This is a genomic window from Paenibacillus sp. J22P143 (genome assembly GCF_059692035.1).
In genome coordinates this window covers 1-48,006 of the sequence record NZ_JCAUAQ010000032.1, presented here as the reverse complement: position 1 = coordinate 48,006, position 48,006 = coordinate 1, and the positions used below count along the sequence as shown (strand labels likewise).

Sequence of the window (48,006 nt, the reverse complement as noted above, 5' to 3'; positions counted from 1 at the left end):
ACAAGGATTAATGCATTTCAGCCAGTGCCTTATTGCAACCGTTTCGGGTAACAGCCCTTCCTGCAACGTCCCTTGTTTTCCAAGTCCCTTACAGCCTAGCTTTTTTTTTTTTCTGAACTTAGGTGCTTCCTCTAAGCCTGTGAGATTAATGCCACCATAGTTCGGCATAGCGTATTTCATAGGATAAAGTTTTACTTTACGCCACTCACCCCATCGTTTAATGGTACATGCGTTTCCGCATGCTCTAACTTTAGACCTGTACATTCGGAAGTTCGTCAGTTCGCTTCTATGCGAGCATTCTCACCATATTCAGTTTTTCAGCCGCGCGACATATCCGTTGGCATACCTTTTCTATTCGAATGGCTCTAGCCTTCGTTCTGTCGAATCTACCTGTACTTCACACCTCATGTTCTGTTAAACATGACGCGTGCAGGAGTATTGGCGGGATGGTTTCGGGATACATGGTTCCGTCATTCCCATCCTCGGTTGTAAAGTTGAGATCACTGCTGTAATCTCCTGCTTTTCACACTATGTGATGCTTATAGCAGAACTTGTCGTACTTACCCGTTAGCGCAGTAAGTTAGAGATTTTCTTTATAAATTCGGATATTACTTTTTTTCTGGTTCCAAAGTTCTTCTTTAAATTTTTCATAACTAGATACGGTCAAGTTCAGCTTTTGCCCAACTACTTTGGTTTTCATCAATAAGTCCCTATAGGCTTTTATAATATCTGGACTTTTCCAAAAATCGTCTTCAGACAATCCTGACAGCTTAATGCGATTTTGCATAATCTCTTTCATGTCCTCTGGGAAATCGGGCTGATTCATATTTTTTCTCAACTCTTGGATGTAAGAATTAATCTCTTCGTTAGAAACCGTGTATCCCTTTTCCATGGCATAATCAACAACAAGCTGCTCTTTTATCATATCGGTTAATAATTCCATATCTGTTTTGTTTACTTTGACGTCATTCATTTTCCAAATGAATTCAAGGTTTGCTTTGTAGAAAACAAAATCCTTAACTAGAATGTTTTGACCATTGACGGTCGCTGCAATGTTGTTACCGTCTACTTGGTGCTGTACGAGTTTTTGCTTGATTTCATTGAAAAGTTCACCGATAGAAACCTTGCTAATTGCGTAACCAGCCGTAGGAAACACCAAAATTACGCAAAGAGCGATTAATAATGCCATACGTTTTTTTTGGAGAAGTACAGTTACCGAAGAATGTGATTTACTTAAAACTTCCGTATAATTCACAGATGATTCTTCTTCCGCCACTGCATTCCGAAACATATTGGTCAACCTAGATTCAATCTCATTAGTATTATCTTTAGGTTTCATCCAAAATCCCCCCTCCTTCTGCATTCAGCTCGAATTTTAACTTTTTTAATGCTGCATGGAGCCTTGATTTACAAGTCCCTAACGGTATATCTAAGATGGACGCAATTTTGTTTAATTGCATGCCTGAATAGTAACGTAAAACTAATATTTGCTTATATTTCAAATTTAACCTGCCTACGGCGTCCCACAATTCTTGATCACGTTCATGCTGGAGAAACTCTGATTCTGAAGAAACAGTGCTTTTTGAATTTGGAATATCGCCAAATAATTTTAACCATTTTTGTTTTCTCATTATGTTTTTTGTCACGTTAACCGTAATCCTGTATAACCAAGGTTCAATTGGTTTTTGTGGGTCATATAAGTGATACTTCTTAAAAACCCTAATAAATGTTTCTTGCGTGATATCATCCGATAGGGTCCTTGAGCGTGTTATTAATAATGCTACCTTAAAAACATAGGGAGCATATGTTTCAAATATCTTAGATTTTGGTTGGTCTGAATCACTATTCAATCGTATCCTTGCCTCCTATCTTAAACCTCATGTGATATACACCTTGAAGCCTAAAATGGTTCAATTATAAGGGGAAATATTTTAACATAGTTTTTTTACAATTCTGTCAGTTAGCGCAACGCCCATCAGGACATCTGTATATAACCGCTTATTTTGTGCAGAAGTCAGAATAAGAAGGATCCGCCGCGGCGGATCCTTCTGCTGTTTTATAAACTATCGTTACCCGTTAGCGCAATGATCCGTACTTTTACCTGTGATATGGTTATCCGTACTGTCTGCAGCGGCAAGTTTGAAAAGGCCATCTTTTGCGGGATGGCCTTTTCATCTGTTCAGTTAGTTCAGTTACATTTAGGATTAAAAAAATATTTCATGTCAGTCTATGACTTTTGGTTTTGCCGATTGGCGAATTTTCTGCTCGAACTCTCTAATTTTTTGCTCCGCCTTTTCGTAGCTAGGCTGGAGTTCGGTCGGCAGATTCTTCACTTGAACGGGGCCATCGCTTGGGTTAACTCCAGCTCTCGCCAAAATGGTCTCACGTTGCATTTGCGCTACAATATAATCGTCGTATTCTTCGGACGTCAGCACATTACGGGCCATTGGTAAGTGATTCAAACGGTCAAAGTACGGCTGGATATCGGCATAAAGCTGCTTTAATTTGGAGTATGTTTCCGGGTTAAGTGCCGAGAAATCAATCTGCGAATGGTCTTTGGCATATTCCACCTTGGCGACAACCATTTGTTTCGACAATTTCTCGAATGCAGGATAATCATCGCCCAATTCGCGCTGCGCTCCTGCGAATTTCATTCCAACTTTCTGGTATTCCTGTATCGAAACCGTAACAACTTTCTTTTTTAACTCAGTGTATGAACCGTAAATGCGGTCAGCGAAATCGGGACTTGCAAATGCCATGGCCGTAAAAGCAAATGCTCCGATAAGAACACCCACAGCAATGCGCTGCAATTTCCTTGGTCGGCTTCCTCTTGTCTTCTTCCATCGTTTAAAGCCTTCAGCAACCAATTCGTCAAGCTCCACTGGAACTTTAATCGTTCGGGCAGAATTTTGAAAAGACCTACGAATTTGTTCGATATCCATGGGAATCCTCCACCATTTCATTATTATTTGCCCAAGTCAATCGCAATTTCTCAACGGCAGCATGGTGCCGGGATTTTACGGTGCCGATAGGAACTCCAAGTAATGATGCCATTTCCTCGAAGCTATAATCCTGATAATAGCGTAGTACAAGTACTGTGCGTAGCTTCTTGGATATCTTCATAATTAACTGAAATAGTTCGTCTTGGGTTTCCAGATCAATCAAAGATTCATGAGCCGGTATAACCAACGTAACAAGTGATTGCTTCTTCTTTTCGAAAATGCGAAAGTTTCGCCACAGGTTTCTCCGGTGATTGTTCACTTGATGTACGACGATACCATGCAACCAGAAACGGAAAGATCGTTTTCCGTCATAGGAACGTAGCGATTTCCACAACTGAACGTATACTTCATTTGCTACTTCCACAGCGTCCTGCGAATTCGGGATCAAAAACGCTATCATCCGGTAGACGTCATGACGCGTTTCTTCATAAAGCTCTGCAAACGCCGTTTCGTCCCCATTCGCCATCCGCTTCAGCAGCTCATGGACATTCTCTTCCTCCATTAAAGGGGCCCTCCCTAAGAAAGTTTATTTTCGTCCTATATTGGTTCAATTCAGTAAAAAAGATCGGTTTTCTGAAAAGAAAAAAATGTACGCGGGAATCTCAGACTTTGTATGAGGTTGATTTTCGAAGCGGCGACAGGTTGGCATTCTTCAGTTCGCCTTTCTCACCGTGCGTCTTTGACGGGGCGTACCCCACTGTTAAAAAATCTTGCTTTCATTCGTACACTTTAATTCCATCACATTATCAAATATCAAACTCGACAGATTGTAGGATAAAATACAATAAATCTTATCATAAATTTAGAGTCTTTAATTAAACTAAACTGCCCGTTAGGTGAGCGAAAGGCTGCCGATCGTTCCGGCAGCCTCCCGTTACTGTGTATTGAACAAAACGTTCTGCGTTAGCTGAACAGCCTGCAGGATCTCGCCGGCAGGCTGTGTAATTAACCGGGTTGTCACGATCTGATCGAGAATGGCTTGCTGTGCGGTGAGCTGCACCTTGCGATTAATCGTTAGATACAGATTCTGCCCCTTGACCGGCTTGGTCAGCTTCATGTCGCCGACGATCCGGCTCATGCTGTCGATTTGATAGGATTTATAACCGTTAAGCCCCCGCATCTCCTTCTGATACATCAACTCGATGCCGTCGTAGCCGACCTCCTCGGAATCCAAATACTTAAGCGTGGGATCCGATTGATCCGCGTTGATTTCTTTTATAAAAGTCCAGATTCTCCTTGGCTCCCTTCAGCTTGTTCATATAGCCGACCAATTGAACGGCGACCCGGTCGGGACTGTACTGGCGGATGCGCTCCTCCACGATCTCCATGTCCGGATACTCGTCGCGGTGCTCGCTAAGATAGGCGATCTCTTCTTTTGACAGTCCCGATTTGATCCGTCGTTGTTGAAATGGCAGATGCGTTCTGCCTTTGATGTCCATAGCCTTGATAACTTCCTGAGTCGTCAACGGCTTGGAATTCACTTCGCCTTTTTCGTTAAACAGCTGCACGAGTTTTGCAGCCAGCGCCTCCGCCGCTTCTTGCTTAAAGCCTGTTTTGAAAGTAAAATATAGGGACTGAGTTGAGATCGAATATGCGATCTGCTGTCCCGCCGAATCTTAAATATTGCCGCGGATGGGCGGGATGGATACGCCCTTCGTGATCATGCTTGTCTGGCGTTCCTAGAGACTCGGACCCTCGACGAACTGTAGATAAGCAAAACGTACGATTAGTGAAGAGAACAGGAGAAATGTAAGCATGAAAAGACATTTAACCTAATACTGAAATGGCGACGGTTTCGAACTTTTTCTTTCGCACTTCGGTTTTATCATTAAATTCCATACCGTTCCCTCATTCCGTCACTCGATACCCACCCTTTAATTGTCATATATTCAGACGAATTCCTTTTTAGAGAGGTTCAATCTTTATCCCTGCACAATAAGAATAAGCAACCTTACGGGAATGGCGGGTATCCGAACTCAATACCAAGTTATTTTTCAAAATTTACGGGCTTCCGAATCCATGAGACCGATGAATTCCCGGATCGGCTGTCGTCTATATAAAAGAAGGCATAAATGAACACAAACTAATTTGACGAAGAGGTGTTTAGAAAATGGCATTAACGTCCGCATTCACGAGCTTCAACCTGCCTGTAAAAAACGTAGAACAATCGAAAGCGTTCTTCACCGGACTCGGATTCGAGCTCAACCCGCAATTCCCCGAGAACGAGAATTCGGTAGCCATCGTGATCGGCGACAACCTGCAGGTCATGCTGATCAATCAAGCATTCTTTAATACGCTCACGGAGAAGGAATCCGTCGATACGAGCAAGTATGCGCAGATGACGATCGCATTGGCCTTCGAGAGCCGGGAAAAGGTCGATGAAATCGTGAATACCGCGGTCTCCTTGGGCGGGAAATTGCACGCTGAACCTGAAGATCATGGGTTCATGTATCATTGGGGCTTCGTGGACTTGGACGGCCATCTGTGGGCCATTAACTACATGAACATGGATGCGGCAAAAGGTTAAGGCTAACGGAGAGCACGCTCGTACTAGGGTTTAAAAAGAAATCTTTCTAAACACCTCTATCCTGCGGAGGTGTTATTTTATTTGTTTTGTGAATTACGTCACGTAATACAAAAAAAGGGCTGCCGCGAAGCAAGCCCCTCAACTATCGTTACCCTTTAGTTCAACGAAATGCGCGAGCGAACTATTTATCTTACTGAATTATTCTCGTTGTGCTTTTTAGAAGCTAGGTGTTGTATTGGGTACTCAATATTGCATACATCACAATGATAAGCATAATTTCTTATAATTCGTTCAGTATGTGTATACAGTGTCTTACCGTCAAAACCTCGATCAACGAATGGCTTATCGCCAAGCGAGTGGTCTTTAATTTTTTTCTTCATTTTCGCTCCACAATCTGGACACAATTTCTTTTTAAAAAACATATAAATAAATTCCTTTAAAGTATGACTTGCTTCTATTCTCTTCCCACCCATAGACCAATTAGTAACCAAATTCTCACCTCCAAATATTTAAAAATTAATCAAATATCACTAATAAAAATAACTTACTCGAACCCGTTGCATTGATGAGATATTGTTTTAAACTATAGTTACCCGTTTAATATTCGATGTTCGTTCCATTGACCCTATTAAAACAGTCAACTAATTCTCGATAAGCTATATCATCTTCAATTCTCCATCTGAGAAGACCTTTAATTTGCGAAAATATTCTTGGCTTAATCCAATAAGGAATTGCTTGGTAAGTAATTTTGTCATCAACTAGATGTTCATAAAAGGATACCCCTGCTGCATTCCATAAATCTTCGGCTCTTTGATTGGAACACCATTCAGCATATTCATATATTTTCTTAAGCTGCTCTTCATCACCACGATGATGAGCTACTTTTACCATATCTGAGAGAGTCTGAAACACATCATAAATTGTTTCATGAAAAATAGTTCCAAAACGAATATCAAACAACTCCGTGGCTTTTCTTCTCCATACGCTCAAAATTCCACCCCTGTCCCCCACCCATCAAGATTTTCACCTCATTTTACCATACTATCCTGCCCGTTACTTCAACGAACAAAGCAGACTGCCACAGCAGTCTGCTTAATTTCACTATCGTTTCGCGTTAGTTTAATTACTTGGCTTTAGCTCAGTTCATTCTCATATGAATCGATTTCAATTATTTCTCTCAAATCGCGGTAAGCTAAGTAGATAGAAAGCCTGCCTATATCGATCCAAAGTGAGTAAATCTCAGTTCCAATAATTTTAATGTCTGTTAATTCCCCAGCAATCTTACTTCCGTTTTCATAAATGAATCTGTAATGTTTTCCAACTTCAAGGTTCATTAACTCAAACCACCTTTTAGAGTGTCTTTTCCTACTAGAATGAAATATAAATCATAACATGAATATTCAACAGTTGACCCCACAATCCTGCCCTTTCGTATTATGAGGTCAGCAGATCTTTCTGGTAAACCTCATTTTTGTGTGGTCTTATTATAGCGGTAGCCGGGGATCGAACATTTCTGCCCGTGGGACTTGGATTCCGAGAGCTATTCAGTTCATCCCCCCTACTTGTTCAACCATGGTTAGGCTGGTTGGGACATGAATCCCGTATCACATGCGATAGTGTGGAAGACAAGAAGGTTAGGGGTTTCCGGTTAAAATAATACAGGAGTGATGTCATGAATCCAGTCATCGGTTTGGATGTATCAAAGGGAGAGAGCCATGCTCAAGCTTTTTTAGATCGTGGAGTACCTCATGGGAAGATCTTTAGGTTTAATCATGATCTTGAAGGTCTAGCGTCTTTTCTAAGTTATATTAGAGGTGTGGAATCGGCAGCAGGGATTCGTCCTGCCATTGTTATGGAAGCAACAGGCCATTATCAAAGCCCCGTTGTTCAGTTTCTAGATGAGCACCAGTATTTGAACATCGTCATTAATCCGTTAATCTCACATAACGCCAAGAAAACCAATTTGCGAAGGTTAAAGACGGATGCTGCAGATGCCCATCTATTAGGGACCCTGTTCTACAAAGAAGAGTTAGAACCCTACAAAAAGCGCGGGCAGCATCTCATGAATTTACGCTTTCTAACACGCCAATATGAAGCTTTAACAGGTATGTATGTCCAAGCAAAACTACAGTTCCAGGCTATTCTGGATCAAGTTTTCCCTGAATATCATGGCGTGTTTGGTGACCTTTATTCAAAGGTGTCCCTTCGATTTTTGGCTTTACACCCAACATCAAAAGAAGTCCTAGAAATGTCTGAGTTGGAGATTACTACTGCAATCCAAAGTCTTACTGGACGCGGCAAATCCGTCTCATGGTGCTTGGAACGTGCTCAAATCCTAGGAGCGGCAGCAAAGCAAAACCCCTTTAAGGAGACGGCTTTTTCAAGCCATTTGATCTCCATGCAACTGCTCATCAAATTGCTTCTTCAATACCAGGATCATCTATCAACCCTAAATAAATCGGTAGATGGCCTGGCTGAAGAGTTACTTGAATATGATTTAATCCAATCGATACCCGGAATTGGTACTAAGATTGCTGCAACAATTTTAGCTGAGATTGGTGAGATCGATCGGTTTGATCACGCAAAAAAACTGGTGGCCTTTGCCGGTGTTGATCCAAGTGTTTTTTCTTCAGGCAAGTTTGTATCTACCCAAAATAAAATCACTAAGCACGGCTCCAGAAGGCTTCGGACTGCCTTATATCAAGCTGTACGATGCGGTATTCGTAGTAATAGAAATAAGAAATTAAGGGCTTATTATGATAAGAAACGTGCTGAAGGAAAGCTATTCAAAGTAGCAGTAATTGCATGTGTGAATAAACTCATCCACTGGATTTTTGCCATCTTAACTACTAAGGAAGCGTTCCGGTTAGAATGAGCAACAAGAAATAGAAATATATGGAATCTATTTCAGTGCTTAATAGGACGGTTCTTTCTTATGCACTTTTTTAAGTATACCACCTCATGAATCAGTCACTAATAATTAAATATTGACAAGCTATTAGCTGGAATAGCGGGGAAGGCTGCCGAACAATGATCGTCGGCAGCCTTCTCATGATTTGTCATTGAACTCTCGTTCTCCCGTTAGTTCAATTACATTTGTTTACTATTCTAATATTATTATTCCATGAAACTTATTATAATCTTTAAATACCCTTTCGTGATGCTTTGCAAAAGGCTCATTTGAAGCTTCCGGTAAATTATCTAATGGGTAAAACTTAGCATCCACGCTTTCATCAGTCTCTTTTTCAAGCGTTCCTGTCCATTCATCGACTCGAAATAGATACTCTATTATGTGATGCTCGTTACCCCAACGGTCTGTAAATGTTTGTGTTGTGGGAGAAGAATAAATAGCAATTAATGTTGCCTTAAGAACATCAAGGCCTGTTTCTTCTTTAACTTCACGCTTCATCGCATCAAACACTGAGTCATCTAGTTCCATGGTTCCTGCAGGCATACCCCACTTTTTATCACCACTACGCTTTATAAACAATGCACGACCTTTTTCATCAAGTACGATTGCCCGTACTGAGTTTGCGATTATCTTTTGTGTGCCAATGATTTTGCGAAGTTTGCCTATGTAAGAGTCGTGCCAACCGCTCATTTTTCTCACCTTTTGGATTATTCTGGATGTAAATATCATATTGTTTTAATCCTATCAATAAAACAACTGATTTTAGATGGAATCGTTCTAAAATTGACATTGAAGAAAATCACGTTTGTTGAATTTGTATCAACAATCCTGCCAGTTACTTGAGAAAAGGCAACCGATCCACTTGGATCCGGTTGCCTTCTCATGTTGTTATTGAATTCTCGTTCTGCGTTAACTTATCGGTTTAGTTTTTTTGATCTTTTATTTGTTGAATATGTCGTTGCTCGTGTAAATAGAGCAATTCAACCCATTGATCTAATGATAAGTCTTCAAACACTGGATGTTTAACAGCTATTTCCTCCAAAATGGACTTGTCATCAATTTTTTTTAGAACACCCAATAAATCTATTCTTGAAACATTTAATTGTTGAATCAGCAGATTTACGTAAAAAGGTCCCGTACCTGGTTCAGAAATTTTTGGTGCACTAATAAACTTCGATCTATCTAATACATGGTCAAGCGGTTTGCGTACTGTTTTAGTTAGTTTGTTTTGTTCAAGCCCGAAAAGAATTGCTTTAGTAAACAAAGTTTCCGTCTTCAATAAATGATGACAAATCTGGGCTATACTCCACTTATTTGTATCAAATTTTCGATTGAATACTTCATCTGTTATATGCGAAATCTCATTTAACAATTGCTCTCTTGTAAGATAAAGATTTTCTTCGAAATACTTCATGTTTTCAAGCCCCCCCAAACTAATGGTACTTTTACCCATTATTATATTACAAGGTATTATGACTTGGTACTAAATATTCACTCCCCAATGAATTAAAATAAGGCAAGATCAACCAATGATCGTCACTACCGCATATATGTTGAACTTGAACTACAGTTTCCATTAGCTTAATCCGATTTACATATATTACTTAGTCAGACGCGGTATTTATAAAGGATCTGTCGCCCAAAGCATTCCTATTTTATCATTATCGAATACGACTATACCTGTATCATAAGTATAAAATTTGGAACTAGTTATTGTTGTCCACCCATAGAGCTTAAAGTATCCAGAAATTGAATCAAATTGGCCATTTGTGTAAAAAACTGCCTCTGGCTGAAATTTCTCTAAAAAGTAATTACTTAATTTCTCAGCCAATGGTTTTGTCTCCAAATCGATATTATGAGTCATGTTTTTTGAAAGAGTATATGTAAGTATATTTTTAGCATAGCTTCTATTCACTTGTTTCCAGTTACCCTTTATTTTCTTGGGGTTATGGCCCATTCGTTTTAAAAAAACTTCTTTTAATTCCTCGTCTTCAATATTTTTTCTGTCCTCGAAACCACAAGTAACTTTACCGGAATTTCTTCTACTTAATAAACTATAAAACTCTTCATCATCTTTGATCATTGCTTATTTCCTTTCTTACAAGTATCGAATCAAACCTAACTAATAGTATTAAAAATATAATATTACCATACTTTGGAACCATACTACCCGATCGTATTATGAGATCAACCAGAACTTACTGGTTGATCCTTTTTGCATTTGCTTGGAGGATTAAGGTAGTCGGGTCGAACGTACCTGCCCGTGGGACTAGATCCCGAGCGCTATAATGTTCACCCCTACTTGTCATTACCATGATTGAGGCTGGTTGGGACTATGATCCCGTATCACATGCGATGCTATGGAGCGACAAGAAGAATCTTAGGGGCTGCCGGCAAAATATATACCAAGGAGAGATCGAATGAATCCAGTTATTGATCTAGACATTTCTAAAGATGAAAGCCACGGACAGGCTTTTTTAGATCGAGGTAAACCATTCAAAGGGACGTTTCATTTCGAACATACGCAAGAAGGACTCTTGAAATTGCTCCATATTATTCAGGAAGTTGAGCATGCCTCTGGACATCGTCCCACGCTTATTCTCGAAGCAACCGGGCATTATCAAAGCCCCGTCGTTCAGTTTTTGGAGGAATATCATTATTTATATATTGTGATCAATCCGCTTATTTCAAATCGACTTAGAAAATCTAATCTTCGTAAGTGAAATCGGATGCTGCTGACGCTTATCTTTTGGGGGAACTTCACTACAAAGAAGAGTTCGAACCATTCAAAAAAAGGGTGTGCAGTTACTTAATCTGCGCTATTTGACGCGGCAATTTGAGTCTTTTTCTAAGATGTGTGTGCAGACAAAGCTGCAATTCCAAGCTGTTCTGGATCAGGTTTTTCCAGCATATAAAGGCGTGTTTGGAGCTATGTATTCTAGTGTTTCACTTCGACTCTTATTTGAGTTTCCAACGTCATCTTCGGTTCTATTTGCAAATGAAGCAACGCTTTATACCAAGATCAGTCTTTTACTTTCTTCTAAACGAGGGCGCTCAGAAAACTGGATTAACGAAAGAGTCCATCGCCTGTTAGATGCGGCAAAACAGAATCCCTTTCAACAAACCATGTATTCAAGCCATTTGATTAACCTAAAGAACCTGATCACCCTCATTCTTCAGTACCAGGAGCATCTCGCTGAGTTGGAACATGCATTGATGCTCTGGCTAAAGAAATTGAAGAGTATGATTTAATTCAGTTGATTCCCGGTATTGGACCTAAAATTGCTGCAACAATTTTATCGGAAATTGGAGAATTCGACCGATTTGATCATCCTAAGAAACTGGTCGCATTCGCAGGTATTGACCCGAGCGTATTCGCTTCAGGTAAGTTTACTGCAACCCGAAATCGAATAACCAAACGTGGCTCGCGGCAGCTCCGATATGCGCTAGTTATGGCTGTTCAGTGCGGTCTGATTCGTTCTAGAAACACTCGGATTAAAGAGTTTTACGACCGAAAAAGAACTGAAGGCAAGCCTCACACTATATTCTTGTCATCCGATATACGGGGTGTTATATGGTGAGCTAGTTGCACGTAAGAGGGACATTAAACATTCATCACTTTGCTCACCATGTAAGTGAATGCAATTATGGACTTCAATCCGCCTTACATTTTATAGCCAGAAACAAATCAAATAATCCACAGGGGATAACTTAGGGGAAGACCGTGTGGTTGTAGGTTAAATGAAGGAAGCACTGTGAGTAACTCACAGGCTTCTTTTCATTGTCATTGTTGGTTTATTCACCTTGTGAAAACGCAATAAATTCATTTTCTACTTCTGTATCCATGATTGTACCGCTTCTGTTATTTAAAAACTTGTCAAAAAAAGCAACCATATATGGCTTCATAAGTGCATGAACCTTTTTAACGTCAGAATGGGGTGCGATGCCGTATTTTAATATCGGTGACCAAAGTGGCATATCAGTTAAGCCAAGATGTGTACTATTTTTGATATAAAGCTTATATCCGCCATTTCGGTACATCCCCTGTGTACGCTCGATGAATTGCTGGTAGGATCTATCCCATTGTTCCTTTGTCATCCCAGATTTTTGAATAGCTTCGTCGGTTGGATTATAGGCTTGCGTCTGCGCCCCGTCATCAGTGGAGATATACATAAAGGGTTTAGATACCCCATGACTAAACACGGTTTTCCCAAAAGGGAACCCATCCATATTAATGACCGCTTTGAGCTCCGGAACCTCACTAACCATTTGCATCGCAGTAGCACCACCAAACGAATGCCCGAAAATGCCAAGGCGATCCCAGTCTATTTTATTGGTGAAGATTTGTTTGGTATCCTGCTTATTAAGATTTTTTAATTCGCTTAACACGAATTTAACATCAACAATATGAATATTAGTAATTAATTCATCTGATTTATCCACATCAGCTAAATAATCAAGATTAGTGTCTGCGGCAACCACTTCACCGTTTGGGAACGCACTCAAGAACGAATAGTTCGTGTGTTGAATGGACGCGACAATATATCCGTTACTTGCCAGTTCTTCATTTTGCGACGTGTACTCAATAGGCGTTTGTAGGAGTCCGTGGGAAAATAAGACGATCGGATAGGTACTTGCCTTTGAAGATAACTTTACATCAAGCGATGCGTGCGTGTTAACGCCATTTAAATAACTTGTAAGGAATGTAGGGATGTTGAATCGATCTGCAAGGGCGTGTGTCATCTCTTTCTTAAAATAAGGAGCCATCTGTCCAACCTCATCGGTAGGATAGGTCAATGTAACCAATAGCTTACGATCTCCACGCGCTTTATCGGTAAAGACATAATCCGTCGTACCCACCTTATAGGACCCACTTGGTTTTTCGATCATAAATACGGGCAATAAGAAGAGCGGCAGCACAGATACCAGCAATGAGATACTGCCAACAACACCTAGAATAATTGACACAATCCTATTAGGTCTCTTGTTCTTCCCACTTTGTTTATCAAAATAAAACAGCATAATGATCGTTAGGATCGATAAGCAAATAAGCTGAAAGCGGAAATGCCCAAGGGCTGCATCGATGAGAATAAGTAGTGCCGATACACATGTGACACCAAATAAAAAGCTGGTGTATTTGTTTCGAACGAACAGCATCCACATCCATGAAAATGCAATAAGGGCAATAAAAAAGCCTTCAATTATAAACAAAGTAGCACCTCTTCACACAGGATATCCAAATTGTATGCAGCGATTGACGTATTAGAAGCCGAGTAGGATGCAGAGCTTTAAGCTTTTTTCTTTTTTAACGCCTTGCAGAATTTGATGATGGAAATGTAAAACTGGGATTTTGTTAATGATTTATTTACTGGAGAATCATTGTTAAGATAATCACTAATTTGCTTTCTTCTATCTGAAATTAAAAGTAAAGGTAATTTCTTTGGGGAAAACCATCGTAATTGTGATGTTTCAGAGCCAGTTTTTCCTCCAACTATTTTCCCCAAAAAAACATGCTGAATGTCATTAAATTGAGGTCTATTATAATCTCCGATTTTTCTTTCGATTTTTACTAGATATCCTGTTTCTTCTTTTGATTCTCTAATAGCACATTCCTCCTGGCTTTCTCCTTTTTCAATCCTTCCACCAGGTAAATCCCAGATAGGGAAGTCTCTTCTCCTTACTAACAATACTTTATTTTCTTTGTTATTAACTACAGTAAAACAACCTTGCCTTTTTGTCATGGTTCTACCCCCTAGCCAGATTAATCAAAATCCATGCTTTATTTAAACATTACCATATTCAGGGATTTTCAATAAACGTTTTCTTAAGTTTGTTTTGCATTTATACCCGTTGATTGAACAAAAAAAGAGCTGCCGCGAGGCAAGCTCCTTCACTATAGTTCCTCGTTAGTGCAACAATTGCCATCACATACGCCGGGGAGCCATTGAAACAGACAGCGTCACGGATTCAGGGAGAAGTTATAACTAGCATGGATGCACTTGCCTTGCAATAATCATTACTTCAACGCTTTTAATAACGCCTTGGCCGCCTTGCGTACGGTCGGCTTATTATGATCTGCATATTCGTGCGCGATATGCAGAATTTCTAAGGATAACGATGGAGCGGCTGCCGCAACTGTACCAAGTCCGGCAAGTGCCCGTCCCACATGTTTGCCTTCCCAAACATGCATTGCATCCCTCAAATGAGGATACGCCAACAGGGCAGCTTCTTCATTGGCTCTCGCCAAATTTCCCAAAGCATCTACGGCGTAATCTCGCACGATTGTGCTGGAATCCTTCTGAATAATCGCAATCAGCTTAGGTAGAAACACGCTGCCCTTCCCCGACACTCGTTCAATTGTCAGGGCAATGGCATGCATAGCCTCCCACCGTACTCGTGTCACTTTGCTAGACAGCAGCGGCACCAACAAGTCGAAATAGGGCGACACCAGCTCAGGCCGTGACTCCGCAACCTTTGTCATCACCTCGCAACAATCGCCAAGTAATGAAGCATCTGAGCCTGTAAGGGCTTCAGCAACCTCCGAAAGTAGCGCTGGATTATCTAGACACTGCAAAGTGACAACCCGATTAGCCTCCTGAGTTCGGTCGCCAACTTGTGATGATAGTTGATTAATAATTTCCATGAGATCCTCCCATTTTAATGGTCTAATACATTTAGTATTGCCTGCTTGCATCTCAAAAGCTTCAGCTTCCCTATCTCATTAGTCTTGCTTATAATTTCCTTTCAATACACCTGACACCAATCCCGCACCAACCATTAAAATTAAAAACCCGAAGTTCCATAAAAATGATCCGCCGTACAACGCAATCTCCAGCGCCGTTGTTTTGTTCAATAAGAGGACAGCGAGTTTAATCACTAGCATCGCAACGCCAACTACAAATAAGATTCAGAATAGGATTCAAGCCCAAGTATGGGCAGTCCAAATGGTTTTGGTTCTGAGGTTGACGTTTGAAGAAAGTGTTCCCTTGCCTGAAGTTTTTGAAGCTATGTCCTTGTTTGTGAATTAGTCTTTCCTTCATCTGAAAGGGTACTGAATCGGAAACGGTAAGAAAGAAATTGGGGCATCCGACTGGGTGCCTTTTAAACTTCCCTTCATAATTGATATGGTGAACCATATCACAATTTTGGTAAAGGAAAAATTAGAAATAAGGGTACCGATTGCTTATTCAAACCGACTTCCATCATGTCGCTATTGAACTATCGTTCCCCGTTAGATTCCTGTAGATGGATAAATTTCAGCTTTGTAAAAAAAGGAGCGCCTCTGTACGATGGAAGTACGCAACGGGTCAAAAGCCCTTTAATTCCATCATCCAGGAGGACGCTCTACTATGAAGTTTAAATCACAAGATAAGCAAAATCAACTCATTGAAAATATTACCGTTAATCATATTGTTGTTGGTGTAGACATTGCTCAGGAGGCTCATGATGCTAGAGCCGTTAACTTCCGTGGTGTCGCTCTCGGTAACCCTTTAGTGTTCAATAATGACGAAGATGGTTTCAAGTCCCTCGACCGTTGGATTCGCGACTTGTTAGTTTCATATAAGCTATCTCAAATAATCGTTGGTATGGAACCGATACCGTAGATCTTTAAATCAAATGGATCCCATTCTGCAATGATTTTATGTATTTTGTCTCCTAGAGAATTAATAACATTTCCTCCTCTACGTAACATTAACGAGACAGTGAGATGGTGATGCTCTTGTTCTTACGTTAGCGTAGTGATCTACTTGACATCTAAACACAAACCTTTAATAGCCAAGCTTCTTAGAAAGTAATACTTTCAATCAACAAAGATTTACACTCTTTTTATTTTACGTATTTTGTTCATTCTTGTAACGGTTTATCTGGTACCCAAACGATCCCGCTGTAAGTTGAAATATGATACCAATTGACCTTCTCTGGGGAAATCCATTTTTCAAAAGAAAGGACTTCCTGATCTTTGAAGGTGCCTTCATCATGGGCAACTTCTCCTGTAAGTGGGAAATAATAGGTTTTTGTTTCTGAGGTTAATTGTACTTTTTCTTGTGTTAATGTAATGCCCTGAGGTCTTTCCAATGGTGCTCTATCAAGGTTGACCACTTTCCAACCGAATGGAGTTTGGATACGTGCCCAACCTTCATTTATCCTGTCAGCTACATATGTTCCCGGCTGTAGCCAATTTTGTAAACTTAGGCTTGCGTCACTGTCGATATCAAAATAACGTGTGGCCGTTCGCAGTGTAATTTTTTCGTTATCTAAATCGGATTGCATTAGCGGACCACTCTCAGATTCAAATAGAGGATATGTTTTAACCCATTTATAAGTTCCATCTTGTATTTGAATCTTGAACCATCCATAAATTTGAGTCTTAATGTTGAAAATGGAACTTGCAACCGCTTGAACTATTCCAGGAGTCGCTTTCACACCTTTACCTACAACTTCATAGGGATGATCATAAAGCAATTCCTTCCCAGTCATTTTAACGACTCTGTCAGTTGACCTCTCCTCATGCAGAAAGTCTTCAGGGATAAATGGATCGACAATCCACTTCTGCCCCTGTTGTTTAGTAGAAATTCGATACCACACTGGAGCTTCCAACATTGCTCTTCCTGTATGAGCCCCTTTGTATAAATATTTATAAACGGCTGTTACATGCACCTTTTGTGGTGATATTATATCTTTAGGTGGTTCGGTTTTGGAATAAACACCGACATCGGGTTGGCCATATAACTTCATATCTTCAATAAGGGTAATGTCCCTGTCTACTTCCCAATATCCGCCAGCAGTAATTTTGTTATCATCCTCGATCCATTTTTCTCCCATCCAGGTTTTTATACGTATATATTCTTTACCTCGGGTGTTTGCTAAACAGTTTTTCGGTTCATTCGGTTCATTCAGAGTACAAGCCACTTCTACCATCTGCATTCCGGAAATCGAGCCAACGATAGAATTTGGATATCTATAGTCATCCAGCAGTTCCGTCTCCGATAGAACAACCAGTTGTCTATTCGACATCAAATCAATTGTCGCCTTAGCTGAGGTGCCTAAAAAACTAAACCCACCGTACAATAGTGACATCGCCACTGCATACTTAACAACCTTTTTCATACACACACACCCTTCTCTAAATAAACTTTGTAATAATCTTAATTGGATAATTATACTAAATTCACCTTATTAACAAATATGCTTCACAAAATCTTCACTCAGTTATCCGTACAAAACTCCTTCATTTAAAAGACTTAAATAACTCGAATCATTAGACGTGGATATATGGATTAGTTTCAAAAAGAACGGTTTAGGTCGCAACAATTTCATCATTGAATGCGTCTATACTTACAACATTAGGTAATTGAGGTGGAAAAAGTATATGTATTACAAAATGATTTTTATCGTTATCCTTTATGTTGCATCAATAATACTTACTATTGAGCCTGTTACCATTCCTACTGGCGATAGTAGCTTTGAAGAGTGGGCGGACCAACAATGGTAATTCGGTACTATTAGATTTTGCTTACCCTATTAACTTTTAAGCGAAGAATTTTAGAAATTACCATTACTATTCCGACCATTCTTTCAACTAAAAGGAAGCGGATGCCGGCCACGGCGATCTTCTCCCTGAATGTCCAACTATCGTTTAGTAGAATGGCCATTGCTTTGATAAAATAATTGAAAAAAGCAAGCGATCAAATGAGGTAACATGAAACAGTTCAATGCTAATAAAGCACCTGAAGATATGTTCACTAAGGCAAAATTGAAGAAAATGGGTCTATCCCCCATTTCTGATCACTCTGCTTATATTACTTATCCCCCAAGTAAAAGACGCTATAAGTTATACAAGCTTAAAAACGCACGCCCAATTGACAATAATGTAGGATATTCCCTACTCATTTCTGTTAGAAAATCAAACGAAGAAAATTTAAGCCCAGAGAAGCTACGAGATATCAGTAAAAGACTCCACTCATAATATGACTCAAAATAATCAGCTATATTTCGAATTATAGTAACGAGTTGCTGAATTAATCTGTCCGTTACTTGAATGAAGGAAAAAAGGAGCTTACCGCGAAGCAAGCCCCTCAACTTTCGTTTCTCGATAGCTCAATGTCCCGGATAACTGTCCAATAGCAACAACAAGCTCAAATTAAGTCTTAGTATTAGCAATCAATTAACGCTCCAATCTATATGAAAGCTGCCACTGAAGTGGGAGCCATACATGATGAGCTTGACCGTGCCGTCTTTATCAATTGGAAATTCAGTCCAGAATTTACTTTGATACTTTGCTTCAGGGAGATTGTTTGACATCTGAACCTCATGTCCCTCTTCATCATAAATCTTCATGTTATAACTTCGTCCGTTCTTATGATCGGCTTCAATGGTAATTTTAAAATTTTGTCCTTTTTCGACTGTAATTGGAAGCTCGTGCTTCCCGTTAAACAATTCAAATGAAACTTTTCATTTCTTCTATTGACTTATTTTCAGATGTTCGTAAGGAGTAAACTCTTTTAATAAAGTCATCTGTGGCAAATTCGCTCCAACGATAAATATCCTCAAAGTTATTGAAGTAATTGATTATCACGGAATTTAATTCAGGTATCCCTGTACCTATTCCATTAACACGACCGGTGTCTATTCCATTAACACGATTATTTTTATGGGATTCAACTCCAGATACAATTAGCAGTAAAAAGAGAATAGTTATTACTGATAATCTGATCATAAGCATGTTAACGCTCCTTAACTAAAAGGATTACTCCAATTGCGCATAATGACTAGTCAACAAACTTTGCAAAAACACCTTACATAAGAGTATTCGCAATGTGAATGAACTATACTGCCCGTCCCTCAGCGCCGCAGCGTGTTTCCAATGGAAATAATACGGTAAATTAAGCAGCACATTAGAAATCAGTCCAACTCAGGATCGGAACATGGCGAGAAACGATAGGTATTTCTTAAACACAAATTATAAGTTACCTCTAGCGGCACCTTAAAAATTAGAAACTTTTCTCATTTTTATACGTAATAGGTAATGGAATCTTTTTCCATAAAAAGATATTTGAGGAGTGAATGGAATGAAAATAATGAAACGAACGCTGAACACGCTCGCAAAGTCAATGTGTATAACAGTTATAGGAGTAAGTGTAATCACTTCAAGTGCACTGGCCGCTGATATGGGCACTGCGATCCCACTAAAAGTGGTTTCAGATACCAAAGCGGACATGGCGGATGCAAAAATTTCGAAAGATCAGGCTGTTGAACTTACAAAAAAACTGTTTCCTGCTTTAAAAGAGGCTACTGTCCAATCTGTTGATTTCGGTGACCCCAATACATACCCTCCACGTAATGAGAAAGTCTGGACAATTCAGTGGCAATTCAAAACAGAAAATGGTACTAATGGCTTCAGCAGCAGAGTGGATGCTATGAATGGCGACTTACTTCAAATGTTTGTTCCTTTTCTTAATGATCCTCGCAGCAGCAACAGCAACCATTTTCCTCCCAAAGTAACTAGAGAAGAAGCACAGCAGCTCGCTAAAGATTTTATTATTCAAGCTGCCCCTTCTATTGCGCCAGATAGTTTGCTTATTAACGATGATAATACACCTTATCAAGACCAAACTTCTTTGTTTGGGCCTGTTCAATATTCCTTCAATTTCAATATTACAATTAATGGCGTGAAATTGAATGATGGCGGGATTCACGTAACGCTAGACGGTGAAGGAAATGTCTTACAGTTTAATAAAGCCATTCAATTAAGTAGTTACCCGACCACTGTACCAAAAATAACGATGGAACAAGCAACGACGTTCGCTAAGGAACATCAAACAGTAGAATTACAATATATCCCGATGCGTAAAGGGGGAATCAAAATCCAATCCTGGTGGCTAGGATATGTGCCAAGCCTTCAGCCGATTGATGGACAAACCGGGCAATTTGTGACACTTAGCATGCCAGACAAAACGCAAGCATCAAACTATGTATCTGTACCTAAAAAAGATAAAGTATTTACCGCTCCCACGGCAAATGGAGAATTGACGGCCGAACAAGCTGCACAAATCGCGGAACAAGCTTTCCCTGTACTAAAAGAAAAGAAGCTTCTGCAAAAATCCCTCAATGAGGGTTGGAGCGGCGATAATCATAAAGTCTGGTCGTTAAATTGGGGAAATGAAGAGCTTAGGATGGGGCCTTTCGGATCGTACAGAGCTAACATAGACGCTCAAACCGGAATTATTTTAAATTACTCGACAGATATGTACGGTCCTTACCCGCCTGCTGCTAAACCAGCATCAAATGAACCCGTAATTTCGAAGGAAGCAGCACTACAGCGAGCTGAAGAAGTGATCAATCTTATTTATCCAAATGCTAGTGAAGATTTAAAACGAATCGATACCACCAACAGCTCGGATGCTTCATCAAACCCACCGCAAAATTATTATTTTTTGTTTCAAAGATTTTATAATGGGTTGGCAGTTAGTGGAGAAAATGTCAACTTAACATTGGATTTACAGGGAAATGTGACTAACTATTATGGAAACAGGACGGTTTTGGATGACCAAGTTATGGCTGCTTTGAAAATAAACGTTTCTAAGGATCAGGCGCTGACCCAAATTTGGGAAGCTACGAAACTCGAATTACAGTTAAATTCTTTTGGTGGGTACATGTTCAATTATGCGTATGAACAGCCGATTGCTAAATTAGTGTACAATCCAGTTTTGAAAAGCGGCAGCTTGAATTTCAAAGCGTTGGACGCAACCGACGGCACCTGGAAACCTCTATGGTCATATCAGACTCCATCCCCACAATCTTCCGAGAAGCCAACCGATATTTCTGACCACTGGGCACAAAAAGACCTGGAGACCATGATCCAATATCAAGTCCTTACTACAGATGACTCGGGTAAGTTGAACCCCGACCAAACGATCAAGTATGGGGATTGGTTGACGATGATGGCTACATCTTTGACGCCTCAATACAAAAATTATTACAATGGAAACATGAGTGATAAGCAGATTTTTGCCGATATCACTGAAAGCAGTCCTTATTTTGATGCCGTTCGTACATTCATACAACAAAAATGGCTGGATGCAGATTCAAATATTAATTTAAACGCAGATCAAGAATTAACACGGGAAGTGTTGGCATCTTCATTGATTCATATTCTTAAGTACAATAAACTGTCTAGCCTCTTGTCTCCCACATTAAAAGAACTGCCTTTCACAGACAGCAATTTGATTACAAACAAATCAGATGTAGCATTAGCCGTTGAACTAGGAATTATGGAAGGGTCCTCTGGCGCATTCGAGCCATTAGCTAAAGTAAGTAAAGCGCAAGCTGCGGTTGTCATTTTGCGTCTTGTCCGCTTACAAGGCAAACTTGATCAAACGATCGGACAATAGATAATGAACTTGTGTGTTGCAAAAGTTTTGTCGACGATGAAACTCGATTAAATTTCAGCAAAAAGGAGCTGATCCTCAAGTCATCTTTAATGACCAAGGACAGCTCCCTTCTTATTATCTTGATGCGTAGCCTTATCTTGATGTTATTGAACTAAAGTTAGCCGTTAGTTTAGTTCCGCAGCAGCTGTTCAAAGTTGCTTTCCGTGATTTATTTACTCTTTCAGATATGAATCAATCGGTTCAAATTCTGAGCAACAAATGATTAACTCCGCACTATTGGGCATCGAGAAAAAGCCCATTGTTTGGGACGCATACCCCTTTTCGCTGGGATCGACGTGTATATGATAACCATCGGTAAAGTCATTATGAGCCAGTCTCAGTAACTCCTGTGCAAAGCCAATTAATCCGTTTCTATTTAAGCTGATCATCACTCGATTATTACTTATTATTTCAACCTGTCCTACATTATCTTTGCTTGGAAACTCGGGAGTGTTGTCATCAATATTTAAATTAACGATAACGGAATTCATACTCTTTCACCTCTATAAATGAGATTAAGCAACAATCACATTGTACCACATTAGAACCTTCAGACTTCGAGCGGATGAGAGTATTTCAACAGCCAATCTCAATCTTTTTACAAGGTGAACTTAAAGGCGAGAATGTACTTATACAATCTCATGATAACGAATTTGTATTAAGCACCATCGGAATGCGATATGTTAAAGCAAATTATAAATTTCTTAGTAAAAGATAATTCCACCTATACTAGCGATCCCCTGATAAGAAAACAATAACAAAAGGTCAGTCTGCAAAAGCAAACTGACCTTTTGTTATGTAAGCGTCAAATACTCCCCACATTACATACCTCAACAGAACATGAGAAAATGAATCTATCCTAAATCAAGGGGGGTATCTCATGGATAAACAGCAACGCTTGCAAGAATGGACGGCTAGAATCACAGATTTTATATCTAGCGGTCTGACCATGTCCGCTTGGTGCCAGGCACATGGCCAAACCATTCACCAATTAAAATACTGGCTTCGGAAATTAAACGAACCGTCAGAGCTTTCCTCGTCTTCATCATCTCTCACAGTCCATGTTGGGCTCGTCGGAATTGAAGTTCATACCGATTTTAATCACGAACTGCTACGTGAAATCGTTCGGGTCAAATTTAAAACTTTCAGGTAGCTGAAGTAAAAAGAACATTTCTTTCCCTTCATATGCAGCAGGTCAGGGATCTAGTCTTGGATTGGGATGGGCCTTACCGTGCTTCTGTACGTCAAGAGGAGCTACAGCCGATCATCGATCGCATGACCGCTGCCAGAACCGAGTATTACAATTGTCTCTTGGACGTGAAGGAACTGGAAGCTAGGTATCACAATGCACAGCAGGAACTTCATTCACTAGCTTGGAAGGACAACAGCAACCGTCCAGGTGATCACAGGCTTCCTTCCACGATCGTAGCGCAAAGTGATCTGCCGCTGATTTCCCGTGAGGACATGCTATTGATTGAAAGCCTGTAGCGAGGAAGCTCTTCTTCTTCCAATGAGTATTCATTTCTCTTTAATCATAGCGTTAGTCAAAAAGGATAGTCCAGTAACAATAAACGCTGCCAATAATGATACTTCTGCGCCAAACAAAGAGGGGACTAAATTGGATTCCTCCAACCAATAGAGTAGCGAGGTAGATAATACCCATTTCCACAAATATTACAGTGGCACATGCAGCACAAATTAATAAAAGTAACGAAAGAAACCCAATTATTTTATCAGACAGCTTTAGTTGCGTGAAATCTTCTTTTTTCCTGACGTAGAAATATAGTGCGGCAAAGATAATTAAAAATAAAACTATTGCGTTTAATTGGATCATTTTTTTCTCCAATTTATATTAAATTATGTTTATTCTCCTTTAATGTTCTGTTTACCAGTCCCTTCAACTAATACTTCTACATCAGCAGCTGTTGAAAGGAAATCCTAGATACCTAATTCTTGACTTGTACGATCAAGAACTATCAATCTGTTCAATATTAAATAAGTTCCAATAAGTGCACAAAATATGAGTGCAAATGGTATTATTGATTTAATTTTAGGCATACCGAATCTACCTCTATTCTCTTAAACTGAATTTTTATGTTCCTTGTTACTACTTTAAAGTTTATACGCAGTGAACAATTGGTAAGTTTTATAATTTTACATTTTTTCCAAATAAATTACATCTTTTTGATCAATGTCTTCCGGTACATGCCATGAATTATCTTTTAAAATGAAAACCCTCTCTTCACCTTTATGTTCTGCTAATATATATAGCTTTTCATGAAATTCCCTTTCCCACAAAACATTATATGCTGGTTCATCTTTTTCAGTTTTCCTGTACGTTAAAGATTCCGTTTTTATTAGCGATCCTTTTGATGTATAGATCGCATTCATTAAAGGAGAGTCTAGCTTGCCTAGTAGCGTGGATTCACCGATAATTACTCTTTGCTCAGAGTACACAGAATATTGCCACTGCATCCAATCAAAAGGTAATCCTGGCCTAATTAAATTCTCTGCAGGGGGTACAACTTTTATAACAGTTTCCGGTGTTAAAACGAATTGCCGTTTAATTTCGTATATAGATATTTGCTGACCTATAATTCTCAATATTAGGTACATTATTGAGACCATAATAGGAACATAAATAAGTTTTCGTTGTGTGGGTTTAATAAACATCCAAAAGAAAGCAATGATTAATGGAAACAAAAACCATGGATCTCCAAGCAGTAGGATATCAAGACTAATTTCTGTATCTACAAATGGATAAAAGAAAGGCACACCATGTTCAAAAGAATCCGGTATTAGGTGTGCTCCCAGAATAATGGCCACATTAATCAGAAAATGTTTCTTAAATGGCTTCTTCCTTGTGAGGATGCAAAAAACAACTCCTAAGAAAAAAGCGAACAATATAGAATGACTCAATACAGGGATAAAAAAGTATTTAAAAAAATCAGGTGTTATTGCAACGATTCCTCCGTAAAAAAATAATATGAATATTTGTTTACGCGCCTTACCAAAAGCACAATGCATGAGAAAAGCTAAAATGCTGCCAAGAATTAGGTGGGTTAATACATGACATATTAAAATGTACAATGACAATACCTCCATCAATTGAATCCATACCTCAAAAACATGATCATACTAAAACTGTTCCAATTGAATAAAACAATAATTTGTTAAGAAACCTCCCCTTTATATATTTACTGCGGGAATTTATATTTTTATTTTTTGTAGTAAGACTATTCCTTGTGTACTACCAAAAAAAAGCCATAGCTAGAGCAAAGAAGAGCCTATTCTCCATATTAGTCTCAAACCGTAAACACCGCCCTCTCAATTAACTTTTTTTTCCATTTTATACGCATTTCTGTGTGAAATCCAATTCTTACTTTAAATTGCCTTTAAGATAGCAAAGGTTGTAGCTGACGCGGCAGAACTGCTCCTTGTTTTGTTCAACTATAGTTATCTGTTAGCTTCTTTTAGCTTTTCAGCTTCAATTTCCCATTGTTCTTTGTCGCCTAGAAAAAAACTAACGACCGTTGGGGAGTCTTCTCTACGTCCGTCAGCGTAACTCGTACTATGGCTTTTGGTGCTTACAGCATGTATAGTTTCCTCATGATGGTTCGTTTCCGTAAGATTTCCGTCGCTACCAAGGTAGAACACTCTCAAAGTTCCTTCTTTCATCGGGGAAGATGTCTTCAGCTTTCCGCTAGCCGGAATTTGGAAAACATAGGTTCCGTTCTCTTTCTCGAGCGGCGGAGAATCCGCTTGGTCAAACGTTACCTCAACCCAGCCGGTATTACCCGTCAGAACGATGTATTTGTGTTGTTCAGGCACTGTATACCCACCGATTATAACTAATAAAATGACAAAAATAATGGTGGAAAAAACAAGAAATATTTTCATCTTCTTAACCTCTCCATACCCCGACTTAGTTGTACCTATTTCCCACTTTATCGAGTTCGGCTCCCTGGCAAGGACACAAAAAGAAAATCTCCTATTTTCAAATCCGATGCGCTTCCGAAGCCAGGTGACAAATAGAAAACGCCTAGAATATTAGTTATTGAACCGATACTTCGAAGATAAGTAAACTGTATAACAATCCCATCCTGTCCTTGGCATTAATATTAATATCTACTGCACTAATTAGACGTGCAAAAATGGAATAAGTTTCCTGTATTTATTTAACAATCCTGCCCGTTAAGCTGAGAAGACTGCCGTTCTATGCTGTCGGCAGCCTTCTCCTGAAGTCTATTTTGCTATAGTTCTGCAATAGCTTAGGTTGAAACTATATTGGAAATCTTCACTAGCCTATGGCATTTTTAAACCTCTATATTAGATGCATCGGTAAAGCGGACATTTTGTTTTGTAGTATTTAATGTTGGTATACTTTATAAAGTAGTATTGTTGTTCAGTACGTTTGCGAATATAGAAATGAAGACACCGTCATAACCTTTTCTCTTTGATCTAGCCCATAGTTTGTTGTTTCCATCGACATTTTAAAAATCCCCCTTGTTCATAGCTAAACGCACCATAATTCTATTATCAACTCATATGTCTTCATGGGATGCCACAGTTAAATTGCACTATCGGTTACCATTAGTTAAGTTATTCACTCAATTTGGATTTTCTCGCTTCCACTCTTCAATTAGCGGTTTGAAATTTTTATCAGGCTCAATAATAGGGCGTTTTGTTTTTATATCTTTAAAAGCTTGTGTAAAAGATCCTCCTTTTCCACCTAAAAACCACAGTAGTAACATAACAGAACGCGACCTTCCTTGATGACAAGTAACAAGAATTCGTTTGTCAGTAACAATTAATATAGATATTTTCCTCAGGCAAGCAGTCTATTCACAAATGTAACATTAGTCATAAACTGAAGGATAGAGGAGGTGGCTTATTTTGTCTTGTCGTAAAGGTCATATAAGAAAAACTCACGAAATTTGCAAAACCAAAAAAAATATCGTAAGAAAGCGGAAGATTCCTCCACCCACGCAATTAATCACTGATGAAATATGTGGCAGCATATCGCAAGAAAGCAATGGGCAGTCCGTACAATATTGGCGTACTACAAACATTAATCAAAATCTCCCCTTTGGGACAATAACCGTACTTAATCAAAGCCCACAGTGTACATTAACTGTTAAGGCAGATACAACAGGGGATGGTACTACCGATACCACATTATTTATAGTAACAGAGTACAATCAAGCCAAATCAATAACATTAGGGTCTGTCGCCAGCTTGGAAATTAGCTCCACAAGTACTGGAACCCATAAATGTGTGGGAAAGTTTTCGATTACAGCGCATTATTATCAGGTGATAAAATGCAAGAATAAAGACAAGAAAAAGAAAACTAACCGTTTCTTTCCGCCACTTCAAAATGACGATTGTACAATAAAAGAATCAGAAAATATCGAAATCATCAATTAGTCGATATAAGTAGGGGATGTACGCGTCAAATAGCCCACATCTATCACCAAGATGAGGGCTATTTGACGCTTCATCGGCTTTTAATACAATCAACCTAGCATTTCTAAATAATAGACTGCCACTTTTTCCGCTTATCACCTTATACAAGTCCCCACACGGCAAGTTTATAGAATTCATATCATATTTCAGAGCTAGCTTATATTATAATTCGCTATCTCAACTATTTTATGGAGGGTGATCAAATGTCCTGCTGTTGTTGTTCGGACCCTGAATTTTTTAACGATGAGATATGTGGTAGTTTTGTCATTACTGTTACTACGACTGGAGCTTCAGTTTCAGAAACAGTTTATACGTCCCAAGGAGCCATTTTACCCTTGGGGTCAATAAGTGTGTATTATGAGACAGGTCCAGCTGCTTCGATTACGTTTAATACTGCAAGCCCATCCCTCCCTGCCCCTATTACTGTTCCCATATCAAATACCCGTACCACTACCACTGACTTTATTAATGATGTTGTCATAACTGCGCCAGGTACCGTTGGTATCTATAGAGGGAAATATTGTTTAAATCTTCATTATCGTCGATAATATCTAAATCATAATCAAACAAGAACGCCCTAAAATAAGGGGCGTTTTTCCGAAAAATAATAACCTTATTTTAGGTGTTTTCAATAAAACAAAGCATCTACGGAGGTGATAATAGAATGGCTAATTGCTGTTGTCCAGAACCACATTTTTCAACTGATAAGGTGTGTGGTAATTTTGTAATAACGGTTCCAGTAGGTGGAGGTCCAGTTACTGAAACAGTTTATACGACCCCTGGAATCATTTTTCCTCTGGGGTCGATCAGTGTGATTTATGAGACAGGCCCAGCTCCTTCGATTACGTTTAATACAGCTAACCCATCCCTTCCTACCCCTATTACCGTTCCTTTGGAAAATACCAGGAGTACCACAACAGACACAATTAATGAAGTTACTATTACTGTTCCTGGTATTGCAGGAACTTACAGAGGGAAGTATTGTTTGAATCTTCATTATGAGGGAATCCCTGCTTTGAATATTACTCAAACATTTACTAATCCAACCCCCATCACCAATCTTAGCTTCAACAGTACTATCCCATACCCTTCAACCATTGCCGTTGGAGGATTGCTAGGTACGGTTATTAAGGTTACAGTAACGATTAACAGCTATAACGATCCTGGGCCACCCAATCACCATATGATGTTAGTAGTTGCTCCCAATGGCACAGATGTACTCATTTTTTCTCATACAGGGGGTACCACTCCTGTAGCCAACGTGACTTTTACCATTGACGACAACGCGCCAAGTCCAATTCCGGTTGGAGGACCACTAGTATCTGGTACGTACCAGCCGAGTGTCCCAACTGTCGCAGATAATACAAATCTAACACCACCTGCACCACAGACAGCACCATACGCTACCGCATTAAGCGCATTTAATGGAATTAATCCCAATGGAATATGGAGTCTTTATGTTATTGATAGTTCTGGTGGTCATGGTGCTTTCATTAATGGAGGATGGTCGCTAACTATCTCCGTCATATAACCATGTTTTTTATTCAACAGAATCTAACAAAATGAGATTATAACACAATCATAAAAACCGCCTCATCGCAGCCGTATCAAGAGTTGAGGCGGTTTCTTATGTCCTGGAGTCACAGCTGACCGGATTCAACCAAATTCATCGCTTTTTGATCAACTTTTTACCTGAGAGTTTAATAACCTAATAATCAGCACCATGCATAACTGGCAAGGAAATGATGATGCTACCATACCAACTGCTGCTAGCTTCTCGATATCTCCAGACTCTCAGCCCCCGGCATTTCGGCCAACTCCCGCATACCGGCTCGTCAGCTGATTCCCACACCTACCAAGGACGCTTCCCGCCGCCAAGCTTCGTCAAAATACCGTCGTTGACTGCGTCGTAACTTTGAAATATTTTCGCCGCAATCGGGGATGCGCCATAACGCCCGAAGCCGCCTTCGGGCACGACAACCGCGACGGCAAGCTTCGGGTTCTCGACAGGAGCAAAGGCGATGAACACCGCATTTTCAACCGAACCTCCCGACACACTTTGGGTAGAAGTTCCTGTTTTGCGTGCCACATTAAACGGTAACTCCTCAATCCCCTCTGCCCCACTTTTCATCCCGTGAATAATGGTGTTCCAATCCTCTTTGGCAAACTCTGCGGAGAAGTCCTCCAGTACTTCAGGCTCTATTTTTCTAACCAATTGGCCCTGATAGTCACGAATTTCATCTGCAAACAACGGCTTCATCCGCTTCCCGCGACTAGCCAAAGTAGCTGTATATTGAGCAAGCTGCAAGGTTGTCGTTTTCTCATTTTGTCCCCAAGAGGCGTAAACCATCGCTGACTGATAACTATCTTTCACCGCATTTTTAATAAAATCATTAGATCCCGCAAGCTCACCCGGCAGGCCGCTTCCTGTTTTGATACCCATTCCAAATTTCGCCATGTACTCTGCCCATTTGGCAGTCACAGCCGGATTCTCTTTGCCGTATTTGGCCCAGAAAGGAATGCCGACTTTTTCAGACATAAACGTGTTAGAGGAGTGTTCAATGGCCCCGGCTGCATCCATCTCCCCGTAAGCAGCCTTCCCCGAATTTTCGATAGTGCTATTACCTCCTTTGCCAAAGCTAAACGCCCCCGTATCGTAATAAACCTTGCCGTACCCGTTGAAAAATTTCTCTTTAAGTCCTATCAATACTGACATAGGCTTGATCGTGGAACCCATAAACACAATCGATGATGGATGTTTCGCATTTTCTTTTTCGTCTGGGAATTTAGCTTTAGCGGTTCGAATGCTGCCATTTGGAATAAACGGTTCGATTTCCTTATAGACGCTTGCAGACATTCTTCCCCCCGTCCACGCGTTAGCATCGTAATCCGGAAAGTTCGCCATCGTAACCACGCGTCCTGTATCAACCTCCATAGCAACTGCAAAACCGGAAGCTGCCTGCATCCCAACACCTAGATACAAATCATTAGCGTGAGATGGGCTGCGCAGATAGCGAATATGTTCCTCAAGCATTCTTTCTGTCGCCTTCTGGACATCTTTATGAATGGTCAGATACAAATTATTTCCTTTAACGGGAGCCGTGACTTCGGCTCTCCCTATTATTTTGTTAACGGCATCAACAGGATATGTTTTGCTGCCATTTCTGCCGCGCAGCTCATCCTGATACATGCGTTCGATACCATCGAATCCAACATTTTCCGAGTTTAAATATTCCTGAACCATAGGGCTGTCTTTATAGATTTCTTTGGCTGTCGGTGAAGTAAAAGAATTCGTATATCCCACTAAATGGGTAGCAATTGTAGTATGGCCGTCATCATCCATTTCATAGGTGCGAATGCTTTCCTCAGTTACGTCTAACCATTTAAATTCATCCCTATGCTCTAAAATATAGGCAATCTCATCGCTGGATAAATCCGCCTTTATTCTTCGCGGAACCCAATAATAGCTCGGCTTTTTGATTTCATTTTTATGGTAGTCGTATCCAATGTCCATAGCTAGAACGATTTCTTCCGGGGTTGGACTTTTCGAGTTTGGTTTGGCATACTTGTCGAATACATCCACTTTAAGCCGATCCGCTATAGCAATTAAGTCATCTAACTTTTGAGCGCTGGGATCAATCCGAAAAAATAATGATTGCATGGGGATGGTATATGCAAGTGGAGATTTCGTGGAATCATAGATGTTGCCGCGAATAGGAGCAATTTGAATTGTTTGCGTTCCATTTCTATTCTCTGCAGCTTTATGTATTTTCGTTTGAACAAACTGCAACATAGCCAACCGCACGATGAGTATGGAAAACAATACAAAGGTTACAAAGAAAAAAAGATTGATCCGCAGCGAAAAATGTCTCTTATGAGAAAGTTCTTTTTTCTTCGGATCATCCATGATCGGCGATTTCATCGCTTTAAAGCCCCCTTCTGTTTCAGAACGTATCCTGAAACAGACGAAGGAAAATCTAAATCAGTTCACTAAAATATGGAAAAGTTGGATTAGTCCTAGACAAACACTTATAAGCGATTTATTTAATGACTCTCATTAACGGTTCTCACGATCGATATGTTCAATAAACGTTCTTATCTCATGAATAACGGACTCCAGTTTCGTTATTACGCGAATAGAGAATACATTTTCATTGCGTATTAGCAAATGGCTGCATTGGTGTCCGTTAGCACAGGTTGGAGGAAATAAATTGTCAAACATAAGGCTAAAAAGCAGCGGTTACCACAATCATAGGAGCTAAGGGTATTGTTCGATTTGTCTTCCCGCAGCGGAAATAGCCGTTCACGGATCTTCCCCTTCTCATCAATTCAACACATATTGCACATTTATGAGGGATATTCTTGTTGTAAAATAAAACGACAAGAATATCCCTACAAGTGCAAAAAAACTTGATCTAACAAGGTAGTATATGGACATTTCAATAAACGTACTTAGAGCCAAGTCCCCAATATTTATATTCATATTCCTTGGGATTGTTTATTAAATGTTCGGAACGTTCTATCCAGTCAATTAAACGAGGGGATTTTGCTGTTTTCTTCGCTCTTTCAATGAGAACAATAAGGTTCATTACAGCCTCTTTTCCCCCTTTCTTAACGATATCTCCAGTGAAAACATATAGGCTGCTCAGAAAAAAAGAGGTATGTTTGCATTTTCCATCCTCAATTAGCTCACAGATCATCGGAATGTTATCATTGCTATTCACAGCTAACTCCCAGTCCTGTTCAGGAATTTTCTCACTAGTATAAGCCCACGCTCTGATTTCCTGTTGACTTGGATTCCATGCATGTTGTGCATCTTTGAAAATCAAATGTATGTTACCCCCTGCATATTATTTATAGGTCTCTTGTCTATTAAGCTATCGTTCTTCGTTTAGCTTAACGATCAACAAATATCTATTAAGCCATCTGACGACCGTTTTCAATCCAGTGTGTCACATCTTCTGGCGGAGATGGAATTTGAGCTAGTCTTTTTCTCTTAGCGAACTTGTAGAAACTCTTAACGCGTTTTACTAGATCCGGAATCATAATATCTGATTCCCTATATTGCAAGGCTCACATACAACCTGAAGATTGATTGGATCATCTGTTCCTCTGCGTGAAACTGGTATAATGTGATCAATATGGAGCGCTACATTCGGAGCCTTACGACAGCAAAATTCAAGTGTGCTTATCCCTAATTAGAACAAACACTCTCACCTTCGGATCCAGGACGTTTCTAATCCTTCTCTTTCGCATTCGTATCAGCCTCCACCGAAAATTTATGTCCTAAAAGTTAAATCTAATTTTCCATTTTATCAAAGCGGTAATCCCTATATATAACCAGACTGAAAGGACAGAAAACAGTAATAAATCACGGATAGTTCTAAAATTTATTAAAGAAGAATCACTCTTGCTGCTCTTTCGTAACTGAAATAAAAGGTTAACAAACAAAAGAAGCAAAAAACAAATTTTAATGGCACGGGTCAGATTATCGTTCATCAGATTGTGAGAGAATACTTTGTCAAAGAAGAGGTATGCACTTAAAATGACACAATAACTAGCAAATAGCATGCTTAATCCCTCCAACGTTTAAAGATAAATGGTAAAACATATTATCGAAGCCTATGTTTTTTTGCTATATCATTGTAATATTATACCAAAAATATGTTCGAAATATGGTTCCCAGGCATTTTTGGATAAGCACAAAAATAAGCCTCATACCCGAACAGGCCGCCAATAGCCTTGGCAGCCTGTTGTCATGGTGCTATCGTTCTGCGTTAGCGCAACGAAAGTTGGGAGGTAATCATTATCAATCCGAAATAGATTGTCGCTCCCTTTGAAAAGCACTCACCGGGGCGCGGTTAAAAGACCATGGATCATTTTTACCCTTTATTCGTTAACCACGAGGCACATCATCCAAGATCACACCAATTTCCGAAACACCATCCACTGGATCGCCATAGTCATATCTTGCGGTAATCTTTCCCTTCTTGTATACATAGCCTTGAAAAAATGATTCGCCTGTCGGTGAAAATCCTGCCAATTCCAATGTGGTTTGCAGCGATTTTATATGAGCGTCTCTACTATTAGTATTAACGTAGAAGCGAAACACCAGCTCATCCATAAAGGTAATAACTATCTTTTTCGGAGGAGTTCCAATCGCTATGCTGAAATCCGGCGCTATATCCTTATATACATTTACAACCTTATTGATGAGAGATGGGTCAAACACATATTTCACCTTGGGCTCCGCCTTTATGTCGGGTAAATTTCCATCTGATGAATTCGCGTAGACCACTGTCAGATCGTCATCTATGCCATGTACAACCGACCATGTCATGAGAGTGTTATCGCTTGAGCGGCCATAAACATCATTCTCCGTTTTGCCAAAAATCATGTTGATTAAAGCGCTATCGGTAATCGGCCCATAGCCCGCATCTGAAAGCATTTGTGGAACATCTAAGAGTGGACTTGTAAGTTTGTATACGAATGTCAGTTTTTGATAGTTGCCTTCAATCATCACCACATTAGGCTGTGTATCGACTAACGCCGGCGCATTATTGTAAGCAGCAATAACTTGGTCGAAGTATGATGTATCAAAGGCAAGCAGCCTGACATCGGCTGATATTGGTGTACCTTCTGACTCTGTTGGTGTTGGTGTTGCTGTTGGTGTTGCTGTAGGTGTAGCTGTGACAGGCGCAGGTGTAGTTGACGTTATCGGTGTATTCGTGGAAGTCGGAAATGGAATTGTACATCCAGTTAAAATAGTAATGGTCAAAACAAACAGACAAATTTTAATCTGAAATTTTTGCATATGATTCCCCCTTGTATAAAACTCACATTCCTTCATAACCCATATATTGGAAGATGAAATTTTAACTATCCTGCCCAGTAGATGAGAAAAGGCAGCTGATCATTGTTATCGGTGCCCTTTGTGTTGTTAAACTATAGTTACACGTTAGCTTAATCAAGCCTTCCCTTCAGATCATTTTAGTCCAGTTATCACAACTTTCGGTGCCGTAAAAAACTCATGCATAATGATATCATGCCTATTAAAACAAACATTGCTCCAAGTGCTGCGGTCCCGAACGGATAAATTAGTGGAAAGAAAAAAGAAGGCCAAACTTGTAGAATTTCTGATTGGTACCCCAATGGTTCTGTTGAAGTATGGGTTAAATTGATAAAATTAACCCTTTGGGGAAGCTCACCTCGTTCATTATATGTGAAACGTTCTTCTTGGACTTGGCCGTTTTTTTCAATCGTAAGTATTCGCCATGCTAAATGTTCTTTGTTGATCACATGAATTTCTGAGACACGTTGCAGGATAATAACCTTTTCTATGCTTTTCTCTTTTACAGCCAATATTCCAAAATACCCATGATATCTGTTGTCATCCAAAAAATTCGGCCTTACTTCAACGGAACTTGTTATGGTCCAGTCCTTTTGGTTGATTTTGATATTAATATTTGAATTATCACGACTGTATTCATCATAATTACCTGGTTGGAATTCATCTTCAACTCTGATCGTATTGCCTTCCCATGCATATTCCCTGGCATATTTTATTGGAGATAAATTTGATTGCTGAATGATTCGATTGTAATCGCCTAAAGATTTTATCAGTTCATATTCTCTGCCGTAAAACAAATAGTTTTTGACTGTAATATTGGTTACTGGTATTGGTGCGCCCCGTCCGAGTATTTCCACTCTGTTCAGTTCCATAAAATTCACGCTGATAGGGTCCATATTAAATTCATGCTTTACAAGTTTTCCATAACGCCACTCTTGACCCATCAATAATAATGGTTGTGCGGAATATAACAATAACAGTGTGCCTAAGCCTACGAGTAGGAGATATAGGGTTAGCTTCATCGTACGCCCCCTTTCAGTGGGAGGAACTTCATATATAATATAATTCCCTTCCTGTTTCAACGCAGCATATTCAGGTTGATCTAATATAACTTCTACCCACCCTGTATATTCTTTAGGTAGTAGAAATTTATGTGTTGGATTTTATTGTCCGCTACCGAGACTGCAATTGTAATACCTAGCATCTACTTCTTAATCATACCCCTTCAAATTAGATGTATATTTCAAAGGTTTTTTCTAATTTTTGGATTAAAGTAAAGTAATCATTCTACCTGATGAGCGAAGGGCGGCTGCTTCCGTTAATTGATAAAAAAAATAAGTAGGCGCCCTTAGCTTCCTGCTTGTTGATGGATTAAAATATCTGATTGTTAATGTTTACGCTTAATTTACATCAACTACAATACTACCAAAATACCTATCCCCAATGTATGCCTCCAACCTCCATAAACCTGGGGTAGGAATGGTCATATTCGAAGGCGGAACAGATGCATCGGCGGATCTAAATGTACCGCTTAAGCCACCCGCGAAAAAAACAGTCCTGCGTTGTTCTTCACCCTTTTTTACAGCGATCACTTTGAATTCGCCCCGTAAATCATCGGATTTCCCCCAAAAGAACCAAAAGTTTTGATAAGGTTTACCTGCAGTTAATGAAATATCAACAATAGCTAACTTACCTAATTCCCCGCGAAGTCTGATGGATTCCTTTTGCCCTTCTGAAGCCATTTCAAAGGTGGGACTAGCTTCCCATTTATGTCTCTCTATATATCCGAGAACCTTGCCCTTGATTTTATTCGTTTCAGTAGAACCGAACATCCGACTGTCTACACTTCGAAACCAATCATCACCAATTAGATATATGTGGTCTTTGGGTACCTTAATCTCATCTATATTTATGCTTTGTAAGAAATCCAAGGCATTTTTCACATTGCTGTTGTTTGGTTCATTATTCATGAATTGTTTTAATTCCTCGGTATCGTTACCTAAACGATGTGCTTTTCCATAGAACGTATCAAGTTTCTTACCATTAATATATAACTGACCTGCATTAATGCTTACCTGTTCACCTGAAAGCGCTACAACTCTTAAAATATCAAACTCAGGGAGCGTACTGTTCTCTCTTACACTCTCTAAATATACAACGTCTCCCCGTTTTACATCATGATTGTTATAATAAGCTGGATCAACTACGAGCTCCTCGTAATAGTAATCATGATGCCCACGATCCATGTTATCGGAACGATGGTAATATATCTTATAATCCGCATTGACCGGAACTCTTTGAATAGTCGGAACTGTGTCAGTATCGGTAACAACTTTTTCTGAGCAGCCTGATAAAGCGACTATCATCAAGAATAATATAAACAATGTCCGCATAATAATCCCTCCTGTTATTAGTTTATCCTCCATCCTACAATACGAGATCAATGAAATGGAACATTTTTGTGAATTGTTGGAGAAATTGGAAGAATCACAGAAAAAAGCTAACTGCTTCGGCATTTAGCTTTTTTCTGTGATTCTTTAGTGGTGATTGTCTAGCGAAAGAAGGCTCTGCGCAATTAACGTGTCCCGTTAGCTTAGTTGCCGAGAGAACAAACTATTGTACAGGAAGATCAAGTTCTATACGGAGTTGATGTACGGTCTTTTCATTTTTTTGGTATTCTTCTCTTCCTTTTTTAAATCGTTCAATCATTTTTTCTGATTCTTCTGCCTTTTTGAGATACTTATCGTCGTTATATCTTTTCGCAGCTTCCTTAAATTCATTGACACCCATTGTATAGACTCCAATGGCTAAATCTAACTGCTTGGCGAAATTTTCAGTATCGTCAGGATCAGCTTCTAGTTCGAGCTTTCTTGTTTCATTACCGAGACTCTTAACTTTAATACCTTGTTGGTTTTTTGCATCTTTGTCCTCTCTTGTTTGGTCAGGCATCGCGTCCAATAACTTGTGCTCAATAGTTTCCTTATCCTTAGCTACCTTAGCTAGAGCTTTCAGAGAGGCTACATCTTTTTCAGCTAGTGCGGAAATAGAAAATATACTTGCCCCAACTAAACATGTAGCTGTAATGCAATTAGTTTTGATTTTAATTTCACGAATTTCCCTCCTCTGTCGTCATACTTTTATACGATTCCATTACTTGGAAGTTGCGTTAAACTGCCCTTTAGCTTAATGAAAAAGGAGCAGTTGCCGCGTCGGCAAACTGCTCCAGGAGCGCTGAACTAACGTTCTGCGTTAGCGGAATGATGCATAGCGGTTAGGTGTTGCAGGGGCATCAGCCCGTGGCGTAGATACGGTGTTATAAGATGTGGGGACTTCTTCGAATTATGTACTAAACTCTTTCATCAATTATATGATGCTTATCGTTTTGGTTCTTATCGTTTTGATTCTTAATTTCTTTTCTTAACATACGCACTTCTTGTAATAGATCGTCAAATTTTTTTGAGGTCTTTGATGAATCAATTGCGTACCTAATAATTGCTATACAAATTAATACTCCAACAAGCCATAATACGATAACTGAAACAATCCCTTGCATTTTTATACTCTCCCTCTTTAACTCATATTTGAGTAATTCGTGAAATGATTCAACTATCCTGCCCGTTACTTGAGAAAAGGCAACCAATCCACTGGGATGGTTGCCTTTTCATGTTATTGATTGAACTCTCGTTTCCCGTTAGCTCAATGGCATCTCAAATAATACATCTCATCGCAATAAAACTATGCATCAATACAGCATCTGTAAAAGTTCAGTAAATGTATTACATACGGGAGTAATAGCTTCTCTTTGCCATGCTTCCAGTGGTTTAGTTTTTAACTGTTCTGGAGTGACATCATCCGTTGGGTAGCAATCTTCATGATCCCAATACACAATTGATGGTTGCGATAATCTTCCGTTTGTGTAATCAAAACAGATGTAGTTACCACCAGCATCAATAGCAAAAGGAATAATTGAATCAGGAAGAACATCACGTGAACCTTTAAACTTTTTATACACATTTGAACCCGCTGAATCAATGCGTAATAATTCCCCGAGTGTTTCACTTTTTCGACCTTGCAAATCAAAACGGCTTGGCTCTGGTATACCACCATTGGTTTCTAATACACATTCAATATAGTCTTCTGGTAATTTTACATATAACATTTTTTCAAGTTTAATTACATCTTCTCGTGTAATCATTTCTCCAGGAAAATTCCAAACTATATTCATAGAGTATCCTCCATCTGTTTTTCTAGATACAAGCTATATTCTATTACAGTATTTTAATCTCCTTTATTAAAACATTTCTGCAAATTTATTAATTTCCGCTTCGTTAAACTGCCCAATACTTCTATGTTAAGTAACTGGTTTCCGCCACGCTCTACTGCTCGTTAGCGTAACGAAGGACGCTGATCTGTTCGCGGTAGCCTCGTTTGAGTGTCTTGTATACATACAAGTTGGTTTTTGGCCTTCTACTATTCATGAAACTGGTTGTTTTTCATCGCAACTCGCCATTGTTCTTCCGTTCCTACAAAAAAGGTAAGTTTTTCAGGGAATTTCTCTGTTTGGCCCTCAGGTACCAATCGATCTCCTCCAGATGTTCCTTGACTATGGATCAGTGGCACATCTGTAGGTCCTTTAACTTGTCGACCATCTTGCTCAACATAAAATAAAACCATTGATCCTGAAACACTTTTGCTTGAAGTCATTACTTTTCCAGAAGGCGGGACCTCATAAATTAAAGTGCCGCCATCTTTTTTTAAAGCAGGAAAACCAGGTTGTTCGTATGTAACCTCAACCCATCCCGTAAACCCTTTTGGCAATAAGAACTTATGTGTAGTTGTTCCCTCCGTTATATTTAATAAAATAATGCCTCCAACTACAATGGAAATAGTTACTATCGCAATGAAGAATGGAATTATTATATTAGAAAGACGTGCCTTATTTATCATTACCGATCTCCCCCCAGTTCCTTGCTTAGTCCTCCACACTTCAAATTCATATCCATATAATACCATGTTTTAATCGTAGGGAATGAAACAAATCTGCCCTTTAGCTTAATGAAAATAGAGCAGCCGCTGATCGCAAACTGATCCATAGTGCGCTCAACTATAGTTCATATGACATATATGATCTTGTAGTATTTAGAATTTCAACTAATTGAACAATTAAATTCTTATAAATGATCTATCGTTAGCTTAACAGTTTTATACTTTGTAAAATTACCCGAACCTATTGCTTCAAAGGTTCCTACCCCTCCTGATACTGTCCAATCCACATCTCCAATTAAGCAAGTACCTATTAGCTGGTTGGTTTCATCATAAAAAGACAATGATACCTTATATTCATTTGAATCTAACTCTTTAGAAATCGATATATGCCCATTTACTCTTGTGAAACTATCCAAACTTGTTAACCGAAGGTCTCCAACTGAAATATTATTATTCTCAGCCCTAACATTTAACTCTCCAGGCGGGAATCCCTTTGAAGAAGGACCCGATTTATCATAAGAGGCATCTAACGTAGCTATTGCATAGTTGGAAAAATCCCCTTCACCGATTGCTTCAAAAGTTTTAATCTGCCCTCCATTCATTTGAATATTGCTCACACTTGCTTTTCCGATTATAATTCCATTTTTATCGTAGAATCTTAGATATAAAACTACATGTAGGTCATCTCCGCTTCCTTCTTTTAGTTTTACTTGACCAACTATTTTTGTATGATTACCCTCATTAAACAATTTAAGGTTTCCCGCTGTGATATAATCAACATTCCAGCCATCCTTTAGATTTAAACCATTAGCAGTTTCGTAATCAACGGAAATCTGTTGCTTATCGTTATTAAATTCTACGGTAGCCCCTATATTTTCTGCGAGAAAGCGTATAGGTACATATGCATGACCGTTATAATTTAAAGTTTGGTAATCACTGTCCATTTCTTTATTTTCACCGTTAAATACATATTTAACAGGGTACAAAAATGCTTGAATCGTGTCTGAAGCATATACAACTGTTGTTGCACTTATGGTAATTCCGCAAATCATCCCAAGAAGGAACTTTTTCAAATTCTACACCATCCCATTTACTTATTTTTGTTTATTAAGTTAGACGTATGATAATGTCAAAAGTTTCCATTAATGTTTTTTTTACTTTACTGCCTTAGCACAATAGGCTGCACGCGGCAGCCTATTTATATTAGTTCAACTATAGTTCACCGAGGGAGTTTAATGTGTTCCATGAAAAATCACCGTTAAATAGAAGTCCGCTTGGGTGCATATTGTTCGTTGAAAATAAAGTAGAGGGGGTTTTTCATTTTATACGGGGGTATACGACTTGAAAGACGGCAAAACCATTTGTCACCATGTCACCCTTTATAAAAAAAAGAACGGGAAGCAATTAAGCCGCCCGTTTTTTCTTTGCAATATAGTTCATCATTGGTTGAACATTCAAGTCTACATCTCGTACCGTGTTCGAAACCATCCAATGATCGTCGGATTTGCTTCCGCCGCCATTAAACGCCCAATAATCAAGATCATGTAAGACACGATGGATGTAAATAAGGGCTTCATCGTCGTGTATATCGCGTGCAATCGTAGCAAGGTCGGCAAGGTTCGCCGCGTCAATTTCGAAGCCCTGTACGCTTGCTAGAGTTTTACCAAGTGCGCGGTAAGTGTCGGGGTTCAACGCGTCTTCGTTTAAGATCGTTGTCCAAGCTTCGGCGTTAGCCTTTTTGTAATTCTTAATGTCGCCGTAACCGACCTTTTCGTTGATAAATGCGTGTAAGCTTGTAACCTTCGCGATTGCGATTCCTTCCGCTGAATTAGGTTCAAACGTTGGCTTGACCATTTCCACTACTGGCGCGGACGTTTGCGCCGCTTGCGTCGTTGCTTGCGGTGCTGAATTGCCCCATGATGCCATTACGCTAGTGTATCCCCATGCAACCAACGACAATATAAGTACGGCGGCGATTCCACCACCAATTAAGTTATGCTTCAGGTTACTATTCATTATAACCCTCCTAAAATATGTAAGTAAATTACCTATTATATACTAATACAACAAAGGAAGGAATAAGTTTCCACCTTTGCCACTTTTCTTTTCTCTGCTCTGCTAATTTCCTATTCTCGTCAGCATTACGACGTTCACTACATTGTAATGTTCCCTTGGGGCGAAACGGTAGCACGTAAGGGAACTTATTGCATCCAGAGCCTAGTTGCCCGACACTCCAGAATCGTTTCTGCTGCCTGTACGCTTTATTATCAGCGAATGACCTGTACCTCTTGAATATAATTCGTTAATTGTAGGGGGCATCTGACAGCATATTAAGACAAATCAAACAGAGTCACAGCAATACGCCATGACTCCACGCATGTTTAATATTAGGCTATATTATAATGTTGTTTTCTACCCAAAACAATACCGCCCCTGATTATGAGGTTTATTGTGCTATCGTTTCCCGTTAAAGTTCTCTTCGGTTTTTTTAATTTCTAAATACCACTCGCTTAAATAAGGTACATATGAAAGTTGCATCGGTTTATCTTCAAGCATCGTAATATATTCAAGCTCGTTACCATCGGGGTCATCAAAATAAAATGCAGCGGCAGGCATCCATGTATGTACAATCGGCTCTTCGGTTCCACGACCAAATACTGGCTTGATTCTAATACTTCTTTCGCTTAAATACTGAGGGGCAAGGATTAAATCTTCAAAATTTACATTGAAAGCGAAATGACGTTTCTGCATATCCTCTTCTTTGACTTTCCAGAGTCCAAGCATATGTTTCTTCTCATCTGTAATCCATAAAAAAGCTACATTTTCATAACGGACATCTAGCTTCAATCCAAGTGACTCGTAAAACGAGATGGAGATATCCAAATCACGAATTAATAAATGAGTTTCAAATAATCCTTTTATCATATTTATTCCCTCTCTATATAGCTTCAGTCATAACTTTTTCTACATATCGTTGTGTAATCCTGCCCGTTAGCACAAAAGGCTGCACGCGGCAGCCTCGATGTTTAGGATGTAACTATCGTAATGTTAAAAACATTTGATCTTTAAACATTTACTCACAAATCCGATTATGTACCCATCATTAATCGTTTACGAAGTGCACTTTGCAAAATAAATTTGAGTTTGATGATAAAACTCTAAGCTTTCTTTTTCAGTTACAAACGACCTCTTCGGTATGATATAAGCCATAATTGTATCAACAAATATGAATATATATTCATCATTTTGATTAATACTTCTAACTCCGCTCCATTTATAACTACTCTGGCATACTGAACTTAATTGATGTATTCCTATTTCGTTTATTTCAACTCTACGCTCTCCTAGTATTCCTTCTTTACTATCTGGAATGCTCATCACTCTTTTTTTCATACTTAAATATGAGAATATACATGCTAAACCTCCTCCAAAGACCCCCCAACATAAAGAGAAAACTAAAGGAAGTTTGAATAACAACAAAAGAATAATTACGATGAATGGTAACGATATATTAGTGATAATAAATCTGTTTCTTAGTTTAGGTATATTGAATAAAGCATACTTATTGTATTTCCAGTAATCTGTTCTTGTAATATTTACTGTAATCTCCATCTGACTGATCCCCCATAAAATAGTTATCTATTACTGGAAATTATTCCATCACAATGCACGCTTATATAATAACATATAATGGAATCTCACAAAGAGATATTTTCTCTACTAATCTGCCAGTTACCTGAGAAGGCTTCCGTTTCATGCTGTCGGCAGCCTTCTCCTGATGTCTATTGAGCAATCGTTCTCGGTTATCGGAATGACACATCTGATCATCCTCAACACCTAACTCTAAATTCCCGAATAATGGAACCCGCAAATGTTAATAACGTATCACTAATGTGAATGCAATTATAACAAAGTGAGGTGTCGTGCATTGGCAATAGAGATATCTAAAATGAATACTTCAAAAGGGAAAATACAATATAATATTAGCGGGAACGGCAAACCCAATATCGTATTAATTAATGGCGGTTCTGGACCCCTAGAAGGTTGGATGAAAATACTCCCCGAAATTTCGGAGTCGTCATCTGTATTTTCCTATAATCGCTTTGGTGTTTTGGGTAGTGATAAGCCAAGCGAACCCCAAGATGGGCTAACGATTGTCGAAACGTTACGGGAGGCATTAAAGATAGTAGGATTCGAACCTCCATTTTTGCTTGTTGGACATTCCTTAGGGGGATTATATGCAAATCTATATGCCCGGCATTACCCGAACGAAGTAGCTGGCATTGTCTTTTTAGAATCCAGCCATCCGAAAGACATAAGCCTTAGTAAATATCAAGGTAAGGTAGTAAGAGCAATTAACAAGTTGTTCACGATGTTTGATGCCTTATCTTCTCATAAGCAATTCAATGAAGTTCATTTTGTTAAAAAAACGGTGGAACAAATCCATGAAATGGATCATTTTCCCGACATACCTGTTTATGTGATTACAGGTGGGAAAGAAAATCGCATGATACCAGAGGAAGTTCGTAAAAAGCGAATAGAGCATCAGTTGGAACTTCTTTCATTGTCTAAGTACAGCAAACATATCCCCGCTGAAAAAAGCGGCCATTTCCCTCAATTTTCAGAGCCAAGAGTGGTCACCGATACGATCAAAGATTGCATCGAACAAATAAAACAAACCACGTTGTAGCATACTTCTACGCTCTACTCCCGTTACTTGAATGAACAAAAAAAGGGGCTGCCACGAGGCAAGCTCCTCCACTATAGTTACCCGTTAGATTAATGACTTAATTTTGGAAAATTTAAAAATCTATCTCCCATCAAAGAAATATTATACTCCCTCTGCTTAACTTTTTTGAGAATTCCACAATAAGTGAAATCCGAATCCCTTAAGTTTTGCCTCATTGACTAAATCAACAAAATCATCAGTAACATATATCTGTCGCCTTTTCTTACCATTCTCAATAAATTTGAATATATGTTTATCTTTTGAGATGGAATCTGCTTTCAATACGTAATTAGTAAAACACCGAAATGTTCCGTCATCATAGCGGTCTATTGAAGACAATTCATCATCTATACAATCAATATAATTTAAAACATTTAAAGCGTAGTAATTTTCCCCTTTTAGAGATAAGGGCAGTAACTCCACGCTGTTTGACATAATACTTTCAAGAATAAGCTTTGCTCTTTCATTTATTACTGGGATACCTGACCCAAAGTAGGGTGAATCACTTGAGATCCCCTTTTCATCAATTTTTATTTGAATAGTATTCCAAGTTGAAGACATTGGTTCACCATTAAAACCATTGAAAAAAACTTGAAGATCTTTTTGATTAGCAACATTTATACTTTCAAATTTATCATTAGTGTTAGCAAATTCCCAAATTTTCATGGAACAACTCCTAGGTGTTAATGGTTAGTTATGCATTTTATTTTAACATGGAATTCACTATTCATTTATTAATACATACTGAAGAATCCTGCCCGATAGCTTAATGACAAAAGGAGCAGCTGCCACGGTAATCTGCTCCTAGGTTTGTTTGAACTAACGTTACCCGTTAACTTAAACAACATCCTACCCAAACCTTCTAAAAAAGACTTGCTCAGCTGAGACAATAAAGTCAATTAACCCCATATCCTGACTCTGAAGCAACATGTGAAACTCATATCTGTCATCTACTTTATATACTTCCTCATATAATCACCATGAGTTTTCCAATCCAGCATCTTGCTTAATTATCGTAACATTCTCAAAGATCACTTCGTCGATGTCTTTAAAACCACCAGAGGTGTCAAGCAGTAGTGTTATGGATTGATCATTCAGAATTGATTTGGTAATCTTACAATCATGAAAACTGAAATTCTCGACTATTCCTCTATCCAATAATAATGAGGCTTCTTTAAGATATTTTCTGCAATTTTCACCTGTTGTCTCTACAGCCCTTTTATTATCCTCACAAAATTGAGCTACAGCATTTATAACATCACTTGTTGCTTTATTTAAGGCAAAAACCCTTAGATCAGCTATCTGATTCAAAATAGTTTCTGGTAATGACTCTCTTAAATGCTCTTGATTAAAAATATTCGAATCATGAAAATGTTTCGTTTCTTTCTCTTTATTGAAAGACGCATTTGTTCCGTTCGCTTGCATCACGAAAACCACTTCTTCTTGAAAATGAAGCCATTTGTTTAATTCATCACTATAGAGTAGTTGAAAATATGCTTCTGAGAATGTTTCCGCTTGTTTTTCTTCCTCTAAACCTAAATGAAAGCTCATTTTTTGACAAAGTTCGTACCATTCTTTCGTTAAATATTTCATTCAATAATGTCCTCCGCTTTACCACAATATTTCATTCATCTCTCACATAAGTCGTTAGCTATTTGACACCATATTTTGTTAGTATACTATCCATCCAGTTCAATAAATTCCATGTTTTATCTTAATACCATTGTTCAGTAAGGACTAACAACATTAGTATTTTTCACGGAATACCATTTACTCAAGATTTCCATAACTACTTGAACTCGGAGCTGATTTTATTGCATTATCAAGTACATGCCCAAACTTTACTAGCTCACTTTTGTTAGTTTTTAATGGAAACAATTTACCTTGATCTTCAAAGATCAGCAAGTATAGATCAGTACTAGACTCATATAACCAGTGCAATTCAAGATGTTTTTCGAAGTGATAATAGTTACCATGAGGTTTGTCTAATGGAAATTTCATCATTAATTTAATGAAGGGAAAGAGAGTTCTATTTGTCCAACCCATATCTATAGTTCTTTCAACTAGGTTATCCCTGTAGAAAGTAACACGAATTCTACTTCCTTCATCCTCTTCCGGATAATGGTGTAAAACCTCAAAATGAATTTCAATGAAGGATGTATTATCGAAGCCTTTAAGAGTAATAATATCCATTTTGAGTACCGTCGACAAACCCATCATACCGAGACGCTCCTTTTTTGACAAAGCCCATTTCTTAGGCTATACAGGAATGTTTAGTTTAGCGACAGTTCGCTATACTTTTAAAATATTAGTCAGCAATTTCTTCAATTCTTTTTTTCATTAACGTAGCCACATGCTCTAACCATTCAATTGGGCTAAGATTAATTGACGGAAAATATATTTCCGCATGTTGAGTTATGAAGGATTCCTTTTCTAGAGGATTCAAATCACTATCAAATAGCATTCTACAACTTGTGTAATGAATTACCAACCATTCTTTACTTTGGATGCCAAGGTATTCTTGTAAAGCATTTTCTATTGAACCCATATCTTGATGAAAAGTCCCACCTAGAAACTGTGCTAGTTCATATTGCCAGTCAATTTCAGACATTTGTTGATTCTCCTTAATATCAAACTTAAATCTCCCGTTACGGGTATCCCATTGAAAAATTTTTTCTCGGAATCCGCTTTCCACACATCATCATTTTCCAAAAAACCCTTACCTACTAATAATGATTTATGATAGCATACAAAAAGTTCATTTTTCAGTACTTTATTTGCTCAACTCTTCTGCCCGTTTAATGAAATCCATGTTTTATTTTCTTAGTCTATCTTCCCATTCTGAAATAGTTCAGATAGACTTTTTGCAATGAGCCTTTTTTCAGCTAATATCTTATCACCATCATCACTCACATCGTGATAAATCTGATATATGGCAGGGTTATCGCTATCGTTTATTGGTATAAAGATTGGGTCACCGCTTCCTAGAAGGTCATCAGCAAAATTTATGTAACCCTTTTCCAAAATTAACACCCCAGGGTACAAGTCTATTGATTCACTCATAATTCCTGCATCATCAGCAAATTGCATAACTATGTAGTCATCTTCATCTTCTGAATTAACATAGTTTATAGTCATCTCTAAACCACACAATGGAATTTCACTATATAACCTAATTAACCAATTTGGAAGGATATTCCCTAATTTTAGATTGAGGTTATCAATTTCATATTGAGTTAATTTTCTTCCTGTCTTACCTTTTGTTTGGGCTTGCTCACACAATTTCAGGGCATACTTGTACACTTCTTGATTCACGTAAACAACCTCATTTCTTCAAATCAAATTGCTCTTTTACTGAGTATCCTCCAACTTTAAATCAATATTTTTTAACTGTAGCTGAAGGTTAAAATCCGTTGGTTGCTTTGGATTAGATGAAAACCAGATAGCGCCTGCTTTTATCCAGCGAACCCTATATTTTTCTATTGTTACAGGTTCATCTATAGCATCATCATCAAAACCTGATTGAAAACCACAGCAATGACAAATATTGAACATTGGTTCGTCATTAGGTGTGTATTGAGGCATGTCTAACTCATCATAACCACAAACCAAACAAGTGTACATTTTAACGCCCCCTAAATAAAATCGTGCTTTCATTTAGGTGATACCTTAGAAATGTCTAATCTAAGCAATTCACCTGTCTTTGTATCCATATAGGCATAACCCATAAAATAGCGATAGCATAAGGGAATCATGTCCTCACTACACCATTTCCCTGAAATGTCTATTCCTTTATAATTGTAAGTTTTTAGGAAACGAAAGTAATATAACTTTACGTTATCCCCAATTTTCAAATTGTTAACGAATATAGTTCTTGAACCATCTGTGTTACTTAAATTATCCAATGATGTATCTAAAGTTTCATTCGTAAAGGGAGAGGGTATACTTCTATGTTCAGTTCTAACAATTTTGATTTGAGCATGAGGAAGATATGATTGTTGCCGCTGAATCATAATGCCCAAAAGCTGACGGAATTGCCTGTCCAGGGATTGACGAATATAATGACCGTATCACAGTAAAGGAAAAGGACGCCTCCATAAAACGT

At 38.8% G+C, this 48,006-nt stretch carries 53 protein-coding genes and 3 pseudogenes; 12 read left to right on the top strand and 44 right to left on the bottom strand.

Annotation, left to right across the window (positions count from 1 at the left end):
- From AC58PQ_RS26480 to AC58PQ_RS26450, 7 genes and pseudogenes are all read right to left on the bottom strand, one after another.
- A partial coding sequence (locus AC58PQ_RS26480; RefSeq protein ID WP_497246867.1) for a hypothetical protein occupies window positions 1–180 on the bottom strand: 180 nt, incomplete at its 3' end.
- A gap of 400 nt (window positions 181–580) precedes the next feature.
- On the bottom strand, window positions 581–1,339 hold the full coding sequence (locus AC58PQ_RS26475) for a SurA N-terminal domain-containing protein (RefSeq protein ID WP_497246865.1): 759 nt from the start codon (window positions 1,337–1,339) through the stop codon (window positions 581–583).
- Window positions 1,329–1,850: an RNA polymerase sigma factor gene (locus AC58PQ_RS26470; RefSeq protein ID WP_497246863.1), complete on the bottom strand. Its 522-nt coding sequence runs from the start codon at window positions 1,848–1,850 to the stop codon at window positions 1,329–1,331. The genes AC58PQ_RS26475 and AC58PQ_RS26470 overlap by 11 nt, the downstream gene beginning before the upstream one ends.
- A 372-nt stretch (window positions 1,851–2,222) precedes the next feature.
- On the bottom strand, window positions 2,223–2,942 hold the full coding sequence (locus AC58PQ_RS26465) for a DUF3600 domain-containing protein (protein WP_497246861.1): 720 nt from the start codon (window positions 2,940–2,942) through the stop codon (window positions 2,223–2,225).
- Window positions 2,920–3,504: a sigma-70 family RNA polymerase sigma factor gene (locus AC58PQ_RS26460; protein WP_497246859.1), complete on the bottom strand. Its 585-nt coding sequence runs from the start codon at window positions 3,502–3,504 to the stop codon at window positions 2,920–2,922. The genes AC58PQ_RS26465 and AC58PQ_RS26460 overlap by 23 nt, the downstream gene beginning before the upstream one ends.
- Before the next feature lie 372 nt (window positions 3,505–3,876).
- Window positions 3,877–4,176 carry a hypothetical protein gene (locus tag AC58PQ_RS26455; RefSeq protein WP_497246857.1) on the bottom strand — a complete coding sequence of 100 codons (300 nt, stop codon included), beginning with the start codon at window positions 4,174–4,176 and terminating at the stop codon, window positions 3,877–3,879.
- Between the two features lie 4 nt (window positions 4,177–4,180).
- Window positions 4,181–4,606: pseudogene (locus AC58PQ_RS26450) on the bottom strand (penicillin-binding protein 2); the annotation flags it as partial.
- 506 nt (window positions 4,607–5,112) lie between these two features.
- Here AC58PQ_RS26450 and AC58PQ_RS26445 point away from each other — a divergent pair.
- Window positions 5,113–5,529 (top strand): VOC family protein, encoded by a 417-nt coding sequence (locus AC58PQ_RS26445; RefSeq protein WP_497246855.1) that lies wholly within the window; start codon window positions 5,113–5,115, stop codon window positions 5,527–5,529.
- Between the two features lie 185 nt (window positions 5,530–5,714).
- On the opposite strand, the gene AC58PQ_RS26440 is transcribed toward AC58PQ_RS26445, so the two are convergent.
- The 3 genes from AC58PQ_RS26440 to AC58PQ_RS26430 all read right to left on the bottom strand — a co-directional run bounded on the left by AC58PQ_RS26440 (window position 5,715) and on the right by AC58PQ_RS26430 (window position 6,863).
- Window positions 5,715–6,020, bottom strand: coding sequence for a hypothetical protein (locus tag AC58PQ_RS26440; protein ID WP_497246853.1), 306 nt, complete (start codon window positions 6,018–6,020; stop codon window positions 5,715–5,717).
- Window positions 6,021–6,126: 106 nt separating this feature from the next.
- Entirely contained in the window at window positions 6,127–6,519 is a 393-nt protein-coding gene (locus AC58PQ_RS26435) for a DUF7674 family protein (protein WP_497246851.1), read from the bottom strand.
- Window positions 6,520–6,662: 143 nt separating this feature from the next.
- Window positions 6,663–6,863: a hypothetical protein gene (locus AC58PQ_RS26430; RefSeq protein ID WP_497246848.1), complete on the bottom strand. Its 201-nt coding sequence runs from the start codon at window positions 6,861–6,863 to the stop codon at window positions 6,663–6,665.
- 338 nt (window positions 6,864–7,201) lie between these two features.
- On the opposite strand from AC58PQ_RS26430, the gene AC58PQ_RS26425 reads away from it, so the two are divergent.
- Window positions 7,202–8,404 (top strand): IS110 family RNA-guided transposase, encoded by a 1,203-nt coding sequence (locus AC58PQ_RS26425; RefSeq protein WP_497246846.1) that lies wholly within the window; start codon window positions 7,202–7,204, stop codon window positions 8,402–8,404.
- A 228-nt stretch (window positions 8,405–8,632) separates the two neighbouring features.
- Here the strand turns inward: AC58PQ_RS26425 and AC58PQ_RS26420 are convergent, their stop codons facing one another.
- From AC58PQ_RS26420 to AC58PQ_RS26410, 3 genes are all read right to left on the bottom strand, one after another.
- A complete protein-coding gene (locus tag AC58PQ_RS26420) occupies window positions 8,633–9,130 on the bottom strand; it encodes an NUDIX domain-containing protein (RefSeq protein WP_497246844.1) in 498 nt (165 codons plus the stop codon).
- 232 nt (window positions 9,131–9,362) lie between these two features.
- Window positions 9,363–9,854, bottom strand: coding sequence for a DinB family protein (locus tag AC58PQ_RS26415; RefSeq protein ID WP_497246842.1), 492 nt, complete (start codon window positions 9,852–9,854; stop codon window positions 9,363–9,365).
- 207 nt (window positions 9,855–10,061) lie between these two features.
- Window positions 10,062–10,523: a hypothetical protein gene (locus AC58PQ_RS26410; RefSeq protein WP_497246840.1), complete on the bottom strand. Its 462-nt coding sequence runs from the start codon at window positions 10,521–10,523 to the stop codon at window positions 10,062–10,064.
- Between the two features lie 337 nt (window positions 10,524–10,860).
- Here AC58PQ_RS26410 and AC58PQ_RS26405 point away from each other — a divergent pair.
- Window positions 10,861–12,021: pseudogene (locus AC58PQ_RS26405) on the top strand (IS110 family RNA-guided transposase).
- Window positions 12,022–12,235: 214 nt separating this feature from the next.
- Here AC58PQ_RS26405 and AC58PQ_RS26400 read toward each other — a convergent pair.
- The 4 genes from AC58PQ_RS26400 to AC58PQ_RS26385 all read right to left on the bottom strand — a co-directional run bounded on the left by AC58PQ_RS26400 (window position 12,236) and on the right by AC58PQ_RS26385 (window position 15,323).
- Complete coding sequence (locus tag AC58PQ_RS26400) at window positions 12,236–13,651, bottom strand: alpha/beta hydrolase family protein (protein WP_497246838.1); 1,416 nt, start codon at window positions 13,649–13,651, stop codon at window positions 12,236–12,238.
- A 77-nt stretch (window positions 13,652–13,728) separates the two neighbouring features.
- A complete protein-coding gene (locus tag AC58PQ_RS26395; protein WP_497246836.1) occupies window positions 13,729–14,181 on the bottom strand; it encodes an NUDIX hydrolase in 453 nt (150 codons plus the stop codon).
- A 275-nt stretch (window positions 14,182–14,456) separates the two neighbouring features.
- Window positions 14,457–15,083 (bottom strand): hypothetical protein, encoded by a 627-nt coding sequence (locus AC58PQ_RS26390; RefSeq protein WP_497246834.1) that lies wholly within the window; start codon window positions 15,081–15,083, stop codon window positions 14,457–14,459.
- Window positions 15,084–15,161: 78 nt separating this feature from the next.
- Complete coding sequence (locus AC58PQ_RS26385) at window positions 15,162–15,323, bottom strand: hypothetical protein (RefSeq protein WP_497246832.1); 162 nt, start codon at window positions 15,321–15,323, stop codon at window positions 15,162–15,164.
- 466 nt (window positions 15,324–15,789) lie between these two features.
- Between AC58PQ_RS26385 and AC58PQ_RS26380 the strand changes: the two are divergent.
- Window positions 15,790–16,035 (top strand): annotated as a pseudogene (locus AC58PQ_RS26380) (IS110 family RNA-guided transposase); the annotation flags it as partial.
- A 250-nt stretch (window positions 16,036–16,285) separates the two neighbouring features.
- On the opposite strand, the gene AC58PQ_RS26375 reads toward AC58PQ_RS26380, so the two are convergent.
- Window positions 16,286–17,548, bottom strand: coding sequence for a hypothetical protein (locus AC58PQ_RS26375; RefSeq protein ID WP_497246830.1), 1,263 nt, complete (start codon window positions 17,546–17,548; stop codon window positions 16,286–16,288).
- Between the two features lie 592 nt (window positions 17,549–18,140).
- Between AC58PQ_RS26375 and AC58PQ_RS26370 the strand changes: the two genes are divergently transcribed.
- The gene (locus AC58PQ_RS26370) at window positions 18,141–18,407 is read left to right on the top strand and encodes a hypothetical protein (protein WP_497246828.1); all 267 of its coding nucleotides are present in this window, start codon (window positions 18,141–18,143) and stop codon (window positions 18,405–18,407) included.
- 194 nt (window positions 18,408–18,601) lie between these two features.
- On the opposite strand, the gene AC58PQ_RS26365 is transcribed toward AC58PQ_RS26370, so the two are convergent.
- The gene (locus AC58PQ_RS26365) at window positions 18,602–18,778 is read right to left on the bottom strand and encodes a hypothetical protein (RefSeq protein ID WP_497246826.1); all 177 of its coding nucleotides are present in this window, start codon (window positions 18,776–18,778) and stop codon (window positions 18,602–18,604) included.
- 100 nt (window positions 18,779–18,878) lie between these two features.
- The gene (locus AC58PQ_RS26360) at window positions 18,879–19,163 is read right to left on the bottom strand and encodes a hypothetical protein (RefSeq protein WP_497246824.1); all 285 of its coding nucleotides are present in this window, start codon (window positions 19,161–19,163) and stop codon (window positions 18,879–18,881) included.
- A gap of 346 nt (window positions 19,164–19,509) precedes the next feature.
- On the opposite strand from AC58PQ_RS26360, the gene AC58PQ_RS26355 reads away from it, so the two are divergent.
- Window positions 19,510–21,831 carry a YcdB/YcdC domain-containing protein gene (locus AC58PQ_RS26355; protein WP_497246822.1) on the top strand — a complete coding sequence of 774 codons (2,322 nt, stop codon included), beginning with the start codon at window positions 19,510–19,512 and terminating at the stop codon, window positions 21,829–21,831.
- A 212-nt stretch (window positions 21,832–22,043) separates the two neighbouring features.
- On the opposite strand, the gene AC58PQ_RS26350 is transcribed toward AC58PQ_RS26355, so the two are convergent.
- Complete coding sequence (locus tag AC58PQ_RS26350; protein ID WP_497246820.1) at window positions 22,044–22,361, bottom strand: Imm32 family immunity protein; 318 nt, start codon at window positions 22,359–22,361, stop codon at window positions 22,044–22,046.
- Between the two features lie 389 nt (window positions 22,362–22,750).
- Here AC58PQ_RS26350 and tnpA point away from each other — a divergent pair, with 389 nt between their 5' ends.
- Window positions 22,751–23,023 (top strand): IS66 family insertion sequence element accessory protein TnpA, encoded by a 273-nt coding sequence (gene tnpA, locus AC58PQ_RS26345; protein WP_497246818.1) that lies wholly within the window; start codon window positions 22,751–22,753, stop codon window positions 23,021–23,023.
- A 56-nt stretch (window positions 23,024–23,079) separates the two neighbouring features.
- The gene (locus AC58PQ_RS26340) at window positions 23,080–23,358 is read left to right on the top strand and encodes a hypothetical protein (RefSeq protein ID WP_497246816.1); all 279 of its coding nucleotides are present in this window, start codon (window positions 23,080–23,082) and stop codon (window positions 23,356–23,358) included.
- 666 nt (window positions 23,359–24,024) lie between these two features.
- On the opposite strand, the gene AC58PQ_RS26335 is transcribed toward AC58PQ_RS26340, so the two are convergent.
- The 3 genes from AC58PQ_RS26335 to AC58PQ_RS26325 form a co-directional block, all read right to left on the bottom strand.
- Entirely contained in the window at window positions 24,025–24,960 is a 936-nt protein-coding gene (locus AC58PQ_RS26335) for a metal-dependent hydrolase (RefSeq protein ID WP_497246814.1), read from the bottom strand.
- Between the two features lie 366 nt (window positions 24,961–25,326).
- A complete protein-coding gene (locus AC58PQ_RS26330) occupies window positions 25,327–25,770 on the bottom strand; it encodes a DUF6843 domain-containing protein (RefSeq protein ID WP_497246812.1) in 444 nt (147 codons plus the stop codon).
- Window positions 25,771–26,480: 710 nt separating this feature from the next.
- On the bottom strand, window positions 26,481–26,624 hold the full coding sequence (locus AC58PQ_RS26325; RefSeq protein ID WP_497246810.1) for a hypothetical protein: 144 nt from the start codon (window positions 26,622–26,624) through the stop codon (window positions 26,481–26,483).
- A 142-nt stretch (window positions 26,625–26,766) separates the two neighbouring features.
- Between AC58PQ_RS26325 and AC58PQ_RS26320 the strand changes: the two genes are divergently transcribed.
- The 3 genes from AC58PQ_RS26320 to AC58PQ_RS26310 all read left to right on the top strand — a co-directional run bounded on the left by AC58PQ_RS26320 (window position 26,767) and on the right by AC58PQ_RS26310 (window position 28,867).
- Complete coding sequence (locus tag AC58PQ_RS26320) at window positions 26,767–27,297, top strand: S-Ena type endospore appendage (RefSeq protein WP_497246808.1); 531 nt, start codon at window positions 26,767–26,769, stop codon at window positions 27,295–27,297.
- 227 nt (window positions 27,298–27,524) lie between these two features.
- Window positions 27,525–27,884, top strand: a complete 360-nt coding sequence (locus AC58PQ_RS26315) for an S-Ena type endospore appendage (RefSeq protein WP_497246806.1) — start codon at window positions 27,525–27,527, stop codon at window positions 27,882–27,884.
- A 116-nt stretch (window positions 27,885–28,000) separates the two neighbouring features.
- Complete coding sequence (locus AC58PQ_RS26310; protein WP_497246804.1) at window positions 28,001–28,867, top strand: S-Ena type endospore appendage; 867 nt, start codon at window positions 28,001–28,003, stop codon at window positions 28,865–28,867.
- 321 nt (window positions 28,868–29,188) lie between these two features.
- Here the strand turns inward: AC58PQ_RS26310 and AC58PQ_RS26305 are convergent, their stop codons facing one another.
- From AC58PQ_RS26305 to AC58PQ_RS26240, 14 genes are all read right to left on the bottom strand, one after another.
- On the bottom strand, window positions 29,189–31,258 hold the full coding sequence (locus AC58PQ_RS26305; RefSeq protein WP_497246802.1) for a peptidoglycan D,D-transpeptidase FtsI family protein: 2,070 nt from the start codon (window positions 31,256–31,258) through the stop codon (window positions 29,189–29,191).
- 517 nt (window positions 31,259–31,775) lie between these two features.
- Window positions 31,776–32,165: a hypothetical protein gene (locus tag AC58PQ_RS26300; protein ID WP_497246800.1), complete on the bottom strand. Its 390-nt coding sequence runs from the start codon at window positions 32,163–32,165 to the stop codon at window positions 31,776–31,778.
- Window positions 32,166–32,378: 213 nt separating this feature from the next.
- Window positions 32,379–32,528, bottom strand: a complete 150-nt coding sequence (locus AC58PQ_RS26295) for an HNH endonuclease (protein WP_497246869.1) — start codon at window positions 32,526–32,528, stop codon at window positions 32,379–32,381.
- A gap of 704 nt (window positions 32,529–33,232) precedes the next feature.
- Window positions 33,233–34,150, bottom strand: a complete 918-nt coding sequence (locus AC58PQ_RS26290; RefSeq protein ID WP_497246798.1) for a hypothetical protein — start codon at window positions 34,148–34,150, stop codon at window positions 33,233–33,235.
- A 188-nt stretch (window positions 34,151–34,338) separates the two neighbouring features.
- The gene (locus tag AC58PQ_RS26285) at window positions 34,339–35,208 is read right to left on the bottom strand and encodes a hypothetical protein (RefSeq protein WP_497246796.1); all 870 of its coding nucleotides are present in this window, start codon (window positions 35,206–35,208) and stop codon (window positions 34,339–34,341) included.
- Window positions 35,209–35,586: 378 nt separating this feature from the next.
- Window positions 35,587–36,579: a signal peptidase I gene (lepB, locus tag AC58PQ_RS26280; protein WP_497246794.1), complete on the bottom strand. Its 993-nt coding sequence runs from the start codon at window positions 36,577–36,579 to the stop codon at window positions 35,587–35,589.
- Window positions 36,580–36,799: 220 nt separating this feature from the next.
- Window positions 36,800–37,135, bottom strand: a complete 336-nt coding sequence (locus AC58PQ_RS26275) for a hypothetical protein (RefSeq protein WP_497246792.1) — start codon at window positions 37,133–37,135, stop codon at window positions 36,800–36,802.
- A 397-nt stretch (window positions 37,136–37,532) separates the two neighbouring features.
- Window positions 37,533–37,739: a hypothetical protein gene (locus AC58PQ_RS26270; RefSeq protein ID WP_497246790.1), complete on the bottom strand. Its 207-nt coding sequence runs from the start codon at window positions 37,737–37,739 to the stop codon at window positions 37,533–37,535.
- A gap of 189 nt (window positions 37,740–37,928) precedes the next feature.
- Window positions 37,929–38,411 carry an SMI1/KNR4 family protein gene (locus tag AC58PQ_RS26265; protein ID WP_497246788.1) on the bottom strand — a complete coding sequence of 161 codons (483 nt, stop codon included), beginning with the start codon at window positions 38,409–38,411 and terminating at the stop codon, window positions 37,929–37,931.
- A 245-nt stretch (window positions 38,412–38,656) separates the two neighbouring features.
- Window positions 38,657–39,133: a DUF6843 domain-containing protein gene (locus AC58PQ_RS26260; RefSeq protein ID WP_497246786.1), complete on the bottom strand. Its 477-nt coding sequence runs from the start codon at window positions 39,131–39,133 to the stop codon at window positions 38,657–38,659.
- Between the two features lie 224 nt (window positions 39,134–39,357).
- A complete protein-coding gene (locus AC58PQ_RS26255; protein ID WP_497246784.1) occupies window positions 39,358–40,245 on the bottom strand; it encodes a stalk domain-containing protein in 888 nt (295 codons plus the stop codon).
- Between the two features lie 331 nt (window positions 40,246–40,576).
- Window positions 40,577–41,188 carry a hypothetical protein gene (locus tag AC58PQ_RS26250; RefSeq protein ID WP_497246782.1) on the bottom strand — a complete coding sequence of 204 codons (612 nt, stop codon included), beginning with the start codon at window positions 41,186–41,188 and terminating at the stop codon, window positions 40,577–40,579.
- Between the two features lie 438 nt (window positions 41,189–41,626).
- Entirely contained in the window at window positions 41,627–42,097 is a 471-nt protein-coding gene (locus AC58PQ_RS26245) for a VOC family protein (RefSeq protein ID WP_497246780.1), read from the bottom strand.
- A 186-nt stretch (window positions 42,098–42,283) separates the two neighbouring features.
- Window positions 42,284–42,784: a YcxB family protein gene (locus tag AC58PQ_RS26240; protein WP_497246778.1), complete on the bottom strand. Its 501-nt coding sequence runs from the start codon at window positions 42,782–42,784 to the stop codon at window positions 42,284–42,286.
- A gap of 316 nt (window positions 42,785–43,100) precedes the next feature.
- Here AC58PQ_RS26240 and AC58PQ_RS26235 point away from each other — a divergent pair, with 316 nt between their 5' ends.
- Entirely contained in the window at window positions 43,101–43,862 is a 762-nt protein-coding gene (locus AC58PQ_RS26235) for an alpha/beta fold hydrolase (protein WP_497246776.1), read from the top strand.
- A 156-nt stretch (window positions 43,863–44,018) separates the two neighbouring features.
- On the opposite strand, the gene AC58PQ_RS26230 is transcribed toward AC58PQ_RS26235, so the two are convergent.
- The 6 genes from AC58PQ_RS26230 to AC58PQ_RS26205 form a co-directional block, all read right to left on the bottom strand.
- Window positions 44,019–44,567, bottom strand: a complete 549-nt coding sequence (locus tag AC58PQ_RS26230; protein ID WP_497246774.1) for an imm11 family protein — start codon at window positions 44,565–44,567, stop codon at window positions 44,019–44,021.
- A 309-nt stretch (window positions 44,568–44,876) separates the two neighbouring features.
- Window positions 44,877–45,494, bottom strand: coding sequence for a DUF4085 family protein (locus tag AC58PQ_RS26225; protein ID WP_497246772.1), 618 nt, complete (start codon window positions 45,492–45,494; stop codon window positions 44,877–44,879).
- Window positions 45,495–45,671: 177 nt separating this feature from the next.
- The gene (locus AC58PQ_RS26220; protein ID WP_497246770.1) at window positions 45,672–46,121 is read right to left on the bottom strand and encodes a hypothetical protein; all 450 of its coding nucleotides are present in this window, start codon (window positions 46,119–46,121) and stop codon (window positions 45,672–45,674) included.
- 88 nt (window positions 46,122–46,209) lie between these two features.
- Window positions 46,210–46,512: a contact-dependent growth inhibition system immunity protein gene (locus AC58PQ_RS26215; RefSeq protein WP_497246768.1), complete on the bottom strand. Its 303-nt coding sequence runs from the start codon at window positions 46,510–46,512 to the stop codon at window positions 46,210–46,212.
- A gap of 212 nt (window positions 46,513–46,724) precedes the next feature.
- Window positions 46,725–47,216 (bottom strand): hypothetical protein, encoded by a 492-nt coding sequence (locus AC58PQ_RS26210; RefSeq protein ID WP_497246766.1) that lies wholly within the window; start codon window positions 47,214–47,216, stop codon window positions 46,725–46,727.
- Between the two features lie 36 nt (window positions 47,217–47,252).
- Window positions 47,253–47,525: a hypothetical protein gene (locus AC58PQ_RS26205; RefSeq protein WP_497246764.1), complete on the bottom strand. Its 273-nt coding sequence runs from the start codon at window positions 47,523–47,525 to the stop codon at window positions 47,253–47,255.
- Between the last annotated feature and the right edge of the window lie 481 nt (window positions 47,526–48,006).

Excerpts from the sequence above, each read along its gene's own strand:
- AC58PQ_RS26475 (WP_497246865.1), bottom strand. The coding sequence starts at position 1,339 with ATGAAACCTAAAGATAATACTAATGAGATTGAATCTAGGTTGACCAAT.
- AC58PQ_RS26465 (WP_497246861.1), bottom strand. The coding sequence starts at position 2,942 with ATGGATATCGAACAAATTCGTAGGTCTTTTCAAAATTCTGCCCGAACG.
- AC58PQ_RS26460 (WP_497246859.1), bottom strand. The coding sequence starts at position 3,504 with ATGGAGGAAGAGAATGTCCATGAGCTGCTGAAGCGGATGGCGAATGGG.
- AC58PQ_RS26445 (WP_497246855.1), top strand. The coding sequence starts at position 5,113 with ATGGCATTAACGTCCGCATTCACGAGCTTCAACCTGCCTGTAAAAAAC.
- AC58PQ_RS26430 (WP_497246848.1), bottom strand. The coding sequence starts at position 6,863 with ATGAACCTTGAAGTTGGAAAACATTACAGATTCATTTATGAAAACGGA.
- AC58PQ_RS26425 (WP_497246846.1), top strand. The coding sequence starts at position 7,202 with ATGAATCCAGTCATCGGTTTGGATGTATCAAAGGGAGAGAGCCATGCT.
- AC58PQ_RS26420 (WP_497246844.1), bottom strand. The coding sequence starts at position 9,130 with ATGAGCGGTTGGCACGACTCTTACATAGGCAAACTTCGCAAAATCATT.
- AC58PQ_RS26415 (WP_497246842.1), bottom strand. The coding sequence starts at position 9,854 with ATGAAGTATTTCGAAGAAAATCTTTATCTTACAAGAGAGCAATTGTTA.
- AC58PQ_RS26410 (WP_497246840.1), bottom strand. The coding sequence starts at position 10,523 with ATGATCAAAGATGATGAAGAGTTTTATAGTTTATTAAGTAGAAGAAAT.
- AC58PQ_RS26395 (WP_497246836.1), bottom strand. The coding sequence starts at position 14,181 with ATGACAAAAAGGCAAGGTTGTTTTACTGTAGTTAATAACAAAGAAAAT.
- AC58PQ_RS26390 (WP_497246834.1), bottom strand. The coding sequence starts at position 15,083 with ATGGAAATTATTAATCAACTATCATCACAAGTTGGCGACCGAACTCAG.
- AC58PQ_RS26385 (WP_497246832.1), bottom strand. The coding sequence starts at position 15,323 with ATGCTAGTGATTAAACTCGCTGTCCTCTTATTGAACAAAACAACGGCG.
- AC58PQ_RS26375 (WP_497246830.1), bottom strand. The coding sequence starts at position 17,548 with ATGAAAAAGGTTGTTAAGTATGCAGTGGCGATGTCACTATTGTACGGT.
- AC58PQ_RS26370 (WP_497246828.1), top strand. The coding sequence starts at position 18,141 with ATGAAACAGTTCAATGCTAATAAAGCACCTGAAGATATGTTCACTAAG.
- AC58PQ_RS26365 (WP_497246826.1), bottom strand. The coding sequence starts at position 18,778 with ATGAAGATTTATGATGAAGAGGGACATGAGGTTCAGATGTCAAACAAT.
- AC58PQ_RS26360 (WP_497246824.1), bottom strand. The coding sequence starts at position 19,163 with ATGCTTATGATCAGATTATCAGTAATAACTATTCTCTTTTTACTGCTA.
- AC58PQ_RS26355 (WP_497246822.1), top strand. The coding sequence starts at position 19,510 with ATGAAAATAATGAAACGAACGCTGAACACGCTCGCAAAGTCAATGTGT.
- AC58PQ_RS26350 (WP_497246820.1), bottom strand. The coding sequence starts at position 22,361 with ATGAATTCCGTTATCGTTAATTTAAATATTGATGACAACACTCCCGAG.
- tnpA (WP_497246818.1), top strand. The coding sequence starts at position 22,751 with ATGGATAAACAGCAACGCTTGCAAGAATGGACGGCTAGAATCACAGAT.
- AC58PQ_RS26330 (WP_497246812.1), bottom strand. The coding sequence starts at position 25,770 with ATGAAAATATTTCTTGTTTTTTCCACCATTATTTTTGTCATTTTATTA.
- AC58PQ_RS26325 (WP_497246810.1), bottom strand. The coding sequence starts at position 26,624 with ATGTTACTACTGTGGTTTTTAGGTGGAAAAGGAGGATCTTTTACACAA.
- AC58PQ_RS26315 (WP_497246806.1), top strand. The coding sequence starts at position 27,525 with ATGGAGGGTGATCAAATGTCCTGCTGTTGTTGTTCGGACCCTGAATTT.
- AC58PQ_RS26310 (WP_497246804.1), top strand. The coding sequence starts at position 28,001 with ATGGCTAATTGCTGTTGTCCAGAACCACATTTTTCAACTGATAAGGTG.
- AC58PQ_RS26305 (WP_497246802.1), bottom strand. The coding sequence starts at position 31,258 with ATGAAATCGCCGATCATGGATGATCCGAAGAAAAAAGAACTTTCTCAT.
- AC58PQ_RS26290 (WP_497246798.1), bottom strand. The coding sequence starts at position 34,150 with ATGCAAAAATTTCAGATTAAAATTTGTCTGTTTGTTTTGACCATTACT.
- AC58PQ_RS26285 (WP_497246796.1), bottom strand. The coding sequence starts at position 35,208 with ATGAAGCTAACCCTATATCTCCTACTCGTAGGCTTAGGCACACTGTTA.
- lepB (WP_497246794.1), bottom strand. The coding sequence starts at position 36,579 with ATGCGGACATTGTTTATATTATTCTTGATGATAGTCGCTTTATCAGGC.
- AC58PQ_RS26275 (WP_497246792.1), bottom strand. The coding sequence starts at position 37,135 with ATGCCTGACCAAACAAGAGAGGACAAAGATGCAAAAAACCAACAAGGT.
- AC58PQ_RS26270 (WP_497246790.1), bottom strand. The coding sequence starts at position 37,739 with ATGCAAGGGATTGTTTCAGTTATCGTATTATGGCTTGTTGGAGTATTA.
- AC58PQ_RS26265 (WP_497246788.1), bottom strand. The coding sequence starts at position 38,411 with ATGAATATAGTTTGGAATTTTCCTGGAGAAATGATTACACGAGAAGAT.
- AC58PQ_RS26260 (WP_497246786.1), bottom strand. The coding sequence starts at position 39,133 with ATGATAAATAAGGCACGTCTTTCTAATATAATAATTCCATTCTTCATT.
- AC58PQ_RS26250 (WP_497246782.1), bottom strand. The coding sequence starts at position 41,188 with ATGAATAGTAACCTGAAGCATAACTTAATTGGTGGTGGAATCGCCGCC.
- AC58PQ_RS26245 (WP_497246780.1), bottom strand. The coding sequence starts at position 42,097 with ATGATAAAAGGATTATTTGAAACTCATTTATTAATTCGTGATTTGGAT.
- AC58PQ_RS26240 (WP_497246778.1), bottom strand. The coding sequence starts at position 42,784 with ATGGAGATTACAGTAAATATTACAAGAACAGATTACTGGAAATACAAT.
- AC58PQ_RS26230 (WP_497246774.1), bottom strand. The coding sequence starts at position 44,567 with ATGAAAATTTGGGAATTTGCTAACACTAATGATAAATTTGAAAGTATA.
- AC58PQ_RS26225 (WP_497246772.1), bottom strand. The coding sequence starts at position 45,494 with ATGAAATATTTAACGAAAGAATGGTACGAACTTTGTCAAAAAATGAGC.
- AC58PQ_RS26220 (WP_497246770.1), bottom strand. The coding sequence starts at position 46,121 with ATGATGGGTTTGTCGACGGTACTCAAAATGGATATTATTACTCTTAAA.
- AC58PQ_RS26215 (WP_497246768.1), bottom strand. The coding sequence starts at position 46,512 with ATGTCTGAAATTGACTGGCAATATGAACTAGCACAGTTTCTAGGTGGG.
- AC58PQ_RS26205 (WP_497246764.1), bottom strand. The coding sequence starts at position 47,525 with ATGTACACTTGTTTGGTTTGTGGTTATGATGAGTTAGACATGCCTCAA.